Source organism: Streptomyces xanthophaeus, assembly GCF_000725805.1.
GTDB lineage: Bacteria > Actinomycetota > Actinomycetes > Streptomycetales > Streptomycetaceae > Streptomyces > Streptomyces xanthophaeus.
Window position 1 is genome coordinate 55,564 of the sequence record NZ_JOFT01000026.1, and the last position, 57,671, is coordinate 113,234.

At 73.9% G+C, this 57,671-nt stretch carries 48 protein-coding genes (2 of these 48 only partly in view); 27 read left to right on the forward strand and 21 right to left on the reverse strand.

Going from position 1 to position 57,671, the window contains the following annotated elements:
• Nucleotides 1–243, forward strand: partial view of a DUF4267 domain-containing protein gene (locus tag IO30_RS0116970; RefSeq protein ID WP_031143875.1) — the 3' portion only. Its footprint begins 183 nt before the window's first position; 243 of the gene's 426 nt are visible here — the last part of the coding sequence; the start codon falls outside the window, past its left edge; it ends in the stop codon at nt 241–243.
• Between the two features lie 6 nt (nt 244–249).
• Here the strand turns inward: IO30_RS0116970 and IO30_RS42005 are convergent, their stop codons facing one another.
• On the reverse strand, nt 250–756 hold the full coding sequence (locus IO30_RS42005) for an ATP-binding protein (RefSeq protein ID WP_051859028.1): 507 nt from the start codon (nt 754–756) through the stop codon (nt 250–252).
• A gap of 245 nt (nt 757–1,001) precedes the next feature.
• Here IO30_RS42005 and IO30_RS0116980 point away from each other — a divergent pair, with 245 nt between their 5' ends.
• The gene (locus IO30_RS0116980; RefSeq protein WP_051859029.1) at nt 1,002–1,958 is read left to right on the forward strand and encodes an alpha/beta hydrolase; all 957 of its coding nucleotides are present in this window, start codon (nt 1,002–1,004) and stop codon (nt 1,956–1,958) included.
• 706 nt (nt 1,959–2,664) lie between these two features.
• A complete protein-coding gene (locus IO30_RS0116985; RefSeq protein ID WP_051902365.1) occupies nt 2,665–3,411 on the forward strand; it encodes a phosphatase PAP2 family protein in 747 nt (248 codons plus the stop codon).
• A gap of 79 nt (nt 3,412–3,490) precedes the next feature.
• On the opposite strand, the gene IO30_RS0116990 is transcribed toward IO30_RS0116985, so the two are convergent.
• The 3 genes from IO30_RS0116990 to IO30_RS0117000 all read right to left on the reverse strand — a co-directional run bounded on the left by IO30_RS0116990 (nt 3,491) and on the right by IO30_RS0117000 (nt 6,890).
• Complete coding sequence (locus tag IO30_RS0116990) at nt 3,491–4,498, reverse strand: LacI family DNA-binding transcriptional regulator (RefSeq protein ID WP_031143882.1); 1,008 nt, start codon at nt 4,496–4,498, stop codon at nt 3,491–3,493.
• 67 nt (nt 4,499–4,565) lie between these two features.
• Entirely contained in the window at nt 4,566–6,140 is a 1,575-nt protein-coding gene (locus IO30_RS0116995; RefSeq protein ID WP_078904737.1) for a carboxylesterase/lipase family protein, read from the reverse strand.
• Between the two features lie 132 nt (nt 6,141–6,272).
• Nucleotides 6,273–6,890, reverse strand: a complete 618-nt coding sequence (locus tag IO30_RS0117000; RefSeq protein WP_157853331.1) for a phosphatase PAP2 family protein — start codon at nt 6,888–6,890, stop codon at nt 6,273–6,275.
• Between the two features lie 857 nt (nt 6,891–7,747).
• Here IO30_RS0117000 and IO30_RS0117005 point away from each other — a divergent pair.
• From IO30_RS0117005 to IO30_RS0117050, 11 genes are all read left to right on the forward strand, one after another.
• Nucleotides 7,748–9,001 carry an MFS transporter gene (locus tag IO30_RS0117005; RefSeq protein WP_031143887.1) on the forward strand — a complete coding sequence of 418 codons (1,254 nt, stop codon included), beginning with the start codon at nt 7,748–7,750 and terminating at the stop codon, nt 8,999–9,001.
• Nucleotides 9,002–9,140: 139 nt separating this feature from the next.
• Nucleotides 9,141–10,046 carry a 5'/3'-nucleotidase SurE gene (gene surE / locus IO30_RS0117010; RefSeq protein WP_051859033.1) on the forward strand — a complete coding sequence of 302 codons (906 nt, stop codon included), beginning with the start codon at nt 9,141–9,143 and terminating at the stop codon, nt 10,044–10,046.
• Between the two features lie 40 nt (nt 10,047–10,086).
• Complete coding sequence (locus tag IO30_RS47635) at nt 10,087–10,500, forward strand: carboxylesterase family protein (RefSeq protein ID WP_051902371.1); 414 nt, start codon at nt 10,087–10,089, stop codon at nt 10,498–10,500.
• Complete coding sequence (locus tag IO30_RS42015) at nt 10,497–11,702, forward strand: carboxylesterase family protein (RefSeq protein ID WP_051902373.1); 1,206 nt, start codon at nt 10,497–10,499, stop codon at nt 11,700–11,702. Before IO30_RS47635 ends, IO30_RS42015 begins: the two co-directional genes overlap by 4 nt.
• A 163-nt stretch (nt 11,703–11,865) precedes the next feature.
• Nucleotides 11,866–12,195, forward strand: a complete 330-nt coding sequence (locus IO30_RS0117020) for a hypothetical protein (RefSeq protein WP_031143891.1) — start codon at nt 11,866–11,868, stop codon at nt 12,193–12,195.
• Between the two features lie 367 nt (nt 12,196–12,562).
• The gene (locus IO30_RS0117025; RefSeq protein WP_031143892.1) at nt 12,563–13,846 is read left to right on the forward strand and encodes a phenylacetate--CoA ligase family protein; all 1,284 of its coding nucleotides are present in this window, start codon (nt 12,563–12,565) and stop codon (nt 13,844–13,846) included.
• Nucleotides 13,843–15,222, forward strand: a complete 1,380-nt coding sequence (locus IO30_RS0117030; RefSeq protein ID WP_078903824.1) for an MFS transporter — start codon at nt 13,843–13,845, stop codon at nt 15,220–15,222. The genes IO30_RS0117025 and IO30_RS0117030 overlap by 4 nt, the downstream gene beginning before the upstream one ends.
• Entirely contained in the window at nt 15,219–16,364 is a 1,146-nt protein-coding gene (locus tag IO30_RS0117035; protein WP_031143896.1) for a GNAT family N-acetyltransferase, read from the forward strand. Before IO30_RS0117030 ends, IO30_RS0117035 begins: the two co-directional genes overlap by 4 nt.
• Nucleotides 16,361–17,509 (forward strand): LuxE/PaaK family acyltransferase, encoded by a 1,149-nt coding sequence (locus tag IO30_RS0117040; protein ID WP_031143898.1) that lies wholly within the window; start codon nt 16,361–16,363, stop codon nt 17,507–17,509. The genes IO30_RS0117035 and IO30_RS0117040 overlap by 4 nt, the downstream gene beginning before the upstream one ends.
• Nucleotides 17,506–20,088, forward strand: a complete 2,583-nt coding sequence (locus IO30_RS0117045; protein WP_078904738.1) for an acyl-CoA reductase — start codon at nt 17,506–17,508, stop codon at nt 20,086–20,088. Before IO30_RS0117040 ends, IO30_RS0117045 begins: the two co-directional genes overlap by 4 nt.
• 107 nt (nt 20,089–20,195) lie before the next feature.
• The gene (locus tag IO30_RS0117050; RefSeq protein WP_031143902.1) at nt 20,196–20,999 is read left to right on the forward strand and encodes a hypothetical protein; all 804 of its coding nucleotides are present in this window, start codon (nt 20,196–20,198) and stop codon (nt 20,997–20,999) included.
• Between the two features lie 12 nt (nt 21,000–21,011).
• On the opposite strand, the gene IO30_RS0117055 is transcribed toward IO30_RS0117050, so the two are convergent.
• Nucleotides 21,012–22,199 carry an MFS transporter gene (locus tag IO30_RS0117055; protein ID WP_373316514.1) on the reverse strand — a complete coding sequence of 396 codons (1,188 nt, stop codon included), beginning with the start codon at nt 22,197–22,199 and terminating at the stop codon, nt 21,012–21,014.
• A 313-nt stretch (nt 22,200–22,512) separates the two neighbouring features.
• On the opposite strand from IO30_RS0117055, the gene IO30_RS0117060 reads away from it, so the two are divergent.
• From IO30_RS0117060 to IO30_RS0117085, 6 genes are all read left to right on the forward strand, one after another.
• Nucleotides 22,513–23,538 carry an ABC transporter substrate-binding protein gene (locus IO30_RS0117060; protein ID WP_031143906.1) on the forward strand — a complete coding sequence of 342 codons (1,026 nt, stop codon included), beginning with the start codon at nt 22,513–22,515 and terminating at the stop codon, nt 23,536–23,538.
• Nucleotides 23,528–24,673: a FecCD family ABC transporter permease gene (locus IO30_RS0117065; protein ID WP_078903826.1), complete on the forward strand. Its 1,146-nt coding sequence runs from the start codon at nt 23,528–23,530 to the stop codon at nt 24,671–24,673. The genes IO30_RS0117060 and IO30_RS0117065 overlap by 11 nt, the downstream gene beginning before the upstream one ends.
• Nucleotides 24,670–25,476 carry an ABC transporter ATP-binding protein gene (locus tag IO30_RS0117070; protein WP_031143910.1) on the forward strand — a complete coding sequence of 269 codons (807 nt, stop codon included), beginning with the start codon at nt 24,670–24,672 and terminating at the stop codon, nt 25,474–25,476. Before IO30_RS0117065 ends, IO30_RS0117070 begins: the two co-directional genes overlap by 4 nt.
• Before the next feature lie 89 nt (nt 25,477–25,565).
• Entirely contained in the window at nt 25,566–26,384 is an 819-nt protein-coding gene (locus IO30_RS0117075) for a Rossmann-like domain-containing protein (RefSeq protein ID WP_031143912.1), read from the forward strand.
• On the forward strand, nt 26,381–27,391 hold the full coding sequence (locus IO30_RS0117080; RefSeq protein WP_031143914.1) for a GHMP family kinase ATP-binding protein: 1,011 nt from the start codon (nt 26,381–26,383) through the stop codon (nt 27,389–27,391). Before IO30_RS0117075 ends, IO30_RS0117080 begins: the two co-directional genes overlap by 4 nt.
• Nucleotides 27,349–28,356 carry a pyridoxal-phosphate dependent enzyme gene (locus tag IO30_RS0117085; RefSeq protein WP_031143915.1) on the forward strand — a complete coding sequence of 336 codons (1,008 nt, stop codon included), beginning with the start codon at nt 27,349–27,351 and terminating at the stop codon, nt 28,354–28,356. Before IO30_RS0117080 ends, IO30_RS0117085 begins: the two co-directional genes overlap by 43 nt.
• Before the next feature lie 168 nt (nt 28,357–28,524).
• On the opposite strand, the gene IO30_RS0117090 is transcribed toward IO30_RS0117085, so the two are convergent.
• Nucleotides 28,525–28,887, reverse strand: coding sequence for a transglycosylase family protein (locus IO30_RS0117090; protein WP_031143917.1), 363 nt, complete (start codon nt 28,885–28,887; stop codon nt 28,525–28,527).
• A gap of 415 nt (nt 28,888–29,302) precedes the next feature.
• Here IO30_RS0117090 and IO30_RS0117095 point away from each other — a divergent pair, with 415 nt between their 5' ends.
• Nucleotides 29,303–29,911 (forward strand): response regulator transcription factor, encoded by a 609-nt coding sequence (locus IO30_RS0117095; RefSeq protein WP_031143919.1) that lies wholly within the window; start codon nt 29,303–29,305, stop codon nt 29,909–29,911.
• Between the two features lie 25 nt (nt 29,912–29,936).
• On the opposite strand, the gene IO30_RS0117100 is transcribed toward IO30_RS0117095, so the two are convergent.
• The 15 genes from IO30_RS0117100 to IO30_RS0117170 form a co-directional block, all read right to left on the reverse strand.
• On the reverse strand, nt 29,937–31,709 hold the full coding sequence (locus IO30_RS0117100; protein WP_037894307.1) for an ATP-binding cassette domain-containing protein: 1,773 nt from the start codon (nt 31,707–31,709) through the stop codon (nt 29,937–29,939).
• Nucleotides 31,706–33,520, reverse strand: coding sequence for an ABC transporter ATP-binding protein (locus tag IO30_RS0117105; protein WP_063768454.1), 1,815 nt, complete (start codon nt 33,518–33,520; stop codon nt 31,706–31,708). Before IO30_RS0117105 ends, IO30_RS0117100 begins: the two co-directional genes overlap by 4 nt.
• Before the next feature lie 69 nt (nt 33,521–33,589).
• Complete coding sequence (locus IO30_RS0117110) at nt 33,590–33,727, reverse strand: SapB/AmfS family lanthipeptide (protein ID WP_031143925.1); 138 nt, start codon at nt 33,725–33,727, stop codon at nt 33,590–33,592.
• 37 nt (nt 33,728–33,764) lie between these two features.
• Nucleotides 33,765–36,371, reverse strand: a complete 2,607-nt coding sequence (gene lanKC, locus IO30_RS0117115; RefSeq protein WP_031143926.1) for a class III lanthionine synthetase LanKC — start codon at nt 36,369–36,371, stop codon at nt 33,765–33,767.
• A 179-nt stretch (nt 36,372–36,550) separates the two neighbouring features.
• Nucleotides 36,551–37,588, reverse strand: a complete 1,038-nt coding sequence (locus IO30_RS0117120; protein ID WP_031143927.1) for an aldo/keto reductase — start codon at nt 37,586–37,588, stop codon at nt 36,551–36,553.
• Nucleotides 37,585–41,517 carry an ABC transporter ATP-binding protein gene (locus tag IO30_RS0117125; protein WP_078904739.1) on the reverse strand — a complete coding sequence of 1,311 codons (3,933 nt, stop codon included), beginning with the start codon at nt 41,515–41,517 and terminating at the stop codon, nt 37,585–37,587. The genes IO30_RS0117120 and IO30_RS0117125 overlap by 4 nt, the downstream gene beginning before the upstream one ends.
• On the reverse strand, nt 41,514–42,887 hold the full coding sequence (locus tag IO30_RS0117130; protein ID WP_031143929.1) for an LLM class flavin-dependent oxidoreductase: 1,374 nt from the start codon (nt 42,885–42,887) through the stop codon (nt 41,514–41,516). Before IO30_RS0117130 ends, IO30_RS0117125 begins: the two co-directional genes overlap by 4 nt.
• Complete coding sequence (locus IO30_RS0117135; RefSeq protein WP_051859035.1) at nt 42,871–43,686, reverse strand: ABC transporter ATP-binding protein; 816 nt, start codon at nt 43,684–43,686, stop codon at nt 42,871–42,873. The genes IO30_RS0117130 and IO30_RS0117135 overlap by 17 nt, the downstream gene beginning before the upstream one ends.
• Nucleotides 43,662–44,621: an ABC transporter permease gene (locus IO30_RS0117140; protein ID WP_078903828.1), complete on the reverse strand. Its 960-nt coding sequence runs from the start codon at nt 44,619–44,621 to the stop codon at nt 43,662–43,664. Before IO30_RS0117140 ends, IO30_RS0117135 begins: the two co-directional genes overlap by 25 nt.
• Nucleotides 44,618–45,682 (reverse strand): ABC transporter substrate-binding protein, encoded by a 1,065-nt coding sequence (locus IO30_RS0117145; RefSeq protein ID WP_031143934.1) that lies wholly within the window; start codon nt 45,680–45,682, stop codon nt 44,618–44,620. The genes IO30_RS0117140 and IO30_RS0117145 overlap by 4 nt, the downstream gene beginning before the upstream one ends.
• A gap of 44 nt (nt 45,683–45,726) precedes the next feature.
• Nucleotides 45,727–46,245, reverse strand: coding sequence for a flavin reductase family protein (locus IO30_RS0117150; protein ID WP_031143936.1), 519 nt, complete (start codon nt 46,243–46,245; stop codon nt 45,727–45,729).
• Between the two features lie 404 nt (nt 46,246–46,649).
• A complete protein-coding gene (locus IO30_RS0117155) occupies nt 46,650–47,909 on the reverse strand; it encodes an ROK family transcriptional regulator (protein ID WP_031143937.1) in 1,260 nt (419 codons plus the stop codon).
• A gap of 390 nt (nt 47,910–48,299) precedes the next feature.
• Nucleotides 48,300–49,079, reverse strand: coding sequence for an amino acid ABC transporter ATP-binding protein (locus tag IO30_RS0117160; protein WP_031143939.1), 780 nt, complete (start codon nt 49,077–49,079; stop codon nt 48,300–48,302).
• A 60-nt stretch (nt 49,080–49,139) separates the two neighbouring features.
• Nucleotides 49,140–50,108: an ABC transporter substrate-binding protein gene (locus IO30_RS0117165; RefSeq protein ID WP_031143941.1), complete on the reverse strand. Its 969-nt coding sequence runs from the start codon at nt 50,106–50,108 to the stop codon at nt 49,140–49,142.
• 88 nt (nt 50,109–50,196) lie between these two features.
• Nucleotides 50,197–51,378 carry an LLM class flavin-dependent oxidoreductase gene (locus IO30_RS0117170; RefSeq protein ID WP_078904741.1) on the reverse strand — a complete coding sequence of 394 codons (1,182 nt, stop codon included), beginning with the start codon at nt 51,376–51,378 and terminating at the stop codon, nt 50,197–50,199.
• Nucleotides 51,379–52,089: 711 nt separating this feature from the next.
• On the opposite strand from IO30_RS0117170, the gene IO30_RS0117175 reads away from it, so the two are divergent.
• From IO30_RS0117175 to IO30_RS0117200, 6 genes are all read left to right on the forward strand, one after another.
• Nucleotides 52,090–53,124, forward strand: coding sequence for an amino acid ABC transporter permease (locus IO30_RS0117175; RefSeq protein ID WP_031143945.1), 1,035 nt, complete (start codon nt 52,090–52,092; stop codon nt 53,122–53,124).
• A 211-nt stretch (nt 53,125–53,335) separates the two neighbouring features.
• Nucleotides 53,336–54,298, forward strand: coding sequence for an amino acid ABC transporter permease (locus IO30_RS0117180; RefSeq protein WP_031143947.1), 963 nt, complete (start codon nt 53,336–53,338; stop codon nt 54,296–54,298).
• Entirely contained in the window at nt 54,295–55,086 is a 792-nt protein-coding gene (locus IO30_RS0117185) for an amino acid ABC transporter ATP-binding protein (RefSeq protein ID WP_031143949.1), read from the forward strand. Before IO30_RS0117180 ends, IO30_RS0117185 begins: the two co-directional genes overlap by 4 nt.
• Nucleotides 55,087–55,146: 60 nt before the next feature.
• A complete protein-coding gene (locus IO30_RS0117190) occupies nt 55,147–56,163 on the forward strand; it encodes a transporter substrate-binding domain-containing protein (RefSeq protein WP_031143951.1) in 1,017 nt (338 codons plus the stop codon).
• 55 nt (nt 56,164–56,218) lie between these two features.
• Entirely contained in the window at nt 56,219–56,956 is a 738-nt protein-coding gene (locus IO30_RS0117195) for a GNAT family N-acetyltransferase (protein WP_037894308.1), read from the forward strand.
• Between the two features lie 225 nt (nt 56,957–57,181).
• Nucleotides 57,182–57,671 carry the beginning of an LLM class flavin-dependent oxidoreductase gene (locus IO30_RS0117200; RefSeq protein WP_237403492.1) on the forward strand. Its footprint extends 689 nt past the window's final position, so the window shows 490 of its 1,179 coding nt (coding positions 1–490); it begins with the start codon at nt 57,182–57,184; its stop codon lies off the right edge, out of view.

Below are 57,671 nucleotides of genomic sequence, written 5' to 3' on the forward strand. Positions count from 1 at the left end.
CTGGTCCTGGGCATCCTGCTGGTGACGGGGCACCGACGGGCGCTGGGCTGGGTACTGCTGGTGGAAGCACTCGCCGCGTACGGCGACATGGCCAACGTGCTGGCCCACCGCGGCTCCGTGGCCACCGCGCTCGGCGTCCACGGCCTGACCGCGACACTGATGGTGGTCAACGGCCTGCTGATCATGCGCGAGACCCGCAACATCGCGGCCGCTCCCGCAACACCCGCCCCGCAGCCCGCCTAGCGCGGATCAGGCCGCCGGTACGCGCATCCGTACCGACTTGCCCGACCCTCCTGCCACGACGGAGAGCCGTCCCCCCAGCTCGGCCGCCAGCAGGTGCACGATCAGCAGCCCGCGGCCGTCCTCCGAGTCCAGGTCCACCTCCTGCCGCGGGGACGGCAGTCGCGGCAGACCCGCCCCCTGGTCGGCGACCTCCAGGCGGAGCCATCCCCCGCCCCAGGTCAGGGCGACCCGCATCCGCCCGGCGGCCGCGTGCTGCACGACGTTGCCGACGAGCTCGCTGACGGCCAGCAGCAACAGGTCCGACAGGCCGCGGGACACCCGCCACTCACCGAGGGCCACCCGGACCCGGGCCCGGACCTGCGGCACGTTCGCCGCGACGGGATCGGCGACCCAGTGGACGAAGGCGCGGGCCGGAGCGGGACGCCCGGGGCGCGGGGGCTGCGGGGACTGTGCGAGATGCGTGGGGTGCGCGAGGTGTGCGGACCGGCCGGTGGAGGTGAGGGGGGTGAGCATGACGTGCTCCCGGAGGGGGAAGGCGGCGCACCCGCTGGGGCGACTCGTGCAACCGGCCGGGAAGTTCACACTCCCCATGGGCTTGTGGTCAGCGGAAACGCATCGCTAGAGTCGTGATTACACGTGTAACACGTTAAGCCTCCCCCAGCGATCCGCGCAAGCATTCCGGACAAACGTCACGAAGCCTGCGCCGCCCGCACCGGGGCCGGCGGCCATCACGGCCGCGCCGAATTGGAAGGGCCGCAATGACGCAATCTCCTCCGGCCGGGTTCGACCTCGCCGACATGACCTGGCCGCCCCCGCCGTACCAGTCCCCCGTGCCGCCCGTGACGGGCGTCGACGGAGTACGGCGCTTCGACGGGGTCACATACGCGACCACGCCCGGCTTCCGCCCCCGGCTGCTCGACGTCCAGCTCCCGGCGGGCGAGGGACCGTTCCCCGCGGTCGTCTGGATCCACGGCGGCGGCTGGCTGGACGGCGACCGCCGCTACCCGCCGCCGACGGTGCCCGCCGCCCTCCTGCACGGGGCGGTCCTGGGCGCCGGCCTCGCGCTCGTCTCGATCGACTACCGGCACAGCCTCGAGGCCCCCTTCCCGGCGCAACTGCACGACGTGAAGGCGGCGATCCGCTACGTCCGCCACTTCGCGGGGACTCTGGGCGTCGACCCGGAGCGGATCGCCGTGTGGGGCGAGTCGGCGGGCGGCCACCTGGCGGCCCTGGCCGGGCTGGTCGGTCCGGGCAGCACGGACGGTGCGGCCCTGGAGGGTGCGCACGGCGTCGCCTCCGGGGACACCGGGGTACTGGCCGTCGTGGACTGGTACGGCGTCTCCGACCTGCCCGCCCTCGCCGATCACCCGATGCCGGCGATGCCGGGCGGGGCCGAGTTCCCCGACCCCTACGAGGCCCTGCTGGGCGGCACCGAGGCAGAGCGCCCGGCGCTCGCCCGGGCCGCGAGCCCGGTGACGTACGCCGACGGCTCGAACCCGCCGCCGCCGTTCCTGCTGGTGCACGGCACCCGGGACGGCCTGGTCCCGTACAGCCAGAGCGAGTCCCTGGCGCGGGCGCTCGAAGGAGCCGGAGGTGCGGTCACCCTGCGGCCGGTGGACGGCGCCGACCACATCTTCCTGGGCTCGCCGGACATCGAAGGGATCGTCGCCGAGAGCGTCGCCTTCCTGGCCGGCCACCTCGGCACGAAGGCCTGACCCACCACCTGCCGTCGGGCCCGCCCCGACGGCAGGCGCGGGCATACCGTGCCGGGGGCCGGACGCGGCATGCCCGCCCCCGGCGCGGCACTCGTACCCGCACCGCCCCAGGCCCGACATCGCCGATTCCCCGGCCGCGCCCCCACGCCGAAACCATCCACACCCCAGCACCGGCCCGCCCGCGTCTTCGCACCACCAACGCCCCGACGCGGCCCGCACCCCCGCCTCACGCCTCTCCCTGTCCACACTCCAGCACCGGGCCCAGTGCCCGCATCGCCTGGGCCCCGGCATCCCGGCACACCCCGGCACCACCCACGCTCATGGACCCGGGCACCGCCCGAACCCGGCACCGGGCCGAATGCCCATCACGCCCGGGCCGCGGCACCACCAGTACCCCGGCCGATTCCCTCACCACGCACCTCGGCACCGCCCGGTGCCCGCACCCTCCGCGGCCCCGGCACCGCACGCGTCTCGGCACCACCGACACCCGTGCCCCGGCCGCGCCCCTCACACCTCCACCGCCCGGACCACGGCACCGCCTGCATGCCCGCACCCCCGGACCCCGGCGCGGCTTGCGCCCCGCGAGCGCCTGCACCCTCGGCACCGCGCGTGGGCTCAGCGGGCCCACCCCCGCGGCGCCGGAGCCACCATCCGCACCCGCACCCGTCCAACGCCGCGGTCCTGCCCGCGGACCCGAAAGGCAGTCATGTCCACGCACCCCGTGACCCCCGTGCCCACCCCCTCCGACAGACCCGGCGCCTCCCGCGGCGCCCGTGGCGCCCTCGCGCTGGGGCTGCTGTTCCTCGGGGGCGCCGCGCTCCTGGCCCTCGCCGTCCGCCCGGACGTGGTGAATCCGCCCTTCCAGGGCCTGGACGACCGCTGGCTGCGCTGGATGGGCGGCCCGCACGAAGGCCCGTACGCGGCCCTCGCCACCGCCCTGAACTGGTTCGGCGGCCCGGTCGGGGCCGTCGTCCCGCTCGCCCTGCTGGTCCTGCTGCTCGTCCGCCGCCGCCGGCTCTCCGCCGCCTTCCTCCTCGGCGTCTACCTCGGCGGCAACGGGCTCGTCGTCCAGGGGCTCAAGCACCTGGTGGACCGGCCGCGCCCGGCCAACCCCCTGGTCCGGGTGGACCACGGGTCCTTCCCGTCCGGCCATGCCGCCACGGCGGCCCTGCTGGTGGTGCTCGTCGGAGTGCTGCTGGTCCCGGCCGCCCGGCGGCGGGCGTGGTGGCTCAGCGGCGCGCTCTTCACGCTGGCCATGATGTGGAGCCGTACCTGGCTGCACGCCCACTGGCTCAGCGACACCGTCGCCGGTGCGGCGGCGGGCGCGGGAGTCGGGCTGGTCGCCTGGGGGCTCTGCGCGCCCGCGCTCGCCCGGGAGCGGGCACGTGTCCACGGCCGCCGGGGGGCGGCCGTGGACACCCCGGACCCGGTCCTGGTCACCGACAGCCGCTGACGGGGCTCCTGCCTCGCGGGCCGGCCGGACACCGCCGGTCCGCGAGGCCCTGACCGACCCCCTCAAGGAGCGGCCGTCGTCAGGAGCTCTCGCGGGGGACCAGGACGGCCTCGACGGGCGTCAGTGCCGGAGCCTTGCCGGTCCCGATCAGTTCGTGCAGGGAGTCCGCGATCCGCGCGGGCGACGGCAGGTCCAGGCGGACCGTCGTGAGCGCGGGCTGCTGGAAGGCGGCGAGGACCAGGTCGTCGGAGCCGACGAGGGCGACCTCGTCCGGTACGGAGATGCCCTCGGAGCGGAAGGCGTGCAGGAGCAGGGCGGCGTACTCGTCGTTGTAGGCGAACACGGCGTCGAGGTCGAGGTCCCGCCAGCGCCGGGCGAGGGCCGTCGCGGATTCCCTCGTGTACGCCAGCTCGACGGGCGTGACGGTCGCCATGTGCCGGGCCGCGACGGACTCGGCGCCCGCCAGGCGCGGCTGCGCGAGCGTGTCGAGGCCGCGTTCCTGCGGCATGACGACGCCGATCCTGGTGCGGCCGCGCGCGATGAGGTGCTCGGCGGCGGTGACGCCGATGGCGGCGTGGTCGAAGCCGATCGTGTACACGCCTTCGACAGGTCGCGCCGCGAAGGCCATCAGCGCACGCACCCCGGCGCGGCGCAGCAGGTCGGCGGCCTGGGACGTGAACCGGTCGCCGTCCAGGGCGACGACGGCCGCCGGACGCAGTTCGGCCCAGGCGCGGGCGGCGTCGACGGGGTCGGCGAAGCGGCCCGCGTGCAGCACGGCCGTGTAGCCGTGCCGGTCGAGCTCGCCGTGCAGGTCGTCGACCCAGTCGCTGACGAGGCGGCCTATCGCGGAGACGGAGGCGGGCATGAGGACCAGATTGCTGCGGCCGGCCCGCAGGGACCGGGCCGCGGCGTGCGGTACGTAGCCGAGCTGGCGGGCCGCGTCCAGCACACGGGCGCGGGTGGCGGCGCTGACGCGGTGGCCCTGGGTGTCGTTGAGGACGAAGGAGACGGTGGCGCGCGAGACTCCCGCCAGGCGGGCCACGTCGGCACTGGTGGTGGTCGCGGTGACGTGGGTTTCTTCGGCCATGGCGTCCCTCGACGTTCCTCTGCTCGGTTCGCACCTTCCCTTCCGAGGTTACACGAGTTAGACGTTTCTACGGATCTTGCCGCCCGGCCCGCGCTGCCGGGGTCGCGGGGCCGGGCAGGCCCTCGCCGTAGAGGGACCTGGAGGCGCCCGCGAGGTCGTCGAGGGCCGTCACGACCGAGTCGAAGCGCAGGGTGGTGCGCGTCCGCTCCCCGTACGGGTTCCAGCGCGGCAGGTCCGGGTGGTTCGGGTCGCCCGTGCGCACGAAGGCGATCCAGGCCCGGTGCATGACCGCCGCGAGGCCGTCGCGCACGGCGGGGGCGAGCCCGGCCAGGAAGGGTGCGTGCGCCCACTGGTCGAAGTTGTCGAAGACGAAGGGGAGTTCGAGGCAGTGTGCCGCCCCGAGCCGGCCCCCGTGCGCGGGTGTGGGCAGGTCGAACTGGTACGCCCACACCGGGTTCCCGGATGCCGCCCTCGCCTCGGCCAACCGCAGGCAGGGCACGCGGAAGAGCTCGTCCGTGATGAGGTCCATGAGGACGTCGGCCGGGCGGGCTCCGGGGCGGGCACGTTCGTACGCCGCGTACACCCCGGGGGCGGCGTCGGCGCCGAACGTCTCCGCGATGCGGTCGGTCACCCGCTCCCGGGTCGCGGCGGCGTACTCCTCGTCGAGGGCGAAGCCGAAATTGGCCTCTTCGCGTGTCCAGCCGATCATCACGTCGATGCCGGCCGCCGCCCCGTGCGTGAGGGTCCGGGCCGGATGGCGTTCCAGGGTGATCCCGTCGACCACGGGGAGGAACGGTGTCGGCCAGTACCCCCACCGCGCCGTCCGCGCGAACAGGCCGAGGCCCGCGCCGATCAGCTCCGGCCAGTCCAGCGCGCGCAGTTCCGCCGCCGTCTTGACCCCGGCGGCCTCCAGGTAGGCGGCGACCCGTTCCTCGTAGACCTCGGGGATGGGGAAGTCCAGCCCGAGGGGCGGGCTCTGCAGGATCACCCGCTTGATCAGGCCCTCGGCCTGCGGATGACCGGCGAGGGCGGCGGTGGACACGGCGCCGCCCGACTGGCCCGCGACCGTGACGACGTCGGGGTCGCCGCCGAAGAGGGCGATGTTCTCCCGCACCCAGTGCAGGGCGCTGAGCTGATCGGTGAGCCAGGGGTTGCCGCCGTCCTCGGCCGCACCCTCGAAGGCGAGGTAACCCAGGGGCCCGATGCGGTAGTTGATGCTGACGAAGACGAGGTCCCCGTCCCGCGCGAAGGTGGCCCCGGAGTATCCGGGCAGCGAGCCGGAGCCGGACACGAAGCCGCCGCCGTGGATCCACACGAGCACCGGCCGGCGGGCGTCGTCGGCCGCGGGGGTCCAGACGTCAAGGGTCAGGCAGTCCTCGTCGAAGGGGGGCGAGCCATGACCGCCGAGCACCGGATCGCCCTCCTCCCGGTAGAGCTGCGGCGCGCTGGGGCCGTCGGCGGTGGCGTCCCGCGTCCCGGTCCAGCCGGGGTGCGGGCGGGCGGGCCGCCAGCGCAGTTCGCCGACCGGCGGGGCGGCGTAGGGGACGGCCCGGAAGACGGCGAGCCCGTCTTCGTCCGCACCGCGGAGGCGGCCTGCGGGGAGGTCCACCACCAGGTGGTCCTGACCTGGGGAGTGAGGCATGGGGCCGATCCTTCCTGACCGCGCGCCGGGTGCGCGCCGCCACACCGACAAGAATATGCCGTGTCTTTTGCGGCCGTCAATGATCCTCGATAGTTCGAGGTGGCCACCGGGGCCCCACGCCTCCGCAGCCCGTCAGAGCCAGAGACTGCCCGCGGCCATCCGTTCCGCCTCCGTCTCCAGCATCCGCGCGAAGACGCGCCACAGCACCAGACAGACCCCCACGCCCACCAGCACACCGGCGAAGGCGTCGCTGAGCCACTGGGCGTGCAGCCAGGTCCGGCTCCACATCATCGCGAGGACGTACGCACCGCCGACCGGCCACCACCAGCGCCGCGCACGGTCCGGGAACACCACGACGGCGACGACGAACATCAAGGTCACCGCGCTGAACACCTGGCCCGAGGGGAACGAGCCGTCGTTGACCAGGACCCACGGGTACGGCGGACGGGGCCGGTCCGCCAGCTGCTTGAGGGGCAGCACGACCAGCACGTTGGTGACGACGCAGGCACAGAAGACGAACAGCCCGGAGCGCCAGCGCCCGTAGACGCAGAGGCAGCCGATCAGGGCCAGGGGCAGCACCAGACCGAAGGGGCCGCCGAGCCGGTCGAGGACGGTGGCGAAGCCTTCGGTGAACCCGCCGCCCGCCCCCTCCCCGGCCGGCCCGTTGACGCCGGCCGCCCAGCGGTCGTCGAGACCCTGGAAGAACGGGCGGTCCTCGATGCGCAACAGCAGGGCGGCCAGCAGCGACACGAACAGGAGGGTCAACCCGCAGGCGAGCGCCCCGCGGGGAGGGGGCGCCGGCACCTGGTTCCGCGGCGGCGGCACGGGCCGGGCCGGGGGCGGGGGCGGGGGCGGGGAGGACGAGGGGAAGTGCTGCATGGCGGGCCTTTCACGGTCAGCTGCCCGGGCGGGGGCGCGGGGGCAGTCACGGGAGCGGCAAGGCAGGGCGGAGCGAGGCGGGGCGAGCCGGAGCAGGGCAGGGCGAGGCAGGGGACGAGGGCGCAGGACAGGGGAGCCGGACCCGCATACCGGCATACGGAGACGCACCGGTCGACGGCGACGGCGACGGCGACGGCGACGGCGCGAGCGTGACCCCGGCAGGAACGCCCAGCGCCGTGCGCACGGGGCGGCGCAGCCGGAAGCGTGGAACCGGGGGACGGCGTGCGCAGATGCGGCTGCGGCCGGAGCCGGGACACCAGCCCCGGACCACTTGCGGCCCCACACGCTCCGCGGCTCGTCGCGGTGCGGCACGGAGTATTGCGGATGCGTGACCGCCGCCACAAGAGCAAGAGGATTTTCGGCACGACCGGCCCGTCCCGAGGCCTGGATCCATTGGTTACACGTCATGGCATCGGTGATCTCCGGACGGTCACGATCTGCACAACGTCGGCCCGCCAGGCCTGGCGGCGGCCGGAAATGGGTGCTACACAGTGTCCAGCGCCTTTGGTGACACGTGTAACAACATCACGTAAACCCCGTTACCGGCCCGCGGCTCCCGGCACCCCCCGTGCCCCGCTGCCCGCCGCCCCGCCGCCCCCGTGCGGTACCCCTCCCCCACGCTCGACCGCTGCTCGCCACCTCCCCGCACCGTCCCCCGAGGAGTCGTCATGGCTACGAACGAACTCGCCGGCCCGCTCACCACCGAAGCCGCGGAACCACCGCGCCAGCGCGGGCTGATGCCCCTGCTGCTGGTCGCCAACTCCGCCATGATGGCGGTCTACATGGGTGTGGGTTCCGTCCTGCTGCCCACCCAGATCGCCGCGATCGCCCCCGACGACAAGGTCGCCGTCCTGGGCCTGATCGGCGGCATCAGCGCCCTCTTCGCGACCGCCTTCAACCCGATCGCCGGCGCTCTCTCCGACCGCAGCGGCCGCCGCAACCCCTGGGTCCTGGGCGGCGCGCTCGCCTCGTTCGCCGGGCTCGCGCTGCTCGGGAACGTGACCACCGCCCTGCTCGTGGGCATCGGCTGGTGCCTGGTCCAGGCGACCATGAACGTCTACCAGGCCGCCGTCACCGCCATCGTGCCCGACCGGGTGCCCGCCGTACGCCGCGGCACCGCGTCCGCGCTCGTGGGACTGGGGCTGCCGATCGGCGGCACGGTCGGCGTCCTCGTCGCCTCCCAGACCGCCGAGCACCTGCGCACCGGCTACCTGGTCTTCGGCGCGATCATCGCCGCCGCCGCCCTGTTGCTCACGAGCTTCTGCCGCGACATCCCGCGCACCGAGGCGCAGACCCCCGCACCGGCCGTCCCCAAGCGGGCGCAGCTGGCCGCCTTCCTCTCCGCCCTCGCCAACCACGACTTCCGGTGGGCCTTCATCGGCCGGGCCCTGATGGTCCTCGGCTACTTCTCCGTCGTCGGCTACCAGCTGTACATCCTCGACGACCACATCGCGCTGCCCGCCGGGATGACGCCGCCCGCGGCGATGGCCGTGCTCACCCCGGTGTCGATGGCCGCGATGGCCGTCTCCACCGTCCTCGGCGGGCTGCTGTCCGACCGGCTCGACCGCCGCAAGGTGTTCGTCGGCGTGTCCGCCGCGCTGGCCGGCCTCGTCATGGCGGTCCCGGTCATCAGCCCGACCTGGACCGGCATGCTCGTCTTCAGCGCGCTCAACGGCCTCGCCTTCGGCTGCTTCATGGCCGTCGACACCGCCCTGGTCACCCTGGTCCTGCCGCGCGCCGAGGACGCGGCACGCGACATGGGCGTCCTCAACATCGCGAACGCCGGGCCGCAGATCATCGCGCCGTTCGTGGCCTCGGCGGTCGTCACCGCCCTGGGCGGTTACACCCCGCTGTTCCTCGTCGGCGGGGCCCTGTCCCTGATCGGCGCCCTCGCGATCCTCCCGATCCGCAGCGTGCGCTGACCCCCGCCCGGCCCGCCCACGGGAGCGGGCCGCTCCGCACTCCGGCGGGCGCGCGCCGAGGGTCGCCGCCCGCCGGTCCCTGTCCTCACCACCCTCGTCACCCTCGCTTCCACGCCCTCCCTCTCCGAAGGAGCACTCTGTGAGACGCACGCGAGTTCTGCCGCTGGCCGCCCTGGTGCTGTGCGCGCCGGCCCTGGCGGGTACGGCGCCTGCCACCGCCGCACCGCAGGCCGCGCCCCCCGGCCCGCTGCGGATCCTGCTCACCAACGACGACGGCTACAACGCGCCGGGCATCCGCAAGGCGTACGAGCGCCTGACGGCCGCCGGGCACGACGTCACGATCGTCGCCCCGCTCACGAACCAGAGCGGCACCGGCACGAAGATGATGAACGCCCCGACCGTCACGGTGAAGCACCCCGAGCCGAAGGTGTGGGCCGTGGACGGCACCCCCGGTGACTCGGTGGCCTTCGGACTGGCCGAGGTGTTCGCGGACCGGGCGCCCGACCTGGTGGTCTCGGGTACGAACTTCGGCCCGAACGTCGCCGGGCTCGCCACCCACTCGGGCACCGTCGGCGGCGCCGTCACCGCGCTGGAGTCCGGGGTGCCGGCCATCGCGCTGAGCACCGGCGGGCTGAGCGCGCCCGACCCCGTCACCACCGTCAACGCGATGGTGCCCACGATGGAATTCACCGTGAAGCTGATCGACCGGCTGCGCAGCCGGGCGCGGTCCGGACCGCTGCTGCCCAAGGGCGTGGGCCTGAACGTCAACCACCCCGTCGTCGGCGCGGACGGCAAGGGCACGGCCGCCGGTGTGGCCACGACGTTCCAGGACCCGCAGAACTTCCTGGAGGCGGACTTCACCGACTCGGGCGACGGCACCTGGAAGGTGTCCGTCAAGGTGGCGCTGAAGCCCGCCGCCAAGGGCGGTGACCTGGAGGCCGTGGCCGCGGGCAAGATCGCCGTCAGCCCGATGAACTCCGACTGGAACACCGGTCCGGCGGACCGCGCCACGGCCGCCGCCCTGCTCGCCGGGCTCCGCCCGTAACCACCCCCCGGCGGGACCACCACTTCAGGAGGACGGACGCATGAAGAGGTCCTGGCGGCGGCTGATCCGGCCCGCTGCGGCACGACCCCTGCTCGGCACGGCCCTCGCCCTGACGGCCCTGCTCGCCTCGGCGGTCCCCGCGACCGCCCTGCCGGGCGGCGGTCCGCGCCCGGTGGTCACCGTTGCGCAGGGAAGCCTGCGCGGGCAGGACCGGGGCGGGGCGCAGGAGTTCCTCGGCATCCCGTACGCCGCTCCGCCGGTCGGTGCGGCCCGGCTGCGGGCTCCGCAGGCGCCGGCCCGGTGGCCCGGGGTGCGGGATGCGGTCCGGCAGGCTCCCGCGTGCCTGCAGTTCTCCCCGTTCGGGCTGAAGGACCCGGCGGCGGTCAGCGAGGACTGCCTGTACCTGGACGTGTACCGGCCCCGGGGGGCCCGCCCCGGAGCCCGCTGCCGGTGACCGTCTGGATGCACGGGGGTGCGTACAGCCAGGGCACGGGGACGCAGTTCGGCGGCCGGACCATGGCCGATCTCACGCAGAGCGTCGTGGTCAGCATCAACTACCGGCTGGGGCAGCTCGGTTATCTGGGGCTGTCCGAGCTGGCCGCCCAGGACGGCCGCCGGTCGGGCTCGTTCGGGCTGATGGACCAGATCGAGGCGCTGCGCTGGACGCGGCAGAACATCGGCGCGTTCGGGGGGAACCCGGCGAGCGTCACGGTGTCCGGGCAGTCCGCGGGCAGTGGTTCCGTCTGTGCGCTGCTCGCCGCGCCGTCGGCCGCCGGGCTGTTCCACCGGGCCGTGCTGCAGAGCGGTCCGTGCACGCTGCTGGGCACGCCCGACGCCGCGCGGGCGGAGGCGGAGGCCCGGGCCTTCGCCGACCGGGCGGGGTGCGAGGGTCCGGCGGGGGTGGCGCAGTGCCTGCGCGCCGCCTCGGGGGCGGCGCTGGTGGAGGCGGCCCGTACGCTGCCCACCTCGGGCCCGGCCTCGGGCGACGGGCTGCTGCCGGTCGCTCCGGCGCGGGCCATCGGGAGCGGCGCCTGGAACAAGGTGCCGGTCCTGATCGGGAGCACCCGTGCCGAGGCCCGTCTCTTCGTCGCGCTGTCGCAGCCGTACCTGACGGCGGAGCAGTACGCGGCGCAGGTCCTCGCCCAGTACGGGGCCGCGGGGCCGGAGGTCCTCGCACGGTATCCGGTGGCGGCGCACGGCTCGCCGTACCTGGCGCTGTCGGCCGTCATGACCGACTCCACGTTCGCCTGCCACACGGCGTGGACGGCGCGGACGTTCGCCGCGCAGGTCCCCACGTACGTGTACGAGTTCGACGACCCGAACTCGCCGACCCTCGCGGGGGCGCAGGTGCCGGGTCTGGACCAGTCCAACGCCCACAGCGCGGAGCTGGCCTACTTGCACGACTTCACCATGGGGGACCGCCCGCTGACCGCGGTGCAGGTGGGGCTGGCGACGGCGATGAAGCGTTACTGGGGTGCTTTCGCGCGCTCCGGCACCCCGGCCGTGCCGGGCCAGGCCGCATGGCCGGCGGCCCGGGCGGGTGTGGGCGGCGCGACCACGTTGGTGCTCGACCCGTCGGCGACGCGGACGAGCACCTCGTTCGAAGCGGACCACCAGTGCGCGTTCTGGGGCGCACAGCCGCCCCGGTCGCTCTGACCGGCGGCGCCGGTCGACACCCCGGTGCGGGAGGGGGAGGATGGAACGGACGGGTACGTTCCGCCCCTGCTCCCGCACCCGGGGTCCGCACCCGGGACCCTCGCCCGGCGCGTCTCCCCCGGCTCACTCATACCGGCTCCCTCACGGGAGGAAGACAAAGACCATGTACCGACACACACGTCTGCACCTGCTCGCCCCTCTCCTCGCCGGAGCCTTCCTCGTCGCTCCGGCCTCCCTGGCCGCGGCCCAGTCGGCGCCGGCCGCCGCCCCGACGGCCACCTGCTCCATCTCCGGCGTCTTCCCGGACGGGAAGGTCCACCTCTCCGGCGGCGGGTTCACGCCGGGCGCCGCCTTCCTGTCGTCTCCGACCGCCGCGGGAGGCCAGTTCCAGATCGAGGAGAACGGCGGGTTCAACCGTATGAACGTCGAGAACGCCAAGTACACCGTGACGCAGAACGGCGTGCACACCCAGTGCAGCGGCTTCGTCGAATGAGCCGGTGAGCACGCGGCGCGGCCCGCGCTCGGACAGGTGACACCGATGAACGATCATGAGGCTATGCGTCCACCTGGTGAGACGTCAAAGCGGCCGCCCTCGACGGGCGGGATCGCGCCATCGGGCCAGGATCAATAAATAGTTATGCACACAGCCGCATTGGCCGGATATCTTGGGTCAATTTGGTGACTGGGCTGCTGATGTTTCATCATCATGACTGCACGTCAGCTTTCGACGTGCGTCGAGGAGGCAGGCGGGGGCGCCGGGGGGTCCCCCGTTCCCACCGGTCGGTTCCCGCAGGCGAGTTCACGCTCCCGCGCCCCGCCGTGGCGCTCCCGGCCCGTTCCCGTCACCTAGGCAAAGGCCCATGTCCGCCCAGCAGCTCTCGGACCTCATACGTTTCGCCCGTCACAACTCACCCTTCTACCGGGACCTCTACGCGTCCCTGCCGCCGCACGCCGACCGCCTCACCGACCTGCCGGTGGTCGACCAGCAGGAGTTCTGGGCGGCCAACTCCCTGCACGACAGCCGCGTACTGACCGGCCCGCTCAGCGAAGCCACGGTCTACAAGACCGGAGGCACCACCGGGTCCCCCAAGTTCTCCGTCTACACCCGCGACGAGTGGCGCACGTTCGTCACCTCCTTCGGGCAGGGACTCGTGGACGCGGGCCTGCGGCCGGGGCACCGCGTCGCCGACCTCTTCTACGCCGGTGAGCTGTACGCCAGTTTTCTCTTCGTCCTCGACTCGCTCGCCCACGCACCCGTGGACAACGTCCGCCTGCCCATCGGCGGCGGCGCTCCGCTGGAGTCGACGATCCCCACCCTGCGCGACCTCGCCGCCGAGGTGGTGACCGGCACGCCCACGACCTTGTGCAGGCTCGCCGAACAGACGCTCTCCAGCGGTGTCCGGCTCGACTCGGTGGAACTGCTCCTCTTCGGCGGGGAGGCCCTCTTCGACGACCAACGACGCCTGCTGGCCGCCGCGTTCCCCCGCGCCGAGGTCCGTTCCGTCGGGTACGCCAGCGTGGACGCGGGTCTGCTCGGCCGTCCCGTGCCCGGCTCCGACGCCCGGGTGCACCGGGCCTTCACCCCGTACTCGGTCGTCGAGATCCTCGACGACTCCACCGGCGAACCCGTCACCGAGCCGGGACGGCCCGGCCGGGTCGTCGTCACCAGCCTCTTCCGCCGCCTCATGCCGATCATCCGCTACCCCGCGGGCGACCGGGCCGAGTGGACCGGCACCGGACCCGGGCACTTCCGGATCCTCGGCCGCGCCGAGGAGGGCGTACGCGTGGGCCCCGTCTCCCTCTACACCCAGGACGCCCAGGACGCCGTGACCGCGGCGGACACCGCCGGGCACGTGGTCGGCACGCAGCTCGTCGTCCGCCGCTGGGACGGCCGCGACGGGCTCGTCCTGCGGCTGGCCACGGCCCCCGGCGACGACGCCCCGGGCGCGGGCACCGAAGGCCGCGCCGCACTGGCGCAGGCCGTGATCACCGAACTGGAGACGGTACGGCCGCTGTATCCGGACAGTGTGCGCGCCGGTTTCGTGCACCCGCTGTCCGTGGAGTGGGCGCGCCACCGCGACCTCGCCGTCAACCCGCGTTCGGGCAAGCTCGTCCGGGTCCTCGACGAGAGGCCGACCGCATGACCGCCCCGTCCGCGACCGCACCGGTGGCCGGGACCGGCCCCGAAGGCGGCCCCGAGGCAGTGCCCGGAGCAGGCTCGCGTGCCGTGGCCGGCCGGCGGCGCGCTCCGCTGGTCCTGCGCAACCGCGCCTTCGGCGCCGTGTGGCTCGGCCAGGTCCTCACCCAGGCCGCCGTGCGCATGTTCCAGGTCGGCGTGTCCTGGTGGATCGTCGCCCATGCCGTGCCGGACGCCCCCGGTCTGGCCTCCGGGCTGTTCATGGCCCTGTGCACGCTGCCCGCGGTCGCCCTGGCGCCCGTCGTGGCCTCGGCCGTCGCCCGGTACGCCCACCGTTCGGTCCTGCGCGGCGCCGCCGGCCTGGCCGGGGCCGCCGCGTGCGCGCTCGCGCTGTGGGCGCAGGGCGGGGGCCTGCCCGTGGCCGCCGTGTACGCCGCCGCCCTGGCCCTGGCCACCTGCCAGGCGTTCTTCGACCCCTGTCTGACCACCTCGGTGCCCGAGCTCGTCGACGACGGCGACATCGAGACCGCCACCGGCTTCGAGCTGTCCACCCAGTCCCTGGCCGGGCTCGGCGGAGCGCTGCTCGGCGCGCTGACCGTCGACCGTGCCGGTGTGGCCGGGCTGGCCGTCGGCTGCACGGCCGCCTACCTCGGCGCCGCCCTGCTCGTCTCCAGCGCCCGCTTCCGTACCGTCCCGTCCACGGCGCCCGTCGCGGACGCCACGGATGTCGTGGCCGCCGAGGCCGCCGAGGCCGCGCCCCGGCGGCGCCCGCTGCTGCGCATCCTCGGCGAACTGCCCTACGTACGGCGGATCCTGATCTGCTTCACCGCGGCGAACCTCTTCACCACCGCCGTGTTCGTCGTCATCCCCCTGTACACCCGCTCGGTCCTCCACGGCGGCGGCGGCACCGTGGCCCTGCTGGAGGCGGCCCTCGGCACCGGCGCGCTCGTCGGCGCCTTCACCGGAGCCCGCGTGCCCGGGCGGCCCACGGTCGCCGGCGCCTGGTGCCTGGGCCTGATGGCCCTCGCGCTCGCCCTGCCCGGGCTCCTCACGCAGCGGCTCGCCGTGGCGGGCTGCCTGGCCGTGGCCGGCTGGTGCGCCGGGGCGGTGAGCGTCCGCTTCGTGGCCCTCTTCCAGCGGCTGGTGCCGACCGCGGACAAGCCCGGTTTCTTCGCCGTGATGCAGGCCGTACTGGGCGCCTCCCTGCCGGTGGCCTCGCTGGTGTTCGGCTCCGCCGGTGACTTCCTCTCCCCGCAGACGCTGTGCCTGGTGCAGGGGATCGGCCTGCTGCCCGCCGCCTGCGCGCTGGCCCTGCTCGGCTCCCCCGCACCGGCGCCGGCCGATGCGGGCCCGGTCGCGCAAGCCCCCGGAGGTGCGTCGTGAACCCCGTCGTCGCCCCGGCCGTCCGCGCTGACATCGCCGAACTGCGCCAGCTCTACTACGCCGTCTACGGGCCGCACTACCCGGTGGCCCTCGGCACCGACCCCGCCGAGATGGCCCGGCTGATGGAGGACCCGCACTCCCTGTGGCTCGTCGGCCGCTGCCCCGGCACCGGGGCCCTGACCGCGTCCGCCGCGATCCACGGTGAGGAGGGCAGCCGGATCGGCCGCCTGGAGGGCATCGCCGTGCACCCCGGGTACCGCTCCGCGGGCCTGGCCGCCACCCTGACGGAGGCGCTGTGCGCCGGGATGCTGGACACGGGCCGGCTGGACTCCGTCTACGCGACCGTGCGCACCGTCAGCGCGGGCCCGCAGCGGGTCGTCGCGCGCAACGGCTTCCGCCCGCTGGGCATCCTGCCCAATGCGGTGGATCTCCGCAGCCGCGAGAGCCTCGCGCTCTACGCGCGTCACTGCGCCGGTGTCCTGGACCGCCGGATCCCCGTCGCCGAAGTCCCCGCGCCGCTCCTGCCGTTGCTGCGCACCGCCGAGGCCGCACTCGGCATCGGCTACCCCGGGGTCCGGGCCGTCCCGGTCCCGCCCCGGGCGCCCCGCCCTGCGGGCGCGGCCGAGCGGCTGGAGATGATCGAGGCACCTGCCTTCGTACGCCGCCGCTTCCGCGAGCAGTTCCCGGACGCCGAGGGCTGGTTCTACCCGCTGCACACCCCGAACGTGCTACTGACCCCCGAGGACGGCCGGTTCGAGGTCTACGCCTACCTCAACCGGGCCGGCGGGTACGGCTCCCTGCTGACCGCCCACCCCGACCCGTCCGCGGCGGCCGCGCACCTCGAACCCGTCACCCGGGCGCTGGCCCGGGCCGGCGCCGGTTACGTCGAGGCCCTGGTGCCGCTGGCACACCAGGACGCCCTCTCGGCCTTCCTGGCCCAGGGTTTCGTCGCCGGGGCGCTCTACCCGGCGATGCGCGCGGACGGCGAGGGCTTCCACGACTACGCCGTCCTGTCCCGTTCCAGCGAGCGGATCGACTTCCGCGGCGTCGCCGTCGAACCGCCCCTCCAGCCCTATCTGGACTGCTACGCGTCGGCCTGGGCGTCGACGCACCTGCCCACGTCTTCCGAGGTTGCCTCATGAACCCCCATCTCGCGCCGGTCTGCGTACCGGACCCGGACCTCCTGCCGCATGTACAGCAGCTCTGCGATCTGACCGATCCCTACGCTCACGGACCGGAGCAGGACGCGCTGTTCGCCGCCGCCATGGCGGAGTCCCACGCCTGGCACACCGAACGCTCGCCCTTCTTCCGCTCCCTGTACGAGGCCACTCCCCCGGCGCAGCCGTACCGCACGCCCCTCGTCCACGCGAACTTCTTCAAGCGGCACGAGGTGCTCTCCGTCCCGCGCGAGGAGGTCGAGCTGCACCTGACGTCCTCCGGCACCACCGGGCAGAAGTCGCAGATGTTCTTCGACCACTGGACCATCCGCTCCGCCCAGCGCATGGTCGCCAGGATCTTCGAGCGCAACGGCTGGATCACCCCCGACCAGGAGGTCAACTACCTCCTGTACAGCTACGAGCCGGCCCCCTCCCTGAACCTGGGGACCGCCTTCACCGACAACTACCTGTGCGACTTCGCCCCGGCGCGCAGCATCGAGTACGCGCTGCGCAACACCGGCGGCGACCACGAGTTCGACCCCTTCGGCTGCATCGCCGCCCTGCGCCGCTTCGAGCGGGAGGACGCTCCCGTGCGCATCCTCGGCTTCCCGGCCTTCCTCTTCTTCACCCTGGAGCGGATGCGGGCCATGGGCCTGCCTCCGCTGCGCCTGCCGGAGGGCTCGCTCGTCGTCCTCGGCGGCGGCTGGAAGGGGCACGCCGACCGGCGCATCGGCAAGGAGGAGCTGTACGCGCGGGTCACCGAGCAGCTCGGCATCCCGGGTGAGCGGATCCGGGACACCTTCGGGTCGGTGGAGCACTGCATCCCCTACATCGAGTGCGATCACCACCGGCTGCACGCGCCCGTCTGGTCGCGGGTGACGATCCGTTCGACGCGCACGCTCGAACCCCTGCCGTTCGGGGAGCGGGGCTACCTGCACCTGGTGTCGCCGTACATCACCTCCGTACCGGCGCAGAGCGTGGTCATGGGCGACCTCGCGTCGCTCCAGCCGGGCGCGGCCTGCGGGTGCGAGCTGGAGACCCCCTGGTTCACCGTCCACGGCCGTGCCGGGGTGAGCCGCAACCGCAGCTGCGCGGTGGCCGCAGCGGAACTCATGAAGGGCATGGCATGACCGTGACGGAGACCCAGAGCGAAGCCCGGAGCCAGGCCTTGGCCACGTCCGCGTCCGCGTCCGGGGCGCACCACTACTGGCAGGGCGCCTTCATCGGCGACGAGGAGGCCGGGCGGCGTCTCGCCGGTCTGCCGGGCGCCGTCCTGGCCGCGCTGGCCGAGGTGCTGGAGACCGAGACCGTCCTGGCCGCCTGCGACGCCCTCGCCACCGCCCTGCGCGACCCGGCCCACCCGGTGCACGCGCGGCTCGTCCCGCACCTGCCCGAGGGCGAGGACCCGGCCGTCCTGGCGGAGCTCGGCGGCCTCCTCGGCCGGCGCGAGCTGACCCGCAAGCTGCGCCGTGAGCTCGGCAGTGCGACCCCCGGCCGGCTGGACCGGGCCGATCCGCGCGAGACGGTCTACGAGGCGTGGGCGCCGGTCGGCCTGGTCGCCCACATCGCGCCGGGCAACGCCGTGACGGTGGCCCCGCTGAGCATCGTCGAGGGGCTGCTCGCCGGGAACGTCAACGTGCTGAAGGCGAGCAGCGGCGACACCCTGCTGACCCAGCACCTGATGGCGGAGCTCGCAGCCCTGGACCCCAGCGGCGCCCTCGCCGCGCGGATCGTGGTCCTGCGCTTCCCGTCCTCCCGGCAGGAGTGGCTGCGGCTGATGTGCGCGCCCGCGGACGCCGTCGCCGTCTGGGGCGGGGAGGCCGCGGTGGAGGCGGTGGCGGCCCACGTACCGGCCGGCTGCCGGCTGGTGGAGTGGGGGCACCGGATCTCCTTCGCGTACCTGACGGCCGACGCCTGGTCGGACGCCGGCACCCTCGGCGCGCTCGCGGACGACGTGTGCCTGCACGAGCAGCAGGCGTGTTCCAGCCCCCAGGTGGTCTACCTCGACACCGAGGACGAGGCGGAGGTGTTCGCCTTCGCCGGGCGTTTCGCCGAGGTCCTGGCGACCCGCCCGCCGGCCGCGGCGCCCGCTTCGGCGGCGGACGTGCCCGATCCCGCCGAGGAGGCGGAGCTGACCACGACCGAGCTGGTGGCCCGGCTGGAGGAACACCTGGGTCTGACCCGGGTGTTCGCGGCGCCCGACGGTTCGTGGCGGGTGATGGCCGACACCCGGTCCCCGCTCACCGCCTCGCCGCTGCACCGCAGCGTGTGGGTCAAGCCGCTGCCCCGCAAGCGGCTGGTCGCCACCTTGCGGCCGATGCGCCGCTACCTCCAGACGGCCGGTCTCGCGGGCAGCCCGACGGACATCGCCGAGCTGTCGCGCACCGCCCTGGCCGCGGGCGTCACCCGTGTCACGCCGGTCGGCGCCATGCTGGACAGCTACGCGGGCGAACCGCACGACGGGGTCTACGCCCTCCAGCGCTACAGCCGCCGCGTGGCGGTGCAGGCCGACCCGGTCCGCTTCGCCACGACCGCCTGCCTGGACGACCTGGCCCGCCCCGTGGTCCTGCCGCAGCCCACGGGGCCGCTCCGGGGCAAGGAGGACGTGCAGGAGCCGGGACGGCGGCTGGGGCGGGCCGATGCGGAGCTGTTCTTCCGCAGCGGCGGCAGCACGGGGGCGCCTGCGCTGTCGGTCTTCAGCTACGACGACTACGACACCCAGATGCACGCCGCCGCCCGCGGCCTGCTCGCCGCCGGATACGACCCGGTCGGGGACCGCACCGCCAACCTCTTCTACTGCGGCGGCATGTACGGCAGTTTCATCAGCTTCTTCTCCGTGCTGGAACGGCTCGGCGGGGTGCAACTGCCGCTCGCCGCGGGGCCGGACCACCGGGCGACGGCCCGGGCCCTCATCGAGCACGGGGCCGACACCCTCTTCGGCATGCCCTCCTACCTGTGGCAGCTGCTGCACGCGGAGGCGGACGCGCTGCGGGCGTACGGCGGCCTGCGCAAGGTCTTCTACGGCGGCGAGCACTTCACCCCGGAGCAGCAGCGCACCCTGAAGGAGCGGTTCGGCATCGAGACCGTCCGCTCGATCACCTACGGCAGCACCGACCTCGGCCCGCTGGGCTACCAGTGCACCGAGAGCTCCGGCGGCGTCCACCACCTGCACGCCGACCTTCACACGATGGAGATCGTGGACGTGGCCGAGGACCGGCCGGTGGCTCCCGGGGAGACGGGCCGGCTGGTCTTCACCACGCACGCCCGGCGCGGCCAGCAGCTGGGCCGGTACCTGATAGGCGACCTGGGCCGGGAGGTCCCGGGCCGCTGCGCCTGCGGCCGGCACGCACCCCGGTTCGAGCTGAAGGGGCGCACCGGTGACGTGATGCGGGTGGCGACGTACTTCCTCAACCACCGGCGCTTCCTGACCCTGGCCGAGGAACAGGGCGGCCACCGGGGTGAGTTGCAGGTCCGACTGGAGGCCGCGGAGGTGCGCGAGCTGCTGACCGTACGGGTGGAGCGCTCCGCGGACACGGACCCGGCGCGGCTGCGCGAGGTGTTCCTGGGCGGCTATCCGGAGCTGCGCTCCGCGGTGGTGGAGGAGGGGCTGCTGGACCTGGTGGTCGAAGCGGTCGACGGCGCATCGCTGGACCGTAGCCCGACCAGCGGCAAACTCCTCGCGGTGGTGGACGCCCGCCGCGCCGTCTAGGAGATGCCCGGCCGGTCCGCCCGAACTGCGGGCGGACCGGCCGGTGCTGCGGGATCCTCGGAGGCGTACGGACCGTCCGAGGCCGCAGTGCCGTGGGAGGCATCCCGATGACCGCGCATTCCGTGACGCCACGTCACCCCCTGCTGCCCGACCGCCGTCGGTCCTGCGCCGTGTTCGTCGGCTCCGACGCCGGCCTGGACCGGTGGCCCGGCCTCCGGTCGCCGCAGGAGGCGGCGGGCGCTCTGGCGCGGGTGCTCACCTCGCTCTCCCGGGGGGCCGCGTTCCACCGCGAGAGCACGACGCTGCTGCTGGGCCCACGGCGGCCGGCGGACGTCCTCGACGCGCTCCGGGACGCGGCCGCACAGGCGTCGGACGTGCTGCTCTTCTTCTACGCCGGGGCCGGGTACCCCCTCGACCGGGGGCTCGCCCTCGGCGTGGCGGACACCGACCCGCGGCGCCCGGCCGGGACCGGGGTCGACCTGGACGAGGTCGCCGCGGTCATGCGTGCGAGTACGGCGGCCCGCCGGGCCGTCGTGCTCGACTGCGCGTACGCCGGCCTGGCCACGTCCCGGTGCACGGGGGCGGCGCCCGCTCCGTCCCTGCTGGCCGCCGGGTCGTCGAGCTTCTCGCCGATGGCGGACCCCTTCACCGAGACCCTCGTGGAGGGGCTGACCGGCGGGGTCCAGGACGGCCCGGAGGTCCTGGACCTGCCCACGCTCCGCCACGCGGTCGAGGCGGCGTACGCGCGGACCCGCTACTACGTGGAGAACGAGTTCATCGGCGGCCCCTCCCACGTGCTGCTCCGGGGTGGAGGGGAACTGGCCCTGGGCGTGAATCCCGCCTTCGGCGTGCCGGACCGCCCCGGAGCCCTGCCCGCCCGACCGGACGTCGTCGACGCGCAGGAGTCCTGAGGCCGCGCCCGTTCAGCCTGCGGTGGGGGGCGTCCGGGCGAAGTGGCGTGCGGTGGGGACCAGGGCCGCCGCCGCGGGTACGGCGAAGCAGGCGACGGCGCACACGGCGAGGACCGGTGTGACGCCGAAGGCGGTGATGGCGGGCGCGATGAGGGCCAGGCCGACGGGGGCGAGGCCGTAGGAGACCAGGAAGTCCAGTGAGGACACGCGCGCCAGCTTGTCGGGGGCGACCTCGCGCTGGGTGGCCGTGAACCAGGGCACGTTGAAGAGTTCGATGCCGATCCCGGCGACGGCGTAGGCGAGGACCACCGCGGCGGGGTGCAGCGGCAGGACCAGGCTCAGGGGGGCGAAGCCGTACGCGGCGAGCCCGGCGAACGCCGCCCAGCCCTGGGCCCGGGGCCGCCAGCGGGCGATGACCAGGGCTCCGCCGAGGGCGCCGACGGTGTACGCCGTCATGGCGGCGGCCAGCACCCACTCGGTGCCGTAGCGGTCCCGGCTGATCAGCGGCAGGGCGACGCTCGTCGCGGAGTAGCCCAGGGCGATGACGGCCGTCAGCGCTGCGAGGCCTGCGAGGAACCAGGGGTGGCGGCGCGCTTCGCGTATGCCGTCCACGAACTCGGCGCGGAAGGAGGCCCGCGGGGCCGGTCCGGTGCCGTCGGCGTCGGCGATGGCGATGGCGCCCCGGCCCGGGACGAGCGCGGCGACGAGCCAGAGCGCGCCGATGCCCAGGAGCAGGACCCGGACCTCGACGAAGGCCGCGAGCAGTGCGGTCAGGGCGGGCCCGGCCAGCGTGGAGCTGCGGACGGCCAGGGTCATGGCGGCGTTGGCCTGCTGCCTCTGGCCGGGGGCGACGGTCTCGGCGGTGAGGGCCTGGAACGCGGGCCGGCAGGCGCCCTGCCCGGCCCCGGCGAGGGCCGCGGCGCAGGTCATGAGCAGGACGGACCGGCCGAGGCCGACGGCGAGGAGCGGTGCGGCGGCAGCGGCGGCCAGCGCGGACCAGAGGACGACGGCGCGCCGGGAGTGGCGGTCGGCGAGGACCCCGCCCACCGCGACGGCGGCCAGGAATCCGGCGGTGCGGGCGGCGAGGACCAGGCCGAGGCCGACCGGGCTGAGCTCCCGGTGGAGCACGGCCAGGCCGAGGACGAAGGGCAGGGCCCAGGTCGCGAGCCCGGAGGCGGTGGTGCCCGACCACAGGCGCAGGAATCCCGGGTCGCGCAGGACGGAACGCTTCGGCGGTGGACCGGTCTCGGTCGTGGTGGGTGCGGGTGAAGAGGTCACGGCGGGTGCTCCCTTGTGTCACGGACCGGGGCGCTCCGGCCCGTCGCGCATCCCCAGGGGGCTGCGTTCGCAAGGCAGTTGGAGCGGTTCCGGTCGGCAGGCGCCCGGGGACGCGGCGCGGTGCGGCGCCCCCAGGATGGATTAATGAAAACGATAACCATTACAGTACCCTTCGAACGCGGCACTCCTGCCCGGTGCACGACAACGCCCACGCTCTTTGCAGACCGGAGAACCCATGCGCCACCCCGCCCGCTTCGGCATCGCCCTCACCGCCGTCCTCGCGACGGCGGGCTGCTCGACAGCCGCCTCGGACCGGACCTCCTCGGCCGACCGGCCCGCCGCGACGGCCACGGCCGAGGCGGCGTCCCTCACCAGCTGCGGCCGGCAGCTGTCCTTCGACGCCCCGCCCCGGCGCGCGGTGGCCCTGGACCAGTCCTCGACGGAGATCCTGCTGGAGCTCGGCCTCCAGGACCGGATGGCCGGAACCGCCAACGTGAAGACCAAGATCCCCCCGAAGTACCAGGACTCCTACGCCAAGGTCCCGGTCCTCTCCCCGAAGATCGCCACCGGCGAGCAACTGCGCGCCGCCACGCCCGACTTCGTCGTGGCGGGATCCGCCGACCTGTACACCGCGGACCGGGCGGGCACCCGCGAGGAGCTGGGTGCGCTCAAGGTCCCCACCTTCGTCAGCGCCGTCGACTGCCCGGATCGCAACGAGGCCGGCCGGACCCCCTTCGACCTGCTCTTCGCCGACTACGAGAACCTCGGCAAGGTCTTCGGCGCCGAGGAACGCGCCGGCCGGCTGGCCACCGAGCAGCGCGCGGTCGTCGCGAAGGCCGCGGAGAGCGGCGCCCAGGTCACCGACCGGCCGACCGTCGTCTACCTCTACTCCGTCTTCAACGGCATGCCGTACGTGGCGGGACGGACGGGCCTGCCCAGCGAGATGAGCCGGGTCGTCGGTGCGAAGAACGCCTTCGACGACGTGGACGAGGACTGGCCGGAGGTCTCCTGGGAGGAAGTCGCCGCACGCAACCCGGACTTCATCGTCATCGGCGACCTCTCCGAGCGCGGCCGCCCCGGCGACAGCGCCGCCGAGAAGCGCGCCGCTATGGCCGCACACCCGGTGGTCTCCCAGCTCGCCGCCGTCCGCGGCAACAAGATCGTCGAGGTGCCGGGCATCGAACTGGACCCCTCCGTGCGCTCCGTGCACGCGCTGGAGCTGCTCGCGGCGGGCATGAAGGACCTCGGGCATGTCCGCTGACCCGGCGTCGGCCACTGCCGGGCCGGTGGGGCCGGCGGAGCCCGTGGACCTGCTGGACCCCGCGGCCCGCCGGACGGACACGACCGCGACGGCCACCCCCGGCCCACCGCCCCCCTCCGGGCGGTCCGGGCCCGCGCAGGCGGCTCTGTTCGTCCTCGCGGCGGCCGCGCTGGCCGCCTCGGTGGCCGCGTCCGTACGGATCGGCACCGCGGAGGTGGGCTGGGGCGACCTCGCGCGGGTGCTCGGCCCCCGGCTCGGCCTGGACGTCGAACCCCTGCCGCCGCTCATGGACTCCCTCGTCTGGGACCTTCGGGTCCCGCGGGTGCTGATGGCGGCCCTGGTCGGCGCCTCCCTCGCGGTGTGCGGCACGGTCCTCCAGGCCGTCACCCGCAACGCGCTCGCGGACCCCTACCTGCTCGGTGTCTCCTCCGGGGCCTCGGCCGGAGCCGTGGCCGTCGTCGTCCTCGGCGTCGGGGCGGGCTCGATCGGCATCACCGGCGGAGCACTGGCCGGGGCCCTGCTCTCGTTCGGCCTGCTGATGCTGCTGCTGCGCAGGACCGGCCTGGACTCCGTCCGGATCGTCCTGACCGGCGTGGTCGTGGGCCAGCTCTTCACCGCGGCGACCTCGCTGGTCCTCATGGCCTCGGCGGACGCGGACACCACCCGGGCCGTCACCCACTGGCTGCTGGGCTCGATGGCCCCGGCCCGCTGGGACTCGGTCGTGGTCTGCGCGGTCGTCACGCCCCTGGGGCTGGCTGCCGCCTGGCTGTGCGCGGGAGCCCTCGACGGGCTCGCGTTCGGCGCCGACACCGCCGCCTCCCTGGGCGTCGGCGTACGGCGGACCCGGCTGTTCCTGCTCGTGGTGACGGCCGTGCTGACCTCGGTGGCGGTGGCGACCGTCGGGGCCATCGGCTTCGTCGGCCTGATCGTGCCCCACGGCGTCCGGTTCCTGGTCGGCCCGCTGCACCGGGCGCTGCTCCCCCATGCGGCCCTCTGCGGCGCGGTGTTCCTCGTGTGGGCCGACGCCCTGTCCCGCGCCGCGTTCGCACCGCGCGAGGTGCCGGTGGGCGTGATCACCGCCCTGCTCGGCGTACCCCTCTTCCTGCTCGTCCTGCGCAAGCGGGGTGACCTGTGAGGATCACCGCCGAAGGGCTGAGCTGGTCGGTGGCGGGCACACCCGTCGTCCGTGACGTCGCCCTGGACGTCGCCCCCGGCGAAACGGTGGGGCTGCTCGGCCCGAACGGGTCCGGGAAGTCCAGCCTGCTGCGCTGCCTCGCCGGCCTGCGCCACCCGGACGAGGGCACCGTCTCCTACGACGGGCGGTGCGTACGGGGCTGGAGCGCCCGCCGCATCGCCCGCAGCATCGCCTTCGTCGAACAGGACGCGGGCGCCGACAGCGATCTGCGCGTCGCCGATGTCGTGGGGCTGGGCCGGACCCCCTTCCGGGACCGCTGGCGGGGACCGGACGCCACGGACCGGGCGGTGGTCGCCGCCGCCCTCGACCGGGTCGGGCTGACCGCACTCGCGGACCGCTCCTGGCGGGCCCTGTCGGGCGGCGAGCGGCAACGCGCCCACATCGCCCGCGCCCTGGCCCAGCAGCCGTACGGTCTGCTCCTCGACGAACCGACCAACCACCTCGACGTCAGGCACCAACTGGAACTGATGGAGCTGCTGGCCGGCACCGGGCAGACCGTGGTGGTCGCCCTGCACGACCTGTCGCTGGCCGCCCGGTACTGCGACCGGCTGGTGCTGATGCACCACGGGCGGACCGTCGCCTCCGGCGCACCCGCCGCCGTCCTCACCGCCGAACGGCTCGCCGAGGTCTTCGAGGTGGACGCCGGACTCACCACCGACGCGGCGGGCCATCCGTCGGTCGTCTACCGCCGGGCCCTCCCCGCCGCACCCGCGCCCTCAACACCCGTCCCGCTCACCCTGTGACCCCGCACGACAAGGAAACCGCGATGACTTCATCCACCGCACCCACCACGCCCACCACACCCACCGCGCCCCTGGGGCGCGCGCACGACGTGCGGACCGTGGAGGCCCTGACCGCCTCCGTACTGGCCGGGGAGCGCGGCCCGCTGCCCTCCGCCCTCGTGGCCACCAGCGTGTTCTGGATCCACCACGGCACCCGGCTGGCCGGCGGCGACACCACCTACCTCAACCAGTACGTCCTCGTCCGCCTCGGCTCCTCCTTCGGCGGCTGCGCCTTCGAGGCCGGCGAGATCGACCCGGCCGTGTGCCGGGACTCCTCCGGCACCCCGCTCGACGTACTGCTGCGCGAGGCGCCCCGGCCCCTGCGGATGGCGGCGCTCGACGCCTACCTCGCCGAGACGTTCCCGCACCGGGCCGCCGCCGAAGCGGGGCGGGCCGAAGCGGTCGTCCTGCCCGCCGGCACTCCGGAGGTCCGCGCGCGGGCCCGCGACGCGGCCGTCGCCGGGCTGCTGGACATCACCGAGGGCACGGAGGTCGCGCTCATCGGCGTCGTCAACCCGCTGGTCGCCGCGATCCGCGAGCGCGGCGGCGTACCGCTCCTGTGCGACTTCAACCTGAAGACCAGTCAGTGGGGCGACCCGGTCACGACCGACATGCACGAGGTCCTGGAGCGGGCGCAGGCGGTCGTCGCCACGGGGATGACCCTCAGCAACGGCTCGTTCGACACCGTCCTGGAGCGCTGCCGCACCCGGGGCGTCCCGCTGGTCGTCTACGCACAGAGCGGCAGTGCCGTGGCGCGCGCCTTCCTGGGGGCGGGCGTGACCGCGCTCTCCGCGGAGCCCTTCCCCTTCTCCCAGTTCAGCGCCGACCCGACCACCCTCTACCGCTACCGGGCGGTGGGCGGCGCATGATCCCGGCCACCCGTCGGGCCCCGTCCGGTGTCGTTGCCGGTGCCGTCGCCACCGGTACCGGGTACGCCTCCTGCCACCACGGCGAGATCCTCCAGGGCGTCTTCCGCGACGCCACCGGGAGCAGGTGCGCCGGACTGGTCACCCTGCCGATGGCCGGACGCGGCAGCCGCGCCGAGTTCGTCCGCGATCCGGCCACGGGAGCCCAGCAGTTGGAGGTGCGGCCCGCCGGCCGGACGAAGGCCCTCCGGGCGGCCGCCCTGGCCGTCGAGGCCTGCGCGGGCCGCCGCGGGGAGCCGCCCTGCGGCGGGGCGCTGCGGCTGAGCGGCAACGTCCCCGTGGGCCTCGGCATGGGGAGCTCCACCAGCGACGTCATCGCCGCCGTGCGCGCCGTCGCGGACTCCTACGGCCTGGTCCTGGCCCCGGGTACGATCGCCCTGCTCGCGGTCCGGGCCGAGCTGGCCTGCGATCCGCTGATGCTCGACGACCGCCCGGTGCTGTTCGCACAGCGCGAGGGCCGGGTCCTGGAGGTCCTGGGCCCGGCCCTGCCTCCCCTGATCGTCGTGGGCTGCGCCCTCGGCGGCGGGGCGCCCGTGGACACCCTCTCCCTGCCGGTGCGGATCCACGACGACCACGACGTACGCGCCTACGAACGGCTGCGCGCCCTGCTGCGACGGGCCGTGGCCACCGGCGACGCCGCCCTCCTCGGCGAGGTCGCCACCGCCAGTGCCCGCCGCGGCCAGCAGCTGCTGCGCCATCCGGAGTTCGAGGCGCTCACCGACATCTCCCGCCGGGTGGGAGCGGCGGGGGTGCAGATCGCCCACAGCGGTGCGGTCGCCGGCCTGCTCTTCGATCCGGCCGCGCCGGGCACGCGCCGCCGCGTCCGCACGTGCGTGCGCGCCCTGGAGGACAGCGGCATCCCCGCGACCCGGACCTTCACCACCTTCCCCGACCCTGGAGTTGCGAAATGGACCAGCACATCGCGGAGTCGGTCGGCCGGCCCGACCTGATACGCCTCGACGACCGGCTCGTATGCCTGCGCTTCGAGACCATGAAGGTGGTCTCCGCCCTCGCGGCGGTCCGCCACCTGCTCGACACCGGCGCCGTCCGCCGGGGGGACACCCTGCTGGACAGCTCCAGCGGCATCTACGCGTACGCCCTGGCGCTGGCCTGTCACCGCTACGGCATGCGCTGCCACATCGTCGGCTCTTCGACCGTCGACCACACCCTGCGCACCCAACTCGCCGTGCTCGGCGCGACGCTGGAGCAGATGGAGCCGTGCGACGACCTCAAGCTGGACCAGAAGCGCCGGGTCGAGCGGATCCACGAGATCCTCGCCGAGCACCCGGAGTACCACTGGATGCGGCAGTACCACGACGACGTCCACTACCTCGGGTACCGGGCCGTCGCCGAGCGGATCCGCCGCTCCGCCGGCGCGGCGCCCCTCACGGTCGTCGGCGGGGTCGGCTCGGGGGCGTCGACGGGGGCCCTCGCCCGCTACCTGCGACAGGACTCCCCCGATGTGGAGCTGGTGGGGGTGCAGCCGTACGGCAGCGTCACGTTCGGCGCCGGGCACGTGTCCGACCCCGAGATCATCATCGCGGGGATCGGCAGCTCGATCCCGTTCGCGAACGTGGACCACGCGCTGTACGACACGCTCCACTGGATCTCCTTCGACGCGGCCCTCGCGGGGAGCGTCGACCTGCTGCGGCGGCACGCCGTCTTCGCGGGGCTCTCCACCGGCGCCGGATACCTGGCCGCCCGCTGGGAACGCGGCCGCGCACCCGGGCGGACGGTGGTGTTCATCGCGGCGGACACCGGCCACCGCTACGTGGACACGGTCTACGCCCGCCACCGCGAGGCCGGCCGGATCGAGGACCTCGTCCCGCAGGCGGTGTCCGGGCAGTCCGAACTCGCCCTGCCCTGGTCCCGGATGCAGTGGGACCGTTCCCCGGGTCCCGGACCCGCGGCATGAACCGGCGGCGTGAACCGGCTGGTGAGGCTACCGTTCCGCCAACTGCCATGCTTCCAGCTGCGGGAGGACCGGTGCCGTATACAACGACCGGCGGGGGCGGGCGCGTCCGGCCGCCTGGTCCGGCGCTCCGGCAGGGCGGCAGCGCCGCCGCCCTGCCGGAGCGTCCGCTCAACGGCGGCGTGCGCAGGTCCAGGCCCCCATGCCCTGCATCCGGGCGAGCCGTTTCGCCGTGGCGATCTGCTCGCTCTTGGTGGCGAGATCGGCGCGCGGTGCGTACCGGCGGCCGCCCGCCGCTTTCCAGCTCGACTGGGTGAACTGCAATCCGCCGTAATGGCCGTTGCCGGTGTTCGCCCGCCAGTTGCCCCCGGATTCACATCGGGCGATGGCGTCCCAGTCGGCCGACGGTCTGGAGTGGACCGCGGTGGCCTGGGCTCCGGACACGTCCAGTAGGGCGACCGTCAACACGACGGACGTGACGATCAGTTGGCCGATCCAGCGCCGGCTACGGCGGTCCTTGCGGTGGTGCGACATCAGTCCTCCTTCGCTGTTGGGGCGGGCCTGCCACGAACAGCGGGCGGGCCCGCGTGCGGCCTTCGTCGGGCCGCGGCCACAGCACAGCACGTACCGGGGTGATTCCAGCGGTACTTGCGGTCGGTGAAGGCACGACGCCACCCGAACGGACGCCCTGGCACCCCTCCTGAGGCCACCGGGACGCATGGTACGACCAGAACCGGCCCATTCGGACCGTGCCGTCGCAGCACGTTTGACCGCCCCTGGCGGACGCCCGCGGAGGTGGGCCGGTGGGTACGGGCGCCCGCGGGGAGCACGAGGGGGCACGCGGTTCGGCCACGCGCCCCCGCGCGCCTCCCGCAGGGACGTTCCGGCCCGGTGGTAGCTGGGCACCCGCTTGATGCTGATCGATCACCACCTGCCCGAGGAGAGCCCGATGACCAAGGTCCTCGTCCTGCACAGCACCAGTCTCGTCAGGTCGGCCCTGGCGGCCCTGCTGAGATGCGAAGGGGATTTCGACGTGACCTCCGCGGGCTGGCGAACTGCCGCACGGCAGGCGGAGTACTTACGACCAGACGTGGCGGTCGTCGACCTGGACTGTCCGGGGGCGACCGCCCTGCTCTCCCCGGACGGCCGGGCTGCCCGCGCCGCCCTGGCCCCGGCCACCCGTCTGCTGGTCCTCGCCACCTCGGGCACCCCCGGACCGCTGCGGCGCGCCTTCCAGGCGCAGGCCTTGGGGTACGTGGACAAGGACGGCTCACCGGGCCGGCTGGTGCGGGCCATCCGCAAGCTCGCGGCGGGCGAGCGGTTCGTGGACGCCTCGCTCGCCTCGGCCCTCATGGAGGCCGATCCCATGCCGCTGAGCCCGCGGGAGCTGAGCGTGCTGGCCCGCGCCGCCGAGGGGGACTCGGTCGCGGAGATAGCCCGCGCCCTGCATCTGGCCAGCGGGACCGTACGGAACTACATGGCCGCCGCGACCCGCAAGACCGGAGCCCGCAACCGGATCGACGCAATCCGGATCTCCCGGCGGGCCGGCTGGGTCTGAGCGGCCCGGCGCCGCCTCGCCTCTCTCAGGTGTCCGCGTTCCAGATCCCCACGAGGTCCCGGTACAGCGCTGACCTGGCCGGGAGCTCCTCGTGCGAGCCGCACACCGCCCGGGTCCCGTCGAGTACGAGGACCCGGTCGGCCCGGATCGCGGAGGAGACCCGGTGGGCCACCACGACGAGGGTGCCCGGACGGGCGGCGAGCGACCGTTCGGCGCGTTCCTCGGCGTGCGGATCGAGGTGGCAGGTGGCTTCGTCGAGCAGGAGCAGCGGCGCCGGTGAGAGGTACGCCGCGGTGAGGGCCAGCAGCTGGCGCTCGCCCTGGGAGAGCCGGGCCGGGTCGACGGGGGCGTCCAGGCCCCCCAGCCGGTCCACGAGCCCGTCGGCTCCCAGGGCCGCGGCGGCGCGCCCCGCCCGCGCCCCGCTCACGGGCCCCTGGCACAGGTGCGTCAGGTTCTCGCGGACGGTGCCCGTGAAGACGTACGCCTGCTGGGGCAGCAGGGTCCGGCGCAGGTCGGGCCCCCCGCCCGGGGAAGACCGCCGGGCCGGGGCGCCGGACAGCAGGACCGAACCCCGGTCGGGCGGCAGCTGCCCGGCGAGCAGCGCCAGGAGCGTGGACTTGCCGATCCCGCTCGGTCCCACCACGGCCAGGTGCTCGCCGGGCCGGACGGTCAGGTCGAGGCCGTCGATCACCGGGTGCGCGCGGGCCCCGTACGCGAAGCGGACCCGGCGGAGTTCGACGGCAGGGCCCGCCACGCCCGCGGCCCCCTCGTCGGGGGCGGGCGGGGCGGGCGGGGCGGGTGCCCGGTCCGCTGCGGGTATCCGTGCCCGGTCCGCCGGCGGACCGGGCAACCTCTCCAGCACCACCAGCAGCCGGGTGCCCGCCGCACCCACCGCCGTCATCAGGGCGTCGAGGGCCGGGAGCAGGGACTGGACGAGGTAGGTGAGCGCCCCGGCCAGCGCTCCCGCGCTGACCCCGCGGCCGAGCAGCCAGGGCGTCCCCGCCAGCAGCGCGACGACCGGGAGGCGGCCCGCCACGCCCAGCGCCAGCGTGCGCAGCGCCGCCCAGCGCGCCAGCCGGCGGGTCAGCCGCTCCTGCTGGGCTATCAGCGCTTCCAGCGGGCCCCCGGCCGCCGCCCCGCCACCGCAGGCGACCACGTCGCGCAGCCCCGCCGCGAGGGCGCCGGTGCGCGAGGACAGTGCCTCGTCGGTGTCGAGGGCCTCGCGCTGCACACGGGCCATCGGGCGCAGCGTCGCCAGGAAGCAGGCCGCTCCCAGCAGCAGCGGGGGGACGACGAGCAGCAGCATGAGGGGCGCCAGTGCGGCCAGCCCGGCCAGCGCTCCCGCCGAGGTGAAGACGAAGGACCGGGCGACCAGTACGAGGCCCGCGAAGGAATCGCGCGCCATCTCCGTCTGCTGGGCGAGCCGGGAGACCGCGCCGAGGTCCCCGGCCTTCCCCGGTTCGGCGACCGCCTGCCGCATCGCCTGGCGCACGGCGCGCCTGACCAGGCCGTCGCGCAGGGGTTCGACGAGGTCCGCGAGGCCGCCGAACACGCCGCGCAGGGCGAGGGCGCCGAGCAGGGACCCGGCGGCGGCCGCGGCGAGCCAGCCGAGGCCGGTGGTGGTCCGCCCCGCGAGGAAGCCGTCGTCGAGGGCGCGGGCCACCGCGTATCCGCCGAGGAAGGTGTGCGCGGACTCCAGCAGGGACCACAGGGCGAGCCGGGCGAGGGTACGGGCGTGTCCGCGCAGGAACCGCCGGGCGTCGGGTGCGATCCGTCGCCACGTGCCGTACTCGCTCACCGGACCGGCTCCCGGCCCGCGGGCCCGGCGGCCGCGTCCGGTACGGGACCGGGACCGGGGGCGGGGGCAAGGGCTGGGGCGGGTACGGGATCGGCCGCGAACACCGCCCGGTAGCCGGGGTCCCGCCACAGCTGTGCGTGCGTCCCCGTCGCCCGGATCCGCCCGGCGTCCAGCCAGACGACGAGGTCGGCGCGGGCGGCGGAGGAGATCCGGTGGGCCACGACGAGGCGGGTGGCCCGCACCTCGACGGCCAGGGCCCGCTCGACCTCGCGCGCGGTGACGGTGTCCAGGCTGGAGGTGGCGTCGTCCAGGATGAGCAGCCGTCCCGTATGGCAGAAGGCCCGTGCCAGGCCGAGGCGCTGCAGCTCTCCGCCCGACAGCGGCGCATCGGCGAGCGGTGTCGCGTAGCCCTCGGGCAGCCGCCGGACGAACGGGTCGGCCCCGGCGGCCCGCGCCGCGGCCTGCACGGCCTTCGCCCCGGGCCCGGTTCCCGCCCCGAAGGCGATCGCGTCGGCGACGCTCCCCCCGAAGAGCGCGGGCCGCTCGAAGGCGTGGCCGACCTCCCGGCGCAGCACTTCGGCGGACAGTTCCTCCAGCGGCACCCCGTCGAGCAGTACCGCGCCCTCGTCACAGGCGGTCAGGCGCCCGGCCACCGCGGCAAGCAGTGTCTTGCCGGACCCCGAGCGGCCCACGACGGCGACGGTGGACCCGCCGGGGAGGTCCAGGTCGACGTCGCGCAGTACGGGGCTGCCCGCACGCACCACGCGGACCCCGCGCAGTTCGAGCCTGCCCCGCCCGCCGGCCGGCAGTTCCCGCCCGCCCGCCGGGAGTTCGGGCAGTTCGAGGACGGCGGCCACCCGGCGGGCCGCGGCCCTGCCGCGCACCACCGCGGCCAGCCGCCCGGTGACGGCGCCGACCCCGGCCGCGAGGCCCGCGTAGCGGACGGCGGCGAGGAGCCCGCCGACCCCGAGGGCTCCGGCGGCGAGCCGGATGCCGCCCACGCCCAGCACCACGTACAGCAGCAGGGGCATCAGGGCGCCGGTGCGGGCCGTGGCCGCGCCGTACACCTGCCACATCTTGCGTCCCTCGCGGCCCAGTTCGGGCAGTCCGGCCAGGATGCGGGACACCTCGCGCCGCTCGGTGCCGGCTGCGGCGACGGTGCGGGCCCCGGCGAGGGCCTCGACGAGGCGGCCGGCCATGGCGAGCTGCACCTGCTGGTAACGGCCCACACTGGCGCCGGAGTCTCGGGCGAAGGAGCGCAGGAGCAGGGCCAGCAGCGGGAGTCCGGCGAGGAAGGCCACGGCGGTCCACACGTCGATGACGAGGAGGGCGACGATCCCGCCGAACGGCAGCAGCAGGGCGGCGGCCGCGTTCGCGACGGCGCCCGGGACCCTGCCCGCCTCGGTGGCGTGTGCGGTCAGTCGGGCCGCGAGCTCGCCGGGTGCGTGGCGGGAGGCGTGGTGCGGCGCCGTACGCAGCAGCCTGGCGAGCCCGAGGCTGCGCAGCCAGGCGGTGGACCGGGCGTCGACGCTGCCGGTGAGGCGTGCGGCGGCGGCGTCCAGGAGCACTTCGGCGGCGATCACCAGGGCGCAGCCCAGGGTCCAGGCGCTCCCGGCGGGGTCGCCGCGCAGCAGCAGGTCGAGGGTGTGGCCGAGGACGGCGGGCTCGGCGAGCGCCGCGGCCGCGGCGGCCAGCGAGCACGCGAACACGGCCGCGGTGCGGCCGGAGCTGTGGCGGGCTGCGGCCTTCAGCGCCCGGTCGGCGGTACGTGCGGCCGGGGCCTCGTCGGCCGCGGCGTCGGGCGGGGTCATGTGCGGCGGCTCCCCAGGGGTGGGCAACGGGCCCGGGCGGTGAACCGCCCGGGCCCGGAAGGGACCTGATCAGTTACAGGTCGTGATGCTCAGGCTGCTGTCACCGCACAGGAGCAGGCTGGCGCGGCTGCCGCCGCCCGTGAGGTGGGCGGCCTCGGTGGTCTCTTCCTTGACGGTGTCCATCGACTGCAGGTCAAGAAGCGTCATGACTGAATCCTCTTCACTGGTGTGGTGTTCCGATGGGTCACGGCCCCCGTGGGGGGACCGGCTCTGGGGCTGCCGCGGTGGTCCGCAGCGGCGGGAGGAAGGGCAGGTGCGCGCGCCCGCCGGGCGCGGCGCTGCCGAGGGCGAGCAGGGCGCCGGCCGTACCCGTGGACAGGTCCATGGACAGGCGCATCAACTGTTCGCCGGGGAAGGCCAGATGGCCCCGGTACGAGATCGCGTGCCGGGCCAGGGCGTCGATCTGGCGGGCGATGTCCCCGGCCCGGGTGCCGGGGCCGGGGGTGGTGGTCCGCGCCAGGTAGAGGATCATGCCCGCGGCGCCGCGGAACAGGCCGGGCTGCGCGTAGAAGGTCGCCTGGGCGGCACGTACGATCTGCGTCCGCGCCGTCGCGAAGCGGTGGTCCTGGGCGTGCTCCAGCCAGTCGTCCAGGACCATGCCGATTCCGACGCTGCCGGCCCCGAGGTAGGGCATGGTGCGCCAGCCCTCGTCGACCTGGAGGGTGCCGTAGGCGCTGGTCACGCAGCGGTCGAGGTCACGGTGCAGGGCCAGGCCCGCACGGGTCAGCAGCTCCGGATCACCGGTGCGCCCGTACAGCCGCAGGTAGAGCAGGGCGGGTCCGCTGTGGCCGTGGAGCAGGCCGGTCCGTTTGAGGCCGGGGGTCACGCGGGCCATCAGGTCGGCGCAGCGCAGCGCTGCGGTGTGCAGGGCGCTCTCACCGGTGGCCGTGCCCAGGGAGTCCAGGGCCAGGCCCAGGCCGGCGAGCCCGCTGTGCAGGTCGGGGCCGGCCGACTCCCAGGGCTGGTCCAGCAGTTGTTCGGCGAGGGCCAGGGCGCGGTCGCGGTGGCCGAGCCGTTCCAGGGTCCAGGCGATGCCGGCCAGCCCGTCGTAGAAGCCGAGAGGGGTTCCGGAGGCGGGCTGCTTCGTACGGGCCAGCAGCCATTCCTCGGCTTCCGGCCAGGGCTCGGCCCCGGTTTCGGCGAGGGCGTACAGGACGCCGGCGGCTCCGTACCCGAAGCCGGTTCCTCCTCCGGCGGTGGCGAACTGCGCGATGTCGCCGGGGAAGAGCCGGTCGTCGCGGTCGGGGGTGATGGTGGCCCGCAGGGCGGCCGTCATCGAGGCTCGGGCCGCTTCCCAGTCGCCCGGCTGCACCGGCAGGTAGGGACCGTCCGGGGCCTTGGTCCGGCCGCCGGGAGCCTGTGCCTGTGCCGGGAGCCCGGCGAGGATCTCCTCGACCGCTGCGTCGAGGAACGCCCGGGGTACGGGGAACTGCTCGGCGGCGATGTCCGCGAGGTGTACCGCCTTCGCCCGGTCCATGACCAGCAGGCTCGTCAGGGGCAGGAACAGGGCCAGGCGCAGACAGGCCAGCGCGTAGCGGTCGACGGAGGCGCCGCGCCGGTCGGGCGGCGCGACGAACGCCGGGTTGGCGACCGTCTGCCGCTGCCCGTCGCCGATGCGCGTGGCGGCCTCGAAGTCGAGGAGCGCGACGGCGGGTTCCCCGCTCTCCTCGTCCTCGGCGACCATGATGTTGAAGAGGTGCAGGTCGTTGAAGACGACGCCTCGTGCGTGCACCTTCTCGACGGCTTCGGTCACCCGCCCGTGGACCTTCAGCGCCCACTCGGTGTAGGAGGCGAGCTCCGCCGGGTCGGGGTCGGCCTCGATGAGCGGGTGGCGCCGGGCGAAGTAGGTGTTGAGGGGCTTGCCCTCCAGGTACTGCATGGCGAGGAAGTGGTGGTCCCCGACGGTGAAGGTGCCGTGCACCGAGGGGACGCAGTCCAGTCCGGCGAGCTGCTCCAGTGCTTCGCGTTCACGGTGCAGACGGGTGACGGCGTCCGCCCCGTCGGCGGCGAGCCCGGCGAAGGGGCGGGCCTCCTTGAGGATCACCGGCTCACCGGTGCGGGTGTCCCGGGCCGCGTACACCCCGCCGCCGTTGGAGAAGTGCAGGGCGCGCTCGACGGCGTAGGGGATGCCTTCGAGGGTGACCGCTGCACGCCGCTCCAGGTGCGGCCGCAGGAAGTCCGGCAGTCCGATCCACTCGGGCGGCTGGAACACGGGGCCGCGCGGATCCGGTACCAGCCGTCCGGCCGGGGTCTCGACGGCCGGGACCAGGTCGCCCTGCTCGTCATAGCAGTGCCGCAGGGTGAAGCTGCCGTAGCGCAGGTGGACCGGGCCGTCGTTCCAGCGCAGGTCGCTGAGGATGTAGGGGCCGGGCTCGCCGGCCAGCAGGGCGTCCAGCTCCTCGGCCATCTGCCCGCACCGCGCCTCGTCCGCCGGGTAGAGGGTGAGGAACTTGCCGCTCGCCGCTCGGTCCGCGTACTTGGCGTTGCGCAGGTGCAGCAGGTGGCGGCCGGGCACGAACTTGAAGGCGATCCGCCGTTCCAGGCAGTAGGCGTGGACCCTGCGCAGGACGGACTCGGCGTTGTCGAGGCACGCCGATATGTGGATCTTCCAGCCCTGCGCGGGCAGTTCGGCGTCGTCCGGCCGCAGGGCCAGCCAGTCCCCGCTGCGGTGCGAACGCCATCCCTCCGGTACGGGGGCGAGGGCCAGGGGGTAGAGCTCCTCGGTGCGCCGGTACGGCGCGTCGTAGAACCAGCGGTCGGCGTCGCAGAAGGCCGCGTACCCCTTGTTCACACCTGCTCCCTCGGTCGGTGGCGTGCCCAACGTTGTCAGCCGGAGCAGGGGCCGCGACAGTCACGACTGTCACCGACGGGGTGTGCGATCCGCACATGCGCGCACCGGTGCCCCGGCGGGAGTTCCCGTCGGGGCACCGGTGCTTCATGCGGCCGGGTCGGCCGGGGCGCCTGCGGCCGTCAGCCGCGGGGGCGGCGGCGGAGGTCCGGGGCGGCGAGTGCGGGCGGTACGTATCCGGCGTCGCGGGACGACAGGTTCGTGCCCGGCGGCACGATCTTGTCGATCCGGTCGAGCACGTCGGTGCTCAGGCGCACCCGGTCCGCGCCCAGCTGGCTCTCCAGCTGCTCGAAGGTGCGCGGCCCGATGATGGCCGAGGTCACGGCGGGGTGTTCCAGGACGAAGGCCAGGGCCAGCTGCACCAGGGTCAGTCCCGCCTCCTGCGCGAGCTGGGCCAGTGCCTCGGCGGCGTCCAGCTTGGCCGCGTTCTCGGGGTCCGCGATGTCGAAGCGCGCGGCCTGCCGGTCGATCCGGCTGGACGAGGGCTGTTCGCCGCCCTTGCGGTAACGGCCGGACAGCCAGCCGCCGGCCAGCGGGCTCCAGCTGAGCACGCCGAGCCCGTACCTCTGGGCCACGGGCAGGACCTCGCGCTCGATGCCGCGCGCGAGCAGCGAGTACGGGGGCTGCTCGGCCACCACGCGTTCCCGGCCGCGGCGTTCGGCGAGCCACTGGCCCTCGACGATCGCGGACGGCTCGAAGGTGGAGGTGCCGATGTAGCGGATCTTGCCCTGGTGGACGAGGTCGCTGAGCGCGCCCAGCGTCTCGTCGAAGTCCGTCTCGGGCTCGGGCCGGTGCACCTGGTAGAGGTCGATCCAGTCGGTGCCGAGCCTCTTCAGGCTGTTCTCCACCTCGCGGATGATCCAACGGCGGCTGTTGCCCTGCTCGTTGGGGTCGCTGCCGAGGCTGCCGTGGAACTTGGTGGCCAGCACCACCGTGTCCCGGCGGCCTCCGGCGAGCGCCTTGCCGACGATGGTCTCGGACTCCCCCGCCGAGTACACGTCGGCGGTGTCGACGAAGTTGATGCCGGAGTCGAGGGCCCGGTGGATGATCCGGACGCTGTCGGCATGGTCGGTGTTGCCGCGCGCCCCGAACATCATGGTGCCCAGACAGAGCGGGCTCACCTTGACTCCGGTGCGTCCGAGCAGGCGGTATTCGGTCATCGTGCACTCCCGTTGACGAGTTGATCGGTAAGGGTGCCGGCCGCCTCCGGGTGGGCGCCGACGGCGCCCGTCCGGTAGGTGTCCCACAGGCGCCGGTACGGCCCCTGCGCGGCCAGCAGTTGGGCATGGGTGCCGGTCTCGACGACGGTCCCGGCTTCGAGGACCACCACCCGGTCCGCGCGGGCGGCCGTGGTGAGGCGGTGGGCGACCACGACGGTGGTGCGGCGCCGGGTGAGGGCCTCGACGGCGGCGGTGACCCGCCGTTCCGTGGCGAGGTCGAGCGAGGCGGTCGCCTCGTCGAGCAGCAGGATGTCGGGGTCGACGAGTTCGGCCCGGGCGAGGGCCAGCAGCTGGCGCTGGCCCGCGGAGAGGCCCCGGCCGCGTTCCCCGACCCGGGTGAGGTACCCGTGTGCGAGTCCGGCCACCATCTCGTGGGCCCCCACGGCCCGGGCGGCGGCTTCCACCTCCGCATCGGTGGCGTCCGGCCGTCCGTAGGCGATGGCGTCGCGGACGCTGCCGCCGAACAGGTGCGGCTCCTGCGGGACGATGCCCAGCCGGCGCCGGTAGCCGGTCAGGTCGAGGTCGCGCAGGTCCTGGCCGTCGACGCGGACGGTCCCGGAGGCCGGGTCGTAGAAGCGCGCGAGCAGTTTGACCACGGTGGACTTGCCCGCGCCGGTGGTCCCGACGAGGGCGACGGTCTCGCCGGGGGCGATGCGCAGCCGGATGCCGTGCAGCACCTCCCGGTCGGACCCGCCCGCGTAGCGGAAGGACACGTCGTCGAACTCGATCTCCCCGCGCAGGGCCTCGACGGGCCGCGGCGCCGGAGCGGGCGGGGTGCCGACGGGGGTGCGCATCAGGGTGCGCAGGCGGTTCATGCCGACGACCGCCTGCTGGTACCCGTCGAAGACCGGGGAGAGCTGCTGGATCGGGGCGAAGAACAGTTCGACGCAGAGCAGGAAGGCGATCAGGGTGCCCGCCGTGAGTTCACCGGAGGCCACCTGTCCGGCTCCGACGGCGAGGACGGCGGCCGTGGACAGCGTGCCGAGGAACTCGACGAAGGGGAAGAAGATGCCCATGTACCGCTGGGCCCGCAGCCTGGAGTCGGCGAACGACCGGGCGAGGGCGGCGAAGTCCTCGGCGTTGCGCCGTTCCCGGCGGAAGGCCTGGGTGACGCGCACGGCTCCGACGTTCTCCTGGAGGCCGGCGTTGACCGCGCTGATCAGCTCGCGGGCCTCCAGGTAGGCGGGGACCGAGTGGTGCCGGAAGAGGGCGGTGGCCGCGATCAGCGGCGGCAGTGCGGCCAGCAGGACCAGCGCCAGCTGTGCGTCGATGACCAGGAGGGACACCAGGACCCCGAAGACCGTCAGCAGGCTCACGACCGCCGTGATGAGGCCGGTCTGGAGGAAGTTCGACACGGCGTCCACGTCGGTGGTCATCCGGGTCATGATCCGGCCCGCGCGTTCCCGTTCGTAGTAGTCGAGGCCGAGTCGCTGCAGCTGGGCGTACGTCTTGATCCGCAGGGTGTACAGGAGGCGCTCGCCGGTGCGTCCGGTGGTCCGGACCTGGGCGATGCCGACGAGCCAGTTGACGGCGACGACCGCGGCCGCCGCGGCGGCGGCCGCCAGCAGGACCCCTCGGGCCTGGCCCGTGACCCCGCTGTCGACGCCGTGCCGGACGAGTACGGGTACGGCGATCTGCGCGAGCGCGTCCACGGCCACCAGCAGGAGCCCGCCGAGCAGCGGGATCCGGAAGGGGCGCAGCAGGGAGCCGAGGCGGAAGGCGGGATCGCCCGCCACGGCCTGGGCGAGGGGGACCGCGGGCTCGGCCGCGGGCATCGGGATCCGGGCGAGCGCGGCAAGGAGTTCGGGGTCGGGCGGGGCGGAGCCGAGGACGCCGCTGCCGGGGCCGCCGCGGCCGGGTCCGGAGGCGGCGGCCTGGGCCAGGGCGTTCGCGGCGCGGGCGGCGGTGGCCGCCTGGTGTGCGGGGCCTTCGTCCCCGTCCGGGCGTCGCCACAGGGCCTCGGTGACGCCGCCGGCCGGGAGGTCGTACGCCGGGACGCCCTGCACCCGGGCGTCGTGTCCCGGGGCGTCGGCGTCCGGGGCCTCGTGGGCCGGGCCGGAGTGGACCGGGTCGCCGGGGTCGCCCGAGGTCGACAGGAGCGAGCGGAACAGGGCCGAGCGGGCGCGCAGCTCGTCCGGGGTGCCGATGTCGGCGATCCTGCCGCCGTCCATCAGCGCGACGCGGTCCGCGAGCTCCAGGGTCGATTCGCGGTGGGCCACGACGATGGTGGTGCGGCGGCGCCCGGCCTGCGCCAGGGCGGCGTGGATCTCCGCCTCGACGCGGGCGTCCAGGGCCGAGGTGGCGTCGTCCAGGACGAGCACGGAGGGGTCGGTGAGCAGGGCGCGGGCGACCGCCACCCGCTGGCGCTGGCCGCCGGAGAGGGTGAGTCCCTGTTCGCCGACGACCGTGTCGTAGCCGTCGGGGAGCCGGTCGATGAACTCGTCCGCGCGGGCGAGCCGGGCCGCCTCGTGGACCTGGGCGTCGGTCGCCTCCGGCTTCCCGTACGCGATGTTGGCGCGGATGGAGTCGGCCAGGAGCAGGCTCTCCTCGAAGACGAAACCGATCCGGGACCGCAGGGACGCCAGGGTGAGGCTGCGGACGTCGTGGCCGCCGACGCAGACGCTGCCGGACCCGGTGTCGTAGAACCGCGGGAGGAGCGCGGCGACCGTCGACTTGCCGCAGCCCGCGGGGCCGACGAGGGCGAGCGTCTCCCCCGGCCGTACCTCCAGGGTGAAACCGGACAGCAGCGGAGCGCCCTCGCCGTAGCCGAAGGTCACGTCGTTCCAGGCCAGGGCCGGGGCGCCGGCGCCGAGCCGGTGCGCGCCGGGTGCGTCCGCGATCACCGGCGCTTCGTCGATGACCTCCAGGACGCGTTCGGCGCCGGCCCGGGCCTGCTGCCAGACGGTGAGGAGGGTGGCCACCTGGCGCACCGGTGTGACGAGGCCGCCGAGGTAGGCGGTGAAGGCGAGGAACGTGCCCAGCGACAGGCGGCCGTCCATCGCGAGCCAGCCGCCGAGGGCGAGTACGGCGACCTGCCCGAGGGCCGGTACGGCCTGGAGCGAGGGGTGGTAGCGGCTGGTGAAGGCCACCACGCGCAGCCGGGAGGCGAACAGTGCGCGGACGCGCTCCTCCAGGCCGCGCAGTTCGCGGCGCTCCTGGCCGAAGCCCTTGACGACGCGTACCCCGGCGACGGTGGCCTCGACGGCGGAGGCCACCTCGGCCGCCTCCTGCTGGGCGTGCCAGTTGGCGGGGAAGAGGGTGCGGCGGCTGCGCAGGGCGATCAGCCACAGGGCGGGCCCGACGACGAGGGCGACGACGGTGAGGAGCGGCGAGAGCCACGCCATGAAGACGAGGGAGACGCCGAACATCAGCGCGTTGCCCGTCATGTTGGGCAGGAACTGGAGCAGGGTCTGGATGAGGGTGATGTCCGAGATGGACCTGCTGACGACCTCCCCGGTGCGCAGGCCGTCCTGCTGGGCTCCGCCGAAGCGCAGCAGGGCGGAGAAGGTGTCGTTGCGCAGGTCGTACTGGACGCCGAGGGAGAGGCGTCCCGAGCGGTAGCGGCGGACGTAGGACGCTGCGAAGCGGACCGCCCCGGCGCCGGCCAGGACCGCGATCCAGGGGAGGAGGGCGCCGGCGTCCCGGTCGGCGACGTCGTCCACGACGTGGCGCAGGACGAGCGGCAGGATCGCGGTGGCGACGGCCGCCACCGCGGCGCCGCCGAAGGCCAGGACCAGGTCGGTGCGGTGGCGCAGGGTATAGCCGACGATCCGCCGGGCCCAGCTCCGGGCCGGTGGTGCGCCGGCGGGGCCGGCCGCCGCGTCGTGCGCGGCGGCCGGTTCCGTCGTGGCGGTGGGACAGACCGTCACCGGGCCTCCACCAGACCGGTGCCGGGCTGGTCGACATGCTGCGCCGGGCGGCCCGCGGGGCGCGGGAGGCCGTAGTGCTCGCGCAGGGTGGTGCCGGTGTACTCGGTGCGGAACAGGCCGCGTTCCTGGAGGATCGGGACCACGCGGTCGACGAAGACCTCCAGCCCGGAGGGCAGGACCGCGGGCATGATGTTGAAGCCGTCGGCGGCTCCGCTGTCGTACCAGTGCTCGATCGTGTCGGCGACCTGCTGCGGGGTACCGGCGAAGGTGCGGTGTCCGCGGCCGCCGCCGAGCCTTCCGATGAGCTGGCGTACGGTCAGCCTCTCGCGCCGGGCCAGCTCCACGACGAGGGTGTAGCGGCTCTTCGCCCCTTCGATCTCGTCCTCGGTGGGGATGTCGTCGGGAAGTTCCGAGTCGAGGTCCAGGGCCTCGGGGGCGATGCCGAGCCGCAGGGCGAGCTGGCGCTTGGCGTACTCGGGAACGATGAGCCGGTCGAGTTCGGCGTCGAGTTCGCGGGCCTCGGCCTCGGTGTCGCCGATGACGGGGACGATGCCGGGCAGGATCTTGATGCCGTCCGGGTCCCGGCCGAGGGCGAGGGCGCGCTGCTTGACGTCCTTGTAGAAGGCGACTCCTTCGGCGAGGGTCTGCTGCGCGGTGAACACCGCCTCGGCGTAGCGGGCGGCGAAGTCCTTGCCGTCCTCGCTGGAGCCGGCCTGCACGAGGAGCGGGTGGCCCTGGGGGGAACGTTCGACGTTGAGGGGGCCGTCGACGCGGAAGAACTCGCCGCGGTGGTCGATGGGGCGGACCCGGTCGGCGAGGGTGTGGACCCCTGCTTCCTTGTCGGCGACGACGGCGTCGTCGTCCCAGCTGTCCCAGAGCTTCGTCGCGACGTCGACGAATTCGGCGGCGCGGCGGTAGCGGTCGCGGTGCAGCGGGGTGTCGTCGAGACCGAAGTTCCGTGCGGCCTCCGCACCGGCCGTGGTGACGATGTTCCATCCGGCCCGGCCGTTCGAGACGTGGTCGAGGGACGCGAACCGCCGCGCCAGGTTGAAGGGTTCGTTGTAGCTGGTGGAGGCGGTGGCGATGAGGCCGATCCGGCTGGTGACCGCGGCCAGTGCGGTCAGCAGGACGGTCGGCTCCAGCTTGCTGGAGGGCCTGCGGCCGGGGTCGCCCTGCAGGACGGGGCTGTCGGCGAGGAACACCGAGTCGAGCAGGCCCCGTTCGGCGATGCGGGCGAGGTTCTGGTAGTGCGCGATGCCGGTGCCGCCGTCGGCGGGGCTCTCGGGCAGCCGCCAGGAGGCCTCGTGGTGGCCGACCGACATCAGGAAGGCGTTGAGGTGGAGCGGCTTGCGCTCAGGCGTGCGCGGCATCGGGTTCGTCCTTCGGGTGGTGGTCTTCGGGGGCGGGGTGCTCGGCCACGCCGAGCGCGGCGAGCAGGGTGTCCCGGTACTCCTGGAAGCGCGGGTCGCGCCGGCTCCGGGGGGTGGGCAGGTCGACGGCGAGGTCGACCGAGATGCGGCCCTCGTCCAGGACGAGTACGCGGTCGGCCAGCTCCACCGCCTCGTCCACGTCGTGGGTGACGAGGAGGACGGCGGGACGGTGCCGCTCGTAGAGCTCGCGCAGCAGGCCGTGCATGCGGATGCGGGTCAGGGCGTCCAGGGCTCCGAACGGCTCGTCGGCCAGAAGCAGTTCGGGGTCGCTGACCAGGGCGCGGGCCAGGGCGGCGCGCTGCTGTTCGCCGCCGGACAGCTCGTGGGACCAGGCGCGTTCGCGGCCGGCGAGTCCGACTTCGGCGAGGGCCCGTGCTCCGCGTTCGCGGACGCCGGGTCCGCGCAGTCCGAGGGTGACGTTGTCCAGGATGCGCAGCCAGGGAAGCAGCCGGGAGTCCTGGAAGGAGAGGGAGACGCGCTCGGGGACGGTGAGTTCGCCCGATCCGTCCACGTCGTGGTCGAGGCCGGCCACGGCCCGCAGCAGGGTGGACTTGCCGGAGCCGCTGCGGCCGAGGAGTGCGGTGAACTCGCCCGCGCCGAGGGTCAGGTCGAGTGCCTCCAGGACGGTCCGGTCGCCGAAGCGGCGGACCAGGCCACGGGTGCGCACCGCGGGCGGGGCGGGCTCCCGTACCGGGGTGGCGGGGTGGTCGGTGGTCAGCCCGCCAGCGTACGTCGCCATGACAGGGCCCTCCGTTCGATCGCGCGCACCAGTGCGTCGGAGGCGAAGCCGAAGATCCCGTAGGCCACCAGGCCGACGATGATCACGTCGGACTGTGCGTACTGCTGGGCCTGGAACATCATGTAGCCGATGCCGCTGGTGGCGTTGATCTGCTCGACGACGATCAGGCCGAGCCAGGCCGAGGTCACGCCCAGCCGCAGGCCGACGAAGAATCCGGGCAGGGAGCCGGGGAGGACCACCTTGCGCAGGAAGCGCCACCGGCTGAGTCCGAGCACCTCGGCGAGTTCCACGTGCCGGCTGTCGATGCTGGTGAGCGAGGCGTAGGTGTTGATGTACATGTTCACGGCGACGCCGAGGGCGATGACGGTGACCTTCATCTCCTCGCCGATGCCGAGCCAGAGGATGAGCAGGGGCAGCATGGCCAGCGACGGAATGGCGCGCTTGATCTGGAGCGGCCCGTCGACGAGGTACTCGCCGGTGCGGCTGAGTCCGGCGAGGACGGCGGCCGCAACTCCGGTCAGTACGCCGAACAGCAGGCCCAGACCGGCTCGTTGGAGGGAGATGAGGATGTTTCCCTGAAGGCGCCCGTCCGCGACCAGGTCACCGGCGGTGGCGATCACGGTGTCGGGACCGGAGAGGATCCGCGGGTCGAGGAAGCCCGCGGCGGACGCCGTCCACCAGACGGCGATGAGCAGCGCGGGCCCCAGGAGCCGCCCGAAGGGGACACCACGGCCGGGTCCCAGCCGCCGGGACTTGCGGGCTGCCGGGCGTCGTCCGGTGGCGGGGGCGGTGGGCCGCGCCCCGGCGACGGTACGGTCGGCGGGCCGGTCTGCGGCGGGGCCGGGCGTCGTCGTCGCGGCGCCGGGCCGGGCGGACGCGGCCGCGGCCTCGGTTTCCGGGGCCTGCACGCGCAGGCCCGTCAGTGCCTCGGTCATGAGTCCTCCCGGTATCCGGCCGGCACGGCGGCTGCCGCGAGGCCTTCGAAGCGCCGGTCGAACAGGGCCGTGACGTCGACCTTGGGCACGAAGCCGCCCTCGGCCATCAGGTCGGCGGTCTCCTGCTCCCAGGCGATGGCCTTGTCCCAGTTCGCCGGGAAGCGGGGTTTGGCGAGGGAGTCGACGATGCGCCTGCCGTCGGCGGCGCTGACGCCCTGGTCCTTGACGTAGTACGCGTCGATCCACTGGTCGGCGTTCTCCGCGGCCCAGACCACGCCCTGCGCCCAGAGGGTGACGTAGCTGCGCACCGCGGCCGCCTTCGCCGGGTCCTGCACGACCTCCAGGGGTGCCCACAGGACGGTGAGGAGGTCGATGACGTCGGTCTTGATGCCGCGGGCACCGTCCTTGCCGTACTGGGTCAGGTACTTGGTCAGGGTCGGCTCGCCCAGCGGCGCGACGTCGACCTGCTTGGACTGCAGGGCCGTGAGGAACTGCGTGCTCGGCAGCGCCACGAGTTCGACGTCGGAATTGGCGAGGCCGGCCTTCTTCAGGGCCCGCAGGACCACCACGCCCTGGGCCTGCCCCTGCGAGAAGGCGACCTTCTTCCCCTTGAAGTCCGCGACGGACGCGATGGAGGAGCCGGGCGCCGTGGCGAACACGTAGGAGGGGTGGCGGCGTTCCTGGACGGCGACGATCCGGGCCTTCACGCCGATGGCCTCGGCCTGGATCGGCGGAATTCCGGCATTGCTCGCCACGTCGATCGAGCGCGCCCGGAATCCCTGGATGATGTCGGGCCCGGCATTGAGGTTGATCCAGGAGGAAACCTTGAAGGGGAGGTCCTTTTCGAGCCCGGACGCGGCCAGCTGGATCTGGGAGGTCCGCACGGCCACGGCCAGTGACGTACCGGCGGGCGGTGGTCCGGTGGGCAGTTCGCCCAGGGGCGCGGAATGGGCGGCGCGGGTGGTCTGGGGGGCGCAGCCGGCGGCGGCGAGGAATGCGCCGCCGGCGAGGGCGAGGAATCCTCTGCGGCCCAATCGGGGGGAGGAGGAGCGGGAGGGCATGGACATTCCTGTTCTCATGACGGGGGTTCGTCGGTCGCCGCGGTTCAGAGGGAGAGGTAGGCGCCGTTGCGGAAGAGGAGGGGCCGGGGGTCCTCGGCCTGCCAGGCCTCGGCGACGCGCGCCACGACGATGTGCGCGTCGCCCGCGGGGACGAACTGTTCGACGGTGAGCCGCAGCCAGCCCGCGACCCCGTCGAGCACGGGCTCGCCCTGGGGCAGCCGGTGCCACCGGGTCGGCGCGGCGAAACGGTCGATGCCGCTGGTCGCGAAGCGCCTGGCCAGGTCCTCCTGGGCGGAGCCGAGGAAGTTGACGACCACCGAGTCGGCCCGCTCCAGGTGCGGCCACGAGGAGGAGCCCTTCGCGATGCCGAAGGAGACGAGCGGCGGTTCGAGGGACACCGAGGTCAGCGAGGTGGCCGTGAATCCGGCCGGGCCCGCGCCGGAGTCGGCCGTGACGACCACGACTCCGCCCGGATAGCTGCGGAAGATCTGCTTGAAGAGATCCGGCTCGACCGGGCGCGCCGCCGAGGGTGCTGCCGGGTGCGAGGACAAGGAAATGGTCATGATTCCCCCAGGGTCGGTGGTGCGGTGCGCTGCCGGATTGCGGCCGCCGGTACGGCTGTACGGGTATGCCTCACGGGCACGGCAGAGCACGCGACGGCGCAGCGGGGAGCCGCACCGGTCACGCTCGGAAATGCCGTGGAAAAACGCACGCAAGGAAAAGGAGAAGGAGGCGGCGGGTCGTGCCCGCAGCGGAGAATTCCTTCGGCTCGCCCGTCAACAACAACAGGAACGGGCGGCGCGCGTGAGGGCCGGCCGGAAGGGACGGCAGTGTCGCGCGATCCGGTGCGCGTACCGTCGATTCCGCTGCGGGCTGCTCATGAATCCATCCTCCCTTTCCCCGTCCGGCCCGGTCAACAATGCAACTTTCTGAATTAAGTCGATTTCCTGAGGTCGGTCCGACGGCGTCAGGACACGGCGGGCAGCGCGGGCCACGGGCCCAGCGGATCCCCGTACAGCGCCCCCAGCGCGACGGCCGCGCCCGCGGTGGCGAGCACGGACCCGGTGAAGCTGCTCGGTACGACGGACCGGCCGGCGTCGTCGCACACCAGCGACCGGGCCTGCACCTCCGCCCGCAACTCGTCCATGCACGCGGGCAGTCGGCCCGTTCCGGGTTCGACGACGACCAGCACCTCGGGGTCGAACATGTCCAGCAGCACCGCGGCGGCCCGGCCCGTCAGCCGGGCCCGCTGCCGGAACAGCTCGACCGCCACCCGGTCGCCTGCGACGGCCAGGTCCAGCAGGGCGCTGAACGCCGTTACGGGCAGGCCCCGTTCGGCTGCGCGGCGCACCATGGCCGGTTCCGAGACCTCGGACTGGAGGCATCCGGGCGTACCGCAGGTGCAGCGCGTACCGGTGGCGGCCGTACCCACCGGCAGGTGCGCCACGTTGCCCGCGCCGAAGCGGGGACCCTGGTGCACGGCCCCCGCGGTGACGAACGCCGCGTCGACGACGTTCCCGATGAACAGGACGACGGCGCTGGCGCGGGTGGCGGCCTCGCCGAAGAGCTGCTCGGCCCGTGCGAGGGCCCGCGAATGGCTGTCGAGGTGCACGGGGACGCCGGTCGCCCGGGCGAGTTCGTCCCGGACCGGCACCCCCCGCCAGCCCAGTTGGGGGTGGTGCACCACGGTTCCGGCCTCGGGGTCGACCCAGTGGCCGGTGGCGACGCCCAGGGCGAGGGCGGTGCGCCCCGATCCGTGCGCGGCCAGCATCCGTGGGAGTCCTGCGGCCACCCGGGCGAGCACCCGGCCCGGTTCGGTGCCCTCGTGCGGCCGGCGCTCCTCCGCGACGATCCGCCCGGTGAGGTCCATCAGGGACAGCGTCGTGTGGGGCACCGCGATGTGCGCCCCGGCGACCAGGAAACGGCTCGTGTCGATCTCCACCGGGATGTACGGGCGGCCCAGCCCGCGCGGACCGGCCGTCTCCGGACCCTCCCTGACCAGCGCCCTGTCCAGCAGCGCCGCGCAGTGCCCGCTGACCGACGCGGGCGAGAGCCCGGTGAGCCGGGCGATGGTGCTGCGGGCCACGGGGCCGTGGTCCAGGACGGCGCCCAGCACGGCGCCGGTACCGGACGCGCTCCGCATCGGGTTCGTACCGGATGAGGGGATGTCGGAGCGGCGCAACGGGGCACGGCGGCGGCGGTCGGCTGAGGTCTTCGGTCTGTCCACGAGGGGCCTTCCAGGGTCCTGATCGGTGGCGCGGAACACCCGGGCTCGGGGCCGGCACGCGACGGGGCGGCCGGCTCCGGGCAGGGGCGAGCGCGGGAAGCTCCACGGAGGGAGCACTGTTCACCGGAACGCGGGGAACGCGGCGGGGGTCCGCACTCCGGGCCCGTTTGAGGGCTTGCCGGAGACGAGGGATCCGCGCGGTCGCCGTACGGTCAGGACCGCTGACACGCGGCGGAGCAGACGCGCTTCAGGTCGACGTGACCTCGTGTCGTCAGAAGCGCGGAACGGTACATGGCGGGCAACATAGCCGGGGCGGCGCAGGCCGGTCAAACACCTGCCCGCACCCTGGACGGCCGCCCGCGGAGCCGCCCGGCCGGGGCCCCCGGCCCCTCACAGGGCCTTGCTGAGGAAGGTCCGGGTGAGGAAGGCGCGGGTCCGGGCGTGCCGAGGGGCGTCCAGGACGGACTCGGGCGGGCCCTGCTCCACGACGACTCCGCCGTCCATGAACACGACGGTGTCGGCGACCTCCCGGGCGAAGCCCGTCTCGTGGGTCACGACGATCATGGTGGTTCCGGCGCGGGCGAGGTCGCCGATGACGTCCAGGACCTCGCCGACCAGTTCCGGGTCGAGCGCCGAGGTCGGTTCGTCGAAGAGCAGCACCTTGGGTTCGAGGGCGAGCGCGCGGGCGATCGCCACGCGCTGCTGCTGCCCGCCGGACAACTGCCGCGGGTAGGCAGCGGCCTTGTCGGCGAGGCCTACGCGCTCCAGCAGGCCCAGGGCCGACTCCTGCGCCTGCCGGCGCGGGCGGCGCAGTACGGAGACCGGGGCCTCGACGAGGTTCTCCAGCACGGTGAGGTGCGGGAAGAGGTTGAAGTTCTGGAAGACGAAGCCGATGTGGGTGCGCTGCCTCAGGACCTCCGCCTCGCTCAGCTCGTGGAGCTTGCCGCGGGACCTGCGGTAGCCGATGAGCTCGCCGTCGACGCTGATCCAGCCGCGGTCGACCTTCTCCAGGTGGTTGATGGTGCGCAGGAGCGTGGACTTCCCCGAGCCCGAGGGGCCGAGGATCACGGTGACCTCGCCCGTGCGGACCACCAGGTCGACGCCGCGCAGCACCTCCAGCGGGCCGAAGCTCTTGTGGACGCCGCAGACGTCGACCATGACGTCGCTCATGGGTTCTCCGTGGGTGGTCGGGAGGCCCGGGGACGGGCCGGGTGAGGGGGCGGGCGGTGCTCACGTGTGCTCGGCCGGGTTGATCTGCGAGCGTTCGATCGCGGAGTCGGTGGTGCCCCACTTCTGCAGGATGCGCGCGTAGGTTCCGTCCTCGATCAGCTGGTTGACGGCGGCCTGGAAGGCGGGGGTCAGCGGGGAGTCCTTCCGGAAGGCGAAGCCGACGTCGAGGCGGTGGTACTCGCCGAGGAAGGTGGCCTGTGCGGCGGGCTGTGCGGCCTGGTGGCGCAGGCCGTTGATGGTCGACATGACGACGTCGATCCGGCCCTGCTGGAGGGCGGTGGTGACGGCCCCCGTCTCGGAGAAGACCTTGACCTCGTACGGCTTCTTGCCGGCCGCGGCGCACACGCCCTTCTGCGCGGTGAGGGTCTTCTCGAAGGTCGTGCCCGCCCCGGTGCCGACGGTCAGCCCGCACAGCTGGGTGAGGTCGGTGATCTTTCCGGTGAGCTTGGTGCTGCCGGTCTTGACCGCGAAGCCCTGGCCGTCGTTGATGTAGGTGACGAAATCGATGGTCTTCAGGCGTTCGGCGGTGACACCGAAGTTGCCCGTGCCGACGTCGTACTTGCCGCTGCCGAGGGCGGGGAGGATCGTCTCGAAGGAGGCGTCCTGCCGCTCCAGTCTCAGCCCGAGGACCTTGGCCACCGCTTCGGCGATGTCGATGTCCTGGCCGGCGGGCGGCTTGTCCTGGCCGTTCGGGTAGTACGCCGCGGGCGGGGATCCCACGGAGCTGCCGATCCGCAGGGTGCCGGCCTTGCGGACGTCGGCGGGCAGCAGGGCGGCAACCGGTTCCGCGGTCCGTACGCCGGCGACCGGGTCGTCGGCGGGCGCGGATGCGGCCCGGGCACCCGCCGCAGCCGGGGCCGCGCCGCCGGAGCCGCAGGCGGTCAGCGACAGGAGGGGCAGGACGGGCAGGAGGGCGAGCACGAGGGAGGTGCGCAGGCGCGTGCGGATCCCGTTACCGGGGAGGTTCACGGCGAGGGGGCCTTTCCGTTGCGGTGTGGGGCGAGGGGTGAGGGGCGAGGGGTGAAGGGGTGAGGGCAGGCGGGCCTGTGGGGGCAGGTCACCCGCGCACGGCTGCGGGCTTCTCCTCGGCGGAGCCTGCGGCGTGCTCGGCACCGCGCACGACACCGCGCACGGCACCCCGTTCCGCGTCCCGTTTGGCGACCTCCTCGCGGACCAGCGGGATCACGTACCGGCCGAAGTCGACGGCGTCGTCCAGCAGGTCGTAGCCGCGGGCCGAGAGGATGTCGACGCCGAGGTCGTAGTAGTCCAGGAGCGCCTGGGCCACCGTCTCCGGGGTGCCGACCAGGGCGTTGGAGTTGCCCGCGCCTGCGGTGGCGGCGGCGGTCGGGGTCCACAGGGCCCGGTCGTAGCGCTCCCCCGCCTCCGCGATGGCGATCAGCCGCTGCGATCCGGTGTTCTGGGGGGCCTGCGCCTCCAGCACGCCGCTGCGCTGCTGCCGCGCCGGGCCCGCCTGGCGCCGCTGCCGGATGGCGCCCACCGTACGGTGGGCCTTCTCCCAGGCCAGTTCCTCGGTCGGGGCGATGATCGGGCGGAAGGCGACCTGGATGCGCGGCAGGTCGCTGCGCCCCGCGGCGCGTGCGGCGGCCCGTACGGCCTCGATCTGCTGGGCCGTCTCCTCCAGGGGTTCTCCCCAGAGGCAGTAGACGTCCGCCTCCGCCCCTCCAGCGGCGTAGGCGGCGGGTGAGGAACCGCCGAACGAGACGGCAGGGCGGGGCTGTTGGACGGGGAAGACGTCGCTGACGAAGTCGTGGAAGCGGTAGTGCCCACCCTCGTGGTCGAAGGGCTCGCGGGTGGTCCAGGCCTTCTTGACGATGCCGATGTACTCGCGGGTCCGGGCGTAGCGCTCGTCCTTGGTGAGGGTGTCTCCCTCGCGGCCCTGCTCGTGGTCGTTGCCGCCCGTGATGAAGTGCACGGTCAGCCTGCCCTCGCTGATCTGGTCGAGGGTGGCGAAGGTCTTGGCGGCGTAGGTCGGGTACGAGACGTTGGGACGGTGGGCGAGCAGGATCTGGAGGCGGTCCAGTCTGCTCGCGATGTACGCGGCCGCCGGAGCCGGGTCGGGGGTACCGGAGCCGTAGGCGAACAGCACCCGGTCCCACCCGTGGTCCTCGTGCGCCCGGGCGAGCCGGAGCGTGTACTCCTTGTCGAAGGCGGCGCCGGAGCGCGCGGTGGTTTCGGAGCCGTTGTTGGTGGCGGCTATGCCGAGGAACTCCACTGGCATGGGGTGGCCTTTCGGTGGCGGGTGGTGAACCGCATCCGGGTACGTCTGAACAGCCTTACGCCACGGAATATGTGAGAGTGCATCAGGAATTGCGGAGACCGGTGTGCGGGGCGGTTGCGCAGATGCGGGCATGACGACGACGCATGACGACAGGGAGCGGCGCCGGAAGGAACGGGGGTATCGGCAGGCAGCGCTCTCACGTCCGGGCGTGCGGCAGTGCGCGTCCTTGCACTGGTCGCCGCCCGCGCAGTGGTGTGCGCAGGGGCATCTCGGCCCGCGACGGGGTCACCGAGGGAGGGAAGGGCCGGTCAGACAGCCCGCTGCCGGGTCAGACGCAACACGCGGCGGACCACACGCGACCGAAGTCGATGTAGTCGCGCGAAACCAAGCGCTGATGGGCATTCATATGACCACTTGAGCAGTACGTGATGCGCTTCGTCAAGCGAGGGCCCGGATGCCGGACAGTCCTGGCCGGGCGGGAGGTGCGTGGTTGACACGGGCGTGGCGCGCCCGCCTACGATCGACGGGAGAGGGGCCTGCGCCGTGCGCGGGGGCCCTTCCGGCCGCGTTGAGGGACGCGGCGGGCATGACGACAGCACCTCCGGATCCCGGCAGCTCCGCTTCCGTGCGGAGCCCGCGGCGCGCCTTCGCGCGCCGTGCCGCCGGGCCGTCACCCCCCAGCCGCGATCCCTCCCCCTGGAGCCCCTCCCCATGGCCACCCCTTCCGGCGTCTCCGATCCCGCCCCCGCCGCCCACGCCGCTCCCACCGCCCCCGCCAGTGCGTCCGGGCCCGTCCCGGACCGCCCCGGGCCGCAGGCCGACCCGGGGGCCGAACTGCCCCCGATCGTGCCGCGCCGACGCGTCGGCCGCTGGTTCGCCGGCGCCGGCGCCCTGCTGGTCCTCGCCATGGTCCTGGGCTCAGTCGTCCGCAACGACGCCTTCCAGTGGGACGTGGTGGGGCAGTACTTCACCACCTCCGCCGTGCTCCACGGACTGCTGCTCACCCTGTGGCTGACCGCGGCGGTGATGGTCCTCGGTTTCCTGTTCGGCACCGTGCTGGCGGTACTGCGCCTGTCGTCCAACCCCGTCCTGCGGACGCTGAGCTGGGGCTACATCTGGATCTTCCGGTCCACCCCGCTGCTGGTGCAGTTGCTGTTCTGGTTCAACATCGGCGCCCTCTACCCGACGCTCGGCCTCGGCATCCCGTACGGCCCCCAGCTCTTCACCGTGCAGACGGTCAACCTGCTCGGCCCGACCGTCACCGCCGTCATCGGCCTGACCCTGCACGAGAGCGCGTACGCCGCCGAGGTGGTGCGCGGGGGCATCCTGTCCGTGGACTCAGGCCAGACCGAGGCCGCGCAGGCGCTCGGCCTGAGCAGGCTCCGTACGCTGCGCCGGATCGTCGTCCCCCAGGCCATGCGCTCGATCGTGCCGACCGCCGGGAACATGCTGATCGGCACGCTCAAGGGCACCAGCATCGTCAGCGTGCTGGCCGTGCACGACCTGCTGTATTCGGTGCAACTGGTCTACAACCAGAACTACCAGGTCATCCCGCTCCTGATGGTCGCCACCCTCTGGTACGTCGCCGTCACCACCGTGCTGAGCACCGGCCAGTACTACGTCGAGCGGTACTACGCGCGCGGCACCTCCCGCAGCCTGCCCCCCACACCGCTGCAACGGGTGCGCCTGCGGCTGGCCGTCCTGCGCGTCCGTCTGCACGCGCTGACCGCCCCGGCCGGGCGCTGACCCGGCAAGCGGTTCATTTCACCAAGAGGCGTTGTATGTACGGCGGATGAAATCGGCACGCGCTTCTCCGCATTCCGATATCGAGGCCGTTGACACCCCTTCTGCGGGCTGCCTAGCTTACGCCGCAGACAAATGACATCTGCGGCCTCTCCCGTCCGGCATGACGGCTGCTTTTCGCATTCTGCGCTGTGTCGAAGCCGCTGGAGATTCCTTGACCGAACCGCTGCTCCTTTCCGCGCCCGCCACCCCCTCCGGTCCGCCCGGGCCGGCCGAGCGGGTCCTCCCGCTCCGCCGGCCCGGGCGGTGGGCCGCCGTCGTCGTCGTCCTCGTGCTGGTCTCGCAGGCCGCCCACGGGCTGGTCACCAACCCCTTCTACCAATGGGACCGTTTCGCCTACTGGTTCTTCCGCCCGGTCATCCTGGAGGGGCTGCTCATCACCCTCCAGGTGGCCGCGTACAGCGCGGTCCTGGGCCTGGCCGGCGGGATCCTGCTCGCCCTCGGCAGGCTCTCGGGCAGCTCGGTGCTGCGGTCGGTGAGCTGGACGTACATCTGGCTCTTCCGCTCCGTGCCGCTGATCGTCGTCCTGCTGTTCCTCTACAACCTCAGCGCCCTCTACCCCACCCTCAGCGTCGGGGTGCCGTTCGGGCCCGCGTTCTTCACCTTCGACGAATCGAGGCTCGCCACCGACATCGTCGTCGCGGTGGTCGGCCTGAGCCTGAGCGAGGCGGCGTACGCGGCCGAGATCGTCCGGGCCGGGGTGCTCTCGGTCGACCAGGGCCAGCACGAGGCGGCGGCCGCGCTCGGCCTGCCCAAGCGGTACCAGTTCGCCCGGATCGTGTTCCCGCAGGCCCTGCGCTCGATCGTCCCCTCGTACGTCAACCAGCTGATCGGCCTGCTCAAGGCCACTTCACTGGTCTTCTACGTGTCGCTGCTGGACCTGTTCGGCTCGGTGCAGAGCCTGTCCAGCACCTATCCCGGCGACGTGGTGCCGCTGCTGCTGGTGGCGACCGTCTGGTACGTGATCCTCACCAGCCTGGTCTCCGTCGTGCAGTTCTACGTCGAGCGGTACTACGCCCGCGGGGCGCTGCGCACCGTACCGCCCACCCCCCTGCAGCGGGCCCGTGCGGGCCTGCGCGACCTGGGGACCCGCTTCCGGAAGGAGACGGCCCGATGACCGCGACCGCCAAGGCCGCCGCCACCCGCCCCGCCGGGATCGAGGTGCACGGCGTCCACAAGTGGTTCGGCGGCCGGCAGGTCCTCGACGGGGTGGACCTGACCGTCGCTCCGGGGACGGTCACCGTGGTCCTGGGCCGCTCCGGCTCGGGCAAGTCCACCCTGCTGCGGGTCCTGAACCACCTGGAGAAGCCCGAGGCCGGACACGTGAGCGTCGGCGGCGAGCTGATCGGCGTCCAGCGGCACGGGGACCGGCTCAAGGAGCTGAGGGAACGGGCGATCCTCGCCCAGCGCAGCCGGATCGGCTTCGTCTTCCAGAACTTCAACCTGTTCCCGCACCTGACCGTGCTGGACAACGTGGCCGCCGCCCCGGTGGCCACCGGCAGGCTGTCCCGGCCGCGGGCGCAGGCTCTGGCGCGCGAGCTGCTGGAGCGCGTCGGGCTCGGGGACCGGGCCGGCGCCTACCCCAGGCAGCTGTCCGGCGGGCAGCAGCAGCGGGTGGCCATCGCACGGGCCCTGGCCCTGCGGCCGGGGGTCATCCTCTTCGACGAGCCCACCTCCGCGCTCGACCCGGAGCTGGTCGGCGAGGTGCTGTCCGTGATCAAGGACCTGGCGACCGGAGGCACCACCCTCGTGATCGTCACCCACGAGATCGGCTTCGCCCGCGAGGTGGCCGACGAGGTCGTCTTCCTCCACGAGGGCCGCATCGTCGAACAGGGCCCGCCCGCACAGGTGCTGGACCATCCGGTGCACCCGCGGACGCGGGAGTTCCTCAGCAAGGTCCTCTGATTCCTCAGCCGCTTCAGCCTCCTCCTTCCCCGCATCACCGAACCCTCGCAAAGGAACGTCATGCATCACCCGTCCACCCTGCGCACCAGACTCGTCCGCGGCCTCGGCGCGACGACCGCCGCCCTCGCCCTCGCCTCCGGGCTCACCGCGTGCGGCGGTGACGCGGAGGCCACCGGGACCACCACGGACAAGGTCACCATCGGCGCGGTCTCCAACGGGGCGGCCCGGCAGGCCGAACTGTCCGCCCCGGTCGTCGAGGAGCTGCGCGCCCAGCTCCCGGAAGACGTACGCAAGCGCGGCGAGCTGGTCATCGGCATCGGCGCCCTGCCCGCCGGCTCCCCGCCCCTGGTCTACGTAGGCACCGACCAGAAGACGTTCACGGGCGCGGAGCCGGACCTCGGCCGCCTGGTCGCCGCGACCCTGGGGCTGAAGCCCGTCGTGAAGAACTCCACCTGGGAGAACCTCTTCGTCGGGGTCGACAGCGGCAAGGTCGACGTGGCCTTCACCAACGTCACCGTCACCGAGGAGCGCAAGAAGAAGTACGACTTCGCCTCCTACCGGCAGGACAACCTGGCCTTCGAGGCACTGAAGGAGAACACCTGGACCTTCGGCGGCGACTACCGCAACCTCGCGGGCAAGACGGTGGCGGTCGGCTCCGGCACCAACCAGGAGAAGATCCTCCTGGAATGGCAGAAGAAGCTGCAGTCCGAGGGCAAGGACCTCACGGTCAAGTACTTCCCCGACCCCAACAGCAGCTATCTGGCCCTGAGCGGCAAGAAGATCGACCTGAGCTTCGGCCCGAGCCCCGCGATCGCCTACCACGTCACCCAGACGGCGAGCAGCAACGCGCCCACCCGGAACGCCGGTTCGTTCTCCGGGGCCGGTGAGAGCCTGCAGGGCCTGATCGCCGCGACGGCGAAGAAGGACAGCGGGCTGGCCGCGCCGGTGGCGGCGGCGGTCAACCACCTGATCAAGAACGGCCAGTACGCACAGCTCCTGACCGCGTGGAACCTGTCCGACGAGGCCGTGACCACCTCGGAGGTCAACCCGCCCGGGCTGCCCACGACCAACTCCTGACCCGGCGGGCCGTCCCCGGCCCGCCGGCCGCCCCACGGAAGGAGGGTTCGCCCCCATGAGCCCCGGCACCCCCACCTCGGTGACCCCACACGTCCTCGACAATCCGGCCTGGGCCTCGCTGGCCGGCCCGCACGCGGCCTTCGCCGAGCGGGCCGGCGGCGGGTTCGCCGCCCGGTACGCCCCGGACGTCGCGCCGTTCGCCGCCATCGCCGATCCGGCCGACCCGCGCTCCTGGGAGGCGCTGCACTCCCTGAGCGGCGCGGGCGCCGTCGTCACGCTCGCCGGGGTGCTGACCCCGCCGGACGGCTGGGAGACCCTCGGGGCGGTCGAGGGGGTCCAGCTGGTCGACGTCTCGCTGCGCGCCGAGCCCGCCCCCGACGCGGTACGGCTCGGTCCGGCCGACGTGGCCGAGATCCTGGACCTGATCGAGCTGACGAAGCCGGGGCCCTTCCTGGCCCGCACCGTGGAACTGGGCACCTACTTCGGCATCCGGGACCGGGGCCGGCTGGTGGCGATGGCCGGGGAGCGGCTGCGCCCGCCCGGCTGGACGGAGATCAGCGCCGTGTGCACCCGGCCCGGGTACCGGGGCCGGGGCCTGGCCACGCGCCTGGTGCGCGCCGTGGCCTCGGGCATCCGGGACCGGGGGGACGTGCCGTTCCTGCACACGGCGGCGGGCAACACGGATGCGGTGCGGCTCTACGAGTCGATCGGCTTCGCCGTGCGCCGCAGGCCGCGCTTCATGGCCCTGCGGGCGCCGGGCGGCCCGGAGGACACCGCTGCCAACTTCTCTTAATACTGCGGTCATTGTATGACCCCTCCATCGGGCGTAGCGTTTCTCGAAGCAATTGCTGACGGGCGAATTCGCGACCCCGCACCGGCTGATTCCCGCACGCCCATCAGGAAGGCGTATTTCGACGTGTCCGCTTCCCCGTCATCTTCTGTTCCTCCGTCACCGTCCGCTTTTCCGTCACCTCCTGCACCCCCTTCCTCCACCGGTTTCCCGGTCCCCTCCGGAATCCTGCACCTCGCCGTCGCCCTGGACGGAGCCGGCCGGCATCCCGCCGCCTGGCGCGAGCCCGGGGCCCGGCCCGAGGCGCTCTTCACCGCCCGGTACTGGGCCGACGCCGTCGCCGAGGCCGAGGCGGGGCTGCTGGACTTCGTCACCTTCGAGGACGGGCTCGCGCTCCAGAGTTCCTCGCCGGACGGTCCCGACGGGCGTACGGACCGGGTCCGGGGCCGGCTGGACGCCGTACTGACCGCCGCCCGCGTCGCACCGCTGACCCGGCACGTCGGACTGGTGCCGAGCGTGACCACCACCCACACCGAGCCCTTCCACATCTCCAAGGCCGTCGCCACCCTCGACCACGTCAGCCGCGGCCGGGCGGGCGTGCACGTCCAGGTCTCCGGACTGCCCTACGAGGAGCGGCACTTCGGCCGCCGCACCGCCCCGCTCCCGGGTGAAGAGCTGTACGAGGAGGCCGCCGAGCACGTCGAGGTGATCCGGCGGC

Coding starts and splice junctions, on each gene's coding strand:
- IO30_RS42005 (WP_051859028.1), bottom strand. CDS start 756: ATGCTCACCCCCCTCACCTCCACCGGCCGGTCCGCACACCTCGCGCAC.
- IO30_RS0116980 (WP_051859029.1), top strand. CDS start 1,002: ATGACGCAATCTCCTCCGGCCGGGTTCGACCTCGCCGACATGACCTGG.
- IO30_RS0116985 (WP_051902365.1), top strand. CDS start 2,665: ATGTCCACGCACCCCGTGACCCCCGTGCCCACCCCCTCCGACAGACCC.
- IO30_RS0116990 (WP_031143882.1), bottom strand. CDS start 4,498: ATGGCCGAAGAAACCCACGTCACCGCGACCACCACCAGTGCCGACGTG.
- IO30_RS0116995 (WP_078904737.1), bottom strand. CDS start 6,140: ATGCCTCACTCCCCAGGTCAGGACCACCTGGTGGTGGACCTCCCCGCA.
- IO30_RS0117005 (WP_031143887.1), top strand. CDS start 7,748: ATGGCTACGAACGAACTCGCCGGCCCGCTCACCACCGAAGCCGCGGAA.
- IO30_RS47635 (WP_051902371.1), top strand. CDS start 10,087: ATGAAGAGGTCCTGGCGGCGGCTGATCCGGCCCGCTGCGGCACGACCC.
- IO30_RS0117020 (WP_031143891.1), top strand. CDS start 11,866: ATGTACCGACACACACGTCTGCACCTGCTCGCCCCTCTCCTCGCCGGA.
- IO30_RS0117025 (WP_031143892.1), top strand. CDS start 12,563: ATGTCCGCCCAGCAGCTCTCGGACCTCATACGTTTCGCCCGTCACAAC.
- IO30_RS0117030 (WP_078903824.1), top strand. CDS start 13,843: ATGACCGCCCCGTCCGCGACCGCACCGGTGGCCGGGACCGGCCCCGAA.
- IO30_RS0117040 (WP_031143898.1), top strand. CDS start 16,361: ATGAACCCCCATCTCGCGCCGGTCTGCGTACCGGACCCGGACCTCCTG.
- IO30_RS0117045 (WP_078904738.1), top strand. CDS start 17,506: ATGACCGTGACGGAGACCCAGAGCGAAGCCCGGAGCCAGGCCTTGGCC.
- IO30_RS0117050 (WP_031143902.1), top strand. CDS start 20,196: ATGACCGCGCATTCCGTGACGCCACGTCACCCCCTGCTGCCCGACCGC.
- IO30_RS0117060 (WP_031143906.1), top strand. CDS start 22,513: ATGCGCCACCCCGCCCGCTTCGGCATCGCCCTCACCGCCGTCCTCGCG.
- IO30_RS0117065 (WP_078903826.1), top strand. CDS start 23,528: ATGTCCGCTGACCCGGCGTCGGCCACTGCCGGGCCGGTGGGGCCGGCG.
- IO30_RS0117080 (WP_031143914.1), top strand. CDS start 26,381: ATGATCCCGGCCACCCGTCGGGCCCCGTCCGGTGTCGTTGCCGGTGCC.
- IO30_RS0117085 (WP_031143915.1), top strand. CDS start 27,349: ATGGACCAGCACATCGCGGAGTCGGTCGGCCGGCCCGACCTGATACGC.
- IO30_RS0117090 (WP_031143917.1), bottom strand. CDS start 28,887: ATGTCGCACCACCGCAAGGACCGCCGTAGCCGGCGCTGGATCGGCCAA.
- IO30_RS0117095 (WP_031143919.1), top strand. CDS start 29,303: ATGACCAAGGTCCTCGTCCTGCACAGCACCAGTCTCGTCAGGTCGGCC.
- IO30_RS0117105 (WP_063768454.1), bottom strand. CDS start 33,520: ATGACCCCGCCCGACGCCGCGGCCGACGAGGCCCCGGCCGCACGTACC.
- IO30_RS0117110 (WP_031143925.1), bottom strand. CDS start 33,727: ATGACGCTTCTTGACCTGCAGTCGATGGACACCGTCAAGGAAGAGACC.
- IO30_RS0117120 (WP_031143927.1), bottom strand. CDS start 37,588: ATGACCGAATACCGCCTGCTCGGACGCACCGGAGTCAAGGTGAGCCCG.
- IO30_RS0117130 (WP_031143929.1), bottom strand. CDS start 42,887: ATGCCGCGCACGCCTGAGCGCAAGCCGCTCCACCTCAACGCCTTCCTG.
- IO30_RS0117135 (WP_051859035.1), bottom strand. CDS start 43,686: ATGGCGACGTACGCTGGCGGGCTGACCACCGACCACCCCGCCACCCCG.
- IO30_RS0117140 (WP_078903828.1), bottom strand. CDS start 44,621: ATGACCGAGGCACTGACGGGCCTGCGCGTGCAGGCCCCGGAAACCGAG.
- IO30_RS0117145 (WP_031143934.1), bottom strand. CDS start 45,682: ATGCCCTCCCGCTCCTCCTCCCCCCGATTGGGCCGCAGAGGATTCCTC.
- IO30_RS0117150 (WP_031143936.1), bottom strand. CDS start 46,245: ATGACCATTTCCTTGTCCTCGCACCCGGCAGCACCCTCGGCGGCGCGC.
- IO30_RS0117160 (WP_031143939.1), bottom strand. CDS start 49,079: ATGAGCGACGTCATGGTCGACGTCTGCGGCGTCCACAAGAGCTTCGGC.
- IO30_RS0117170 (WP_078904741.1), bottom strand. CDS start 51,378: ATGCCAGTGGAGTTCCTCGGCATAGCCGCCACCAACAACGGCTCCGAA.
- IO30_RS0117175 (WP_031143945.1), top strand. CDS start 52,090: ATGGCCACCCCTTCCGGCGTCTCCGATCCCGCCCCCGCCGCCCACGCC.
- IO30_RS0117185 (WP_031143949.1), top strand. CDS start 54,295: ATGACCGCGACCGCCAAGGCCGCCGCCACCCGCCCCGCCGGGATCGAG.
- IO30_RS0117190 (WP_031143951.1), top strand. CDS start 55,147: ATGCATCACCCGTCCACCCTGCGCACCAGACTCGTCCGCGGCCTCGGC.
- IO30_RS0117195 (WP_037894308.1), top strand. CDS start 56,219: ATGAGCCCCGGCACCCCCACCTCGGTGACCCCACACGTCCTCGACAAT.